A 47,415-nucleotide genomic window follows, 5' to 3' on the forward strand; every position below is an offset into this window, starting at 1 on the left:
GAACGGGAGGCGCGGGGCTCGCGGAAAGTCAGCGGGCTCAGACGAGCTCGGTGACGGTACCGCCGGCGGCGGTGATCTTCTCGGCGGCCGAGCCGGAGACGGCGTCCACCGTCACCTGCAGCGCGACCGAGATCTCGCCGGTGCCGAGCACCTTGACGAGGGAGTTCTTGCGAACCGCGCCCTTGGCGACCAGGTCCTCGACCGTGACCTCGCCACCCTGCGGGTAGAGCTCGGCCAGCTTGTCGAGGTTGACGACCTGGAACGTGATCTTGAACGGGTTCTTGAAGCCCTTCAGCTTCGGCAGACGCATGTGGAGCGGCATCTGGCCACCCTCGAAGCGCTGCGGAACCTGGTAGCGGGCCTTGGTGCCCTTGGTGCCACGACCGGCGGTCTTACCCTTGGACGCCTCACCACGACCCACGCGGATCTTGTCGGTCTTGGCACCCGGGGCGGGACGCAGGTTGTGGATCTTGATCGGGTTGTCGCCCATGATCAGTCCACCTCCTCAACCGTCACCAGGTGACGGACCGTGTGGGCCATCCCGCGGATCTCGGGACGGTCCTCCTTCACCACGACGTCGTGCATCCGCTTGAGGCCAAGCGAGCGCAGGGTGTCACGGTGGTTCTGCTTGCTGCCGATGTACGACTTGGTCTGCGTGATCTTCAGGCGAGCCATCAGGCACTCACCCCGGCAGCGGCACGGGCACGCAGCAGACCGGCCGGAGCCACGTCCTCGAGCGGCAGGCCACGGCGGGCCGCGACCTCCTCGGGGCGCTGGATCTGCTTGAGCGCGGCAACGGTCGCGTGCACGATGTTGATCGCGTTGTCCGAGCCGAGCGACTTCGACAGGATGTCGTGAACGCCGGCGCACTCCAGGACGGCGCGCACCGGACCACCGGCGATAACACCGGTACCGGGGGCGGCGGGCTTCAGCAGCACGACGCCGGCGGCCTTCTCGCCCTGAACGGGGTGCGCGATGGTGCCCTGGATACGGGGGACCTTGAAGAAGTTCTTCTTGGCCTCCTCAACACCCTTGGCGATGGCGGCCGGAACCTCCTTCGCCTTCCCGTAACCGACACCCACGGTGCCGTCACCGTCGCCCACCACGACCAGCGCGGTGAAGCTGAAACGACGACCACCCTTGACAACCTTGGCGACGCGGTTGATCGCGACGACGCGCTCGACGTAAGCGGTCTTCTCGACGGCGGGGGCGTTGCCCCGGTCGTCACGCTTACGGTCGCGCCGCTCGCCACCGGTGCCGCCGCCGGCGCCGCTACCGCGGCGCTGGGGTCCAGCCATTGGAATTACCTCTCTCGATTACGTCCGCCGACAGAGTCGACGAGCGGCTTAGAAGTCGAGCCCGGCCTCGCGGGCCGCGTCCGCCAGGGCGGCGATGCGGCCGGCGTACCGGTTGCCCGCGCGGTCGAAGACGACCGACTCGATGCCGGCGGCCTTGGCGCGCTCGGCGACCAGGCTTCCGACCTTCTTGGCCAGCTCGGTCTTGTCGCCCTCGGCGCCCTTGATGGACACGTCGAGGGTGGACGCCGACGCCAGGGTGTGACCCTTGGCGTCGTCGATGACCTGGGCGACCATGTGACGGTTCGAGCGCGTCACGACGAGGCGCGGACGCACCTCGCTGCCGACGATGCGCTTGCGAACGCGGATCGCGCGGCGCTTGCGAGCGGCGCTCTTGTAGGCGTTGCCCTTGCCGATCTTGACAGAGACACTCATCGCTTACTTACCACTCTTTCCGACCTTGCGGCGGATAACCTCGCCCGCGTACTTGACGCCCTTGGCCTTGTACGGGTCGGGCTTGCGCAGCTTGCGGATCTTCGCGGCGACCTCGCCGACCTTCTGCTTGTCGATGCCGTCCACGTGGAACTTGGTGGCCGACTCGACGACGAAGGAGATGCCCTCCGGCGCCTCGACGAGGATCGGGTGGCTGTAGCCCAGCTGGAACTCCATGTCGGAGCCCTTCGCCAGAACTCGGTAGCCGACACCGCTGATCTCCAGCGACTTGCGGTAGCCCGCGGTCACGCCGGTGATCATGTTCGCCACCAGCGTGCGGGTCAGGCCGTGCAGGGCCTTCGACTGACGCTCGTCGTTGGGGCGGGTGACAGCCAGGATGCCGTCCTCGCCCTTGCCGATCTCGATCGGCGCGGCGACGACGTGGGTGAGGGAGCCCTTCGGGCCCTTCACCGAGACCGTCTGGCCATCGATGGTGACGTCCACGCCAGCGGGGACCTGGATGGGCAGCCGTCCAATGCGCGACATTGCTGTACCTCCGTTTCCCGAATTACCAGACGTAGGCGAGAACTTCTCCGCCTACGCCCTTCTTGGCGGCCTGCTTGTCGGTCAGGAGGCCGGAGGACGTGGAGATGATCGCCACGCCCAGGCCGCCGAGAACCTTCGGCAGGTTGGTGGACTTTGCGTAAACACGCAGACCCGGCTTGCTGATGCGCTTGATGCCGGCGATGGAGCGCTCACGGTTGGGGCCGAACTTGAGCTCGATGGTCAGCTTCTTGCCGACCTCGCCCTCGACGGGCTCCTCAACCTTGTAGGAGGAGATGTACCCCTCCTGCTGCAGGATCTCGGCGACGTGCGCCTTGATCTTGCTGGCCGGCATCGCCACGGAGTCGTGGTACGCCGAGTTCGCGTTACGCAGACGCGTGAGCATGTCTGCGATGGGGTCGGTCATGGTCATGATGGCCTCAGGCCTCTCTCGCCGCGGTTTCTCCGCGCCAGGTCCCCCTTCCGCACTCTTTCGAGTTCGTCAGGGGCACAAGCGCAGGGGACCTGCGACGTCGTAAGACTGGGTGCGAGCCCTCCCGTAAAAGGGCCACGGGCGTCCATGGGGAAGCCGTGGCAGGGGGCCCGACCCCACTACCTTACGGGAATCCGTACGGCAGGCCCAAAACGGACCGGTGTGGGATCGGGCACCTCTGCGTCGCTGTGTGCCTGGAGCGTCTGGCCCCTCTGATGAAAGAGGACTACCAGGAGCTCTTGGTCACGCCCGGCAGCTCGCCACGGTGCGCCATCTCACGGAGGCACACACGGCAGAGGCCGAACTTGCGGTACACCGAGTGCGGACGGCCGCACCGCTGGCACCGGGTGTAGGCCCGGACGCCGAACTTCGGCTTCCGCTCGGCCTTCGCGATGAGGGACTTCTTCGCCATTTGCTCACGCCTCCTTGAACGGGAAGCCCAGAGCACGCAGGAGCGCCCGGCCCTCGTCGTCGGTCTGCGCGGTGGTCACGACGGTGATGTCCATACCGCGCTGACGGTCGACCTTGTCCTGGTCGATCTCGTGGAACATAACCTGCTCGGTCAGACCGAAGGTGTAGTTGCCACGGCCGTCGAACTGCTTGGGGGAGAGACCGCGGAAGTCACGGATACGCGGCAGGGCCAGCGACACCAGACGGTCCAGGAACTCCCACATGCGGTCACCACGGAGGGTGACGTGGGTGCCGATCGGCTGGCCCTCGCGCAGCTTGAACTGCGCGATGGACTTGCGAGCCTTGGTCACGGCCGGCTTCTGACCGGTGATCGCGGTCAGGTCGCGGATCGCGCCCTCGATCAGCTTGCTGTCACGGGCGGCCTCGCCGACACCCATGTTGACGACGACCTTGACCAGGCCGGGCGTCAGCATGACGTTCTCGTACGAGAACTGCTCCTGCAGCTGCCCCTTGATCTCGGAGTTGTAACGCTCCTTGAGGCGGGGGGTCACCTTCTCAACAGACGTCTCAGACATCAGATGTCCTCACCGGTTCGCTTGGCAACGCGGATCTTGTTGCCCTCGTCGTCGAAGCGGTAGCCAACGCGGGTGACGACCTTCTTGCCGTCCTTCTCCACGACCAGCTGGACGTTGGAGACGTGCACCGGGGCCTCGACGGTGACGATGCCACCCTGAGTGCCCGGACCCGGCTTGGTGTGCTTCTTGACCCGGTTCACACCCTCGACCAGGACCTTGTTCTCAGCCGGCAGGGCCTGGATGACCTTGCCCTGCTTGCCCTTGTCCTTGCCGGTGATGACCTGAACCAGGTCACCCTTCTTGATCTTCATGCTGTTCGCCATGGGTCAGAGCACCTCCGGCGCCAGCGAGATGATCTTCATGAACTTCTTGTCACGCAGCTCGCGGCCCACCGGGCCGAAGATGCGGGTGCCACGGGGGTCACCGTCGGTGTTCTTGAGAACGACAGCGGCGTTCTCGTCGAACCGGATGTACGAACCGTCGGGACGGCGGCGCGACTTCACGGTACGGACGACGACGCACTTGACGACGTCACCCTTCTTCACCGAACCACCGGGGATCGCGTCCTTGACGGTGGCGACGATGACGTCCCCGATACCGGCGTAGCGGCGACCGGAACCACCGAGAACGCGGATGCAAAGGATTTCCTTCGCGCCCGTGTTGTCGGCGACACGCAGTCGCGACTCCTGCTGGATCACAGCTTTCTCCTGATCGTCAACGAGAGCTGACGGGCCGGCCGCTGCTCACACCAGCGCCCGCCAGGGGCCCGGTGCACATACGGCCGTACCGCATCAACTTCGTTACTTGGCCTTCTCGAGGATCTCGACGACGCGCCAGCGCTTCGTCGCGGACAGCGGGCGGGTCTCCATGAGGAGGACCCGGTCGCCGATGCCGCAGGCGTTCGCCTCGTCGTGCGCCTTCAGCTTGTTCGTACGGCGGATGACCTTGCCGTACAGCGCGTGCTTGACGCGGTCCTCGACGGCGACGACGACGGTCTTGTCCATCTTGTCGCTGACGACGAGACCCTCACGGGTCTTGCGGAAACCGCGCGTCTCGTTGGTGTTCTCAGTCATCAGGCGTTCTCCACCGTCTCGATGCCCAGCTCGCGCTCGCGCATCAGGGTGTAGATCCGCGCGATGTCCTTACGGACGAGCTTGAGCCGTCCGTGGTTGTCGAGCTGCCCGGTCGCCGCCTGGAAGCGGAGGTTGAACAGCTCCTCCTTGGCCTCGCGCAGCTTGGCAACGAGACCCTCGTTGTCCAGCTGGCGGAGGTCAGCAGCCTTGGTAGCGGCCGACATCAGCTCTCACCGTCCTCGCGCCGGACGATCCGGCACTTCATCGGAAGCTTGTGAGCGGCGCGGGTCAGCGCCTCACGAGCGACCTTCTCGTTCGGGTACGACAGCTCGAACATGACCCGACCCGGGTGCACGTTCGCGATCCACCACTCCGGCGAACCCTTACCGGAACCCATGCGGGTCTCGGCCGGCTTCTTGGTCAGCGGGCGGTCCGGGTAGATGTTGATCCAGACCTTGCCACCACGGCGGATGTGACGGGTGATCGCGATACGAGCGGACTCGATCTGACGGTTCGTCACGTAGGCCGGGGTCACGGCCTGGATGCCGAACTGGCCGAACGCCAGCTCGGTGCCACCCTTGGAAGCGCCACGGCGCTTCGGGTGGTGCTGCTTGCGGTGCTTGACCCGACGGGGGATCAGCATTGCGGTCAGGCCTCCGTTCCGGTGTTCTCGGCAGCCGGAGCCTCGACGGCCGCGGCCGCGGGGGCCTCGGCAGCGGCGGGACGACGGCCACGGCCACCGCGCTCGCCACCGCGACGCTCGCCACCGCGGGCGGGACGACCACCCTCGGGACGGGCCGGGCGGTTGCCCGAGCGGGCAGCGGCGTTCTCAGCGCGGACCTCGGCGATGTTCTTGACGTCGCCCTTGTAGATCCAGACCTTCACGCCGATGCGGCCGAAGGTGGTCTTGGCCTCGAAGAAGCCGTAGTCGACGTTCGCGCGCAGGGTGTGCAGCGGCACACGGCCCTCGCGGTAGAACTCCGAACGGCTCATCTCGGCGCCGCCGAGACGACCGGAGCACTGGACCTTGATGCCCTTGGCGCCGGACTTCATGGTGCCCTGCATCGACTTGCGCATGGCACGGCGGAAGGAGACGCGGGAGGACAGCTGCTCCGCGACGCCCTGAGCCACGAGCTGGGCGTCCAGCTCGGGGTTCTTGACCTCGAGGATGTTCAGCTGGACCTGCTTGCCGGTCAGCTTCTCCAGGTCGCCGCGGATGCGGTCGGCCTCGGTGCCGCGCCGGCCGATCACGATGCCGGGGCGAGCGGTGTGGATGTCCACACGGACGCGGTCGCGGGTGCGCTCGATCTCGACCTTGGAGATGCCGGCGCGCTCCATGCCCTTCGTCATCATGCGACGAATGGCAACGTCTTCCTTGACGTAGTCCTTGTACAGCTTGTCGGCGTACCAGCGGGACTTGAAGTCCGTGCTGATGCCGAGGCGGAACCCGTGCGGGTTAACCTTCTGGCCCATTACCGGGTCCCTTCCTTGCTGCTGACGACCACGGTGATGTGGCTGGTCCGCTTGCGGATCCGGTAGGCACGGCCCTGGGCGCGCGGACGGAACCGCTTCAGGGTCGGGCCCTCGTCAACGTACGCCTCGCTGATGACGAGGTCGTCCACGTTGGAGTGGTTGTAGTTGTGCGCGGCGTTGGCAATGGCGCTGTCGAGCACCTTGCCGACCGGCACGGTCGCGGCCTGCGGAGCGAAACGCAGGACCGCCTGGGCCTCCGTGGCGTTCAGGCCACGGATGAGGTCCACCACGCGGCGGGCCTTCATGGGCGTGACGCGGATGTACCGCGCCTGGGCCCTGGCTTCCATGGTTGTCCCCTTGCTGGTGTAAGTCATTGAGTCGGTAATCTCGCTGGCGACTAGCGACGCTTCGACTTGCGGTCGTCCTTGACGTGACCGCGGAAGGTACGCGTCGGCGCGAACTCGCCGAGCTTGTGGCCGACCATCGACTCGGTGACGAACACCGGGACGTGCTTGCGGCCATCGTGCACCGCGATCGTGTGGCCGAGCATGGCCGGGAAGATCACGGAGCGACGGGACCAGGTCTTGATGACGTTCTGGGTACCCGCCTCGTTCTGCGCGTCCACCTTCTTGAGAAGGTGGCCGTCAATGAAGGGGCCCTTCTTGAGACTGCGCGGCATCTGACCTGCTCCTAGCGCTTCTTGTTGGTCTTGCGGCGGCGCACGATGAGGGCGTTCGAAGCCTTCTTCGGGCTACGAGTGCGACCCTCCTTCTGGCCCCACGGCGAAACCGGGTGGCGACCACCGGAGGTCTTACCCTCACCACCACCGTGCGGGTGGTCGATCGGGTTCATGGCCACACCACGCACGGTCGGGCGGACGCCCTTCCAGCGCATACGGCCGGCCTTGCCCCAGTTGATGTTCGACTGCTCGGCGTTGCCGACCTCGCCGACCGTCGCGCGGCAGCGCGCGTCGACCAGGCGGATCTCACCGGAGGGCATGCGCAGGTGCGCCATCTTGCCCTCACGCGCCAGCAGCTGGATGCCGGAACCGGCCGAGCGGGCCAGCTTGGCACCGCCGCCGGGACGCAGCTCCACCGCGTGGATGGTGGTACCGACCGGGATGTTGCGCAGCGGCAGGTTGTTGCCCGGCTTGATGTCGGCGCCGGCGCCGTTCTCCACCCGGTCGCCCTGCGCGATGCCGCGCGGCGCGATGATGTAGCGCTTCTCGCCGTCCGCGTAGTGCAGGAGCGCGATGCGCGCGGTGCGGTTCGGGTCGTACTCGATGTGCGCGACCTTGGCCGGCACGCCGTCCTTGTCGTGACGACGGAAGTCGATCACGCGGTAGGCGCGCTTGTGTCCGCCACCCTGGTGGCGAACGGTGATCCGACCGGCGTTGTTACGGCCGCCCTTGCTGTGCAGGGGGCGAACCAGCGACTTCTCCGGCGTGGACCGCGTGATTTCGACGAAGTCGGCCACGCTGGAGCCACGACGGCCCGGCGTAGTCGGCTTGTACTTGCGGATACCCATTTTCGTCCTCGTCTTGATCGACGATCACGGCCTCCGTCAGGAGGTCGGACCACCGAAGATGTCGATGCGGTTGCCCTCAGCCAGCGTCACGATGGCGCGCTTGGTGTCCTTGCGCTTGCCAAAACCCGTCTTGGAGCGCTTGCGCTTGCCCTGACGGTTGAGCGTGTTGACGGACTCGACCTTGACCGAGAAGACCGCCTCGACGGCCTGCTTGATCTGGGTCTTGTTGGCACCGGGCGACACGACGAACGTGTACTTGTTCTCGTCGAGGAGCGAGTAGCTCTTCTCGGAGATGACCGGCTTCACCAGGACGTCACGGGGGTCCGTGAACGTCTTGCTCGTAACGTCGCTCATCAGGCGGCGCTCCCTTCGAGCTCGCCCTCAGCGGCAACGGCCTTGGCGGACGCGGCCGGACCGGCCACGAAGCGCTCGAAGGCAGCCTGGGTGAAGACCACGTCGTCGGAGACGAGCACGTCGTAGGTGTTCAGCTGACCGGCGTCCAGGATGTGGACGTTCGGCAGGTTGCGAGCGGACTTGAGGCCCAGCTCGTCCGCACGCTCGACGACCAGGAGGACGTTCTTGCGCTCGGTGATCTTGCCGAACAGGCTCTTGGCGGCCTTGGTCGACGGCGCCTCGGTCGCGGTCACGCCGGTGACGACGTGGATGCGGTTGTGGCGGGCCCGGTCGGTGAGCGCACCGCGCAGGGCGGCGGCGATCATCTTCTTCGGGGTCCGCTGCGAGTAGTCGCGCGGCACGGGACCGTGCACGACGCCACCGCCGGCGAACTGCGGCGCACGGGTCGAGCCCTGACGGGCGCGGCCGGTGCCCTTCTGGCGGTACGGCTTCTTGCCGCCGCCACGGACCTCGCCGCGGGTCTTGGTCTTGTGGGTGCCCTGACGGGCCGCAGCGAGCTGCGCCACGACGACCTGGTGCATCAGCGGAACGCTGACCTTCGCGTCGAAGATCTCGGCCGGCAGCTCGAGGCTGCCGGTCTTGTCGCCCGAGGGCGACAGGATGTCAATGGTGCTCATATCCTTCACAGCCCCTTCGCCGCGGTGCGGACGAGGACGAGGCCGCCGTTCGGGCCCGGGATCGCGCCCTTGATCAGGAGCAGACCCTTCTCCGCGTCAACCGCGTGCACGGTCAGGTTCTGGGTGGTCACACGCTCGTGACCCATCCGGCCGGCCATCTTCAGGCCCTTGAACACGCGGCCCGGGGTGGCGCAGCCACCGATGGAACCGGGCGAACGGTGCTTGCGCTGCACGCCGTGACCGGCGCCGAGGCCCCGGAAGTTGTGGCGCTTCATGACACCGGCGAAGCCCTTGCCCTTGGAGGTGCCGGTCACATCGACCTTGACACCCGCCTCGAACAGCTCGGCGGTGATCTCCTGGCCCAGGGTGTACTCGGACGCGTCCGAGGTCCGGAGCTCGACCAGGTGGCGGCGCGGGGTGACACCGGCCTTGGCGAAGTGGCCCGCGAGGGGCTTGTTCACCTTGCGGGGGTCGATCTCGCCGAAGCCGATCTGCACGGCGTCGTAGCCGGCCGGGCTGTCGGCGGTGTGGACCTGGGTCACGACATTCGGCCCGGCCTTGACGACGGTCACCGGAACGACCCGGTTGTTCTCGTCCCAGACCTGGGTCATGCCGAGCTTCTCGCCCAGGATGCCCTTAATCTGCTTAGCCATCTTCGGTGCGCCTCTCAGAGCTTGATCTCGATGTCGACGCCCGCCGGCAGGTCGAGACGCATGAGCGAGTCAACCGTCTTCGGCGTGGGGTCGAGGATGTCGATCAGACGCTTGTGAGTACGCATCTCGAAGTGCTCGCGCGAGTCCTTGTACTTGTGCGGCGAGCGGATGACGCAGTACACGTTCTTCTCAGTGGGCAGCGGCACCGGGCCCGCGACCTGCGCACCAGTACGAATCACCGTCTCGACGATCTTCTTCGCCGAGGAGTCGATGACCTCGTGGTCGTAGGCCTTGAGCCGGATGCGGATCTTCTGTCCCGCCATGGCTACTTTGTAGTCCTTTTGTCCAGTCACTTCACGACCCCCTCTCCGACCCCCGCGCTCGGGCGTGTCGCACTCGCGCTTGCAAAAAACCGGCGATCAACTCGTCGGTTTCGAACTTTCGGGGTAGGGGGAGCCGGGCCGAGGCCCCGCACACGCTTCCCGGAAGATTCCCGTACGTCCGCCCCGCAGCTGCCGTGGCGTAACACTCACGCTTGACGGCCATCACGGGAACGACGAGTACATGGGACTCGCTTCCAGTCCTCCCGGCGGGAGGCGCGCAGCATCGGCACTCAACCGAGCAACTTGGACATACTGCCACAGCCGTGAGCCGGAAAGCCAATCGGGGCCGGTGAGGCGTACCCCACCGGCCCCGACGGGCTGGACCTGCCGGCTCCCCGCCGGCCGGCTACTTCTGCGCGCCGTTGTCCCACGGAGCGCGGCGGCCGCAGACCTCCTGCCACTCCTCGGTCGCGACGCCGGCGCACCAGACGAACTTCTTGTCGTCCTTGTCCGGCTCCCAGTCCTTGATGATGGCGTCCGCGCAGGTCGAGACCGGCGCGTACTTCGGGCAGTCGCCGTTGGCCTTCTTGATCGTGTGGGCCCGCCAGGCGTCCAGGCCCATCCGCCCGTACTTCTCGTGCTCCGGCATGTAGCGGTTGACCGACCAGGAGGCGCCCATGGTGCCGAACAGGGCGAGCGCGCAGACCAGGCCGGCGGCGAGCTGGCGCTGGGTGCGGCCCGGGATCACCGTGGTGCCGGCCGGCGCGTCCTCCTTGCGGAACGTCCGCTCCACCCAGCCGCCGCCGCGGTGGCAGGCCGCCATCAGGCCCAGCACGGCGAGGATCATCAGGCAGTACATGATGATCCAGGTGGTCCGGGGGTACAGCGCGACGGTCCCGCTCTGCGCCATCGACCCGGCGAAGGTGAACCGCATCAGCCAGGCGCCGGCCAGCACCGCGGCGGCGGTCCGCACGGCGAGGCTGCGCAGCCCCAGTCCGAGGCCCAGCCCGACGCCGGCGAGCAGCAGGATGGTGAAGCCGCTCTGCCCGGCGAGGTCACCCGCCTCCGGGTAGTTGTGGTAGGTGGTCTGGCCGACCCGGTCGGACAGCCAGCCCATCACGTAGGCCGGGTCGGTGTAGGTCATGATGTAGCCGTACCGGTCCGGGACGTCCGAGCCCACCTTGGCCAGCTGGTACAGCAGCGGCGAGCCGACCACGCCGGCGCTCACCACGGTGGCGCCGATCAGCGCCAGCCCGTTGCGGACCGCCTCCTTCCCCCCGCGCCACGGGAAGACGAAGAGCGTCAGCACCGCGATGCCGGGGGCCGACCACAGGTACCAGCCGGAGTACCAGAGGAACAGCAGGCCGAAGACCACGCCGAACCCGAGCCCGCGCAGCAGGGCGGTCGGCATCCTCAGCTCGCCGGCCCGGCGCACCTCGCGCAGGACCGCGGTCAGCAGCGGGACCAGGACGATCATCACCACGTGGCTGTACGGGCGGATCGGGTCCAGGAAGACCACGGAGGCCGGGACCGCGATCAGCAGGGCCCAGAACGGGCGCAGCAGCAGCCGCCAGGCCAGGTAGCTCATCGGGCCGACCAGCGCGCTGAAGAAGATCTGCAGGTCGTGCAGGGCGAAGCCCTCGCTGCCGACGCCGTTGTAGCGGTACTTCGCCCAGAGCGCGATCAGCGCCGGGAAGCCGGGCGGGTAGACGCCGGGCAGGCCCTTGCCGTCCAGCATGCCGGTGGCCATGTGGACCAGGACGCTCGGGTCGCCCTCCTGGCCGCCGAGCGGCCAGGGCGTGCCGTGCAGGGCCACCACGACGCCGCCGGCCACCACGCCGGTGGACAGGCCGGCCAGTGCGGAGCAGACCAGCCGCTGGGTGAGGCGGTGCCGGCGCAGGGTGCCCCGGTAGGCGGTGAACAGCAGCACCGCGAGCATCGGCAGGCCGACGATCGTGACGTACTGCTGGATCTTGGCCAGCCCGCTGACCTGGCCGATCCGGTTCAGCGGGTTGACGTCGATACGGGTGCAGAGCAGCGTGAAGCCCAGCGCCGCGACGACCCCGACCACGACCTCGGCGGTGATCTGGGCCCAGCGGCGGGTCATCAGCCCGGGCTTGTCCACCGCCGGCGCGGCGGGTGCGGCCGCCGCTCCGGCTTCGCGCGAGGGGCCCTTCTCACGGACCACGTCCGGGGCCAGATCTGTCATCTCGGTCCACTTCCGTGAGGCGGCGCCGCCACGTCCGGGGGGCGCCGGCCGCAGGTTCGATCCACTGCGGCGTTCGGTTGGAACAGGCCATGGGGGCGATGCGCCCCGAGGCGTTCGGGATTCTTCCACGCCGCACAACACCCACGCCAACCGCAGATCCTCCGCCGAACCCGCACAGCGGGCGGATGGTGCTTACCCGCACTTGCCCTCAGGGGCAAACACGGGGCACTTGCCGTCCGGCTGCGTGGTGGTGTGCGCGAACCACGCGAACGAGCCCCACGAGCCCTGGTTGGCGGGCATGAAGCGGTCGACGGTGGAGGAGCCGGCCATCGAGAAGAAGAACGCCAGCGCGCAGAGCACCGCTCCCCCGGTCCGCAGCGCGGGGACGCCGACGGTACGGGCGAAGGACTCCGCCCGCTCCCCCTCCGCGGTCTCCTCGCGGGCGGCGAACTTCCGGCTGAGCAGGTAGCAGGCCATGCCGAAGAGCACGATGCCGCAGTACAGCAGCTCGGCCGAGGTGCGGGGGTACAGCTGCACCAGCTGGTCGCGCTCCATGTGCGAGGCGAACCAGTAGCGCATCAGGAAGGCGCCGAGCATGCAGAACGCGGCGACCTGGACCACCGGCAGGGCCGGGCCGAGCCAGAGCGCGACGCCGACGCCGACGATCAGCAGCAGGACGAAGACGCCGACCCCGCCGAGCTCCCCGGGCAGCGGCCAGGGGCCGTTGGCGATCACGCCGGGCGAGTCGCCCTGCCACATCGCGAAGTACGCGGGGTCCACGTTGGTGTCGAAGTACATGTAGGTGTCGGGGGTGTCCGACCCGGCGAGCAGCCGCTGCAGGTAGGTGCCGGCCACCAGCAGGAAGACCGCCCCGGTCGCGCCCAGCAGGGCGGCGGCCCGCAGGACCGCGGCCTTCCCCCGCTTGGCGATCTTGACCAGGGTGAGGACCGTCACCGCCAGCGCTCCGGGCGCCGACCAGACGAACCAGCCGGAGTACCAGAGGAAGAGCAGCGCCAGGGCGAGCCCGTAGGCGGCGCCGGTGAGCAGCGCGGTCCGCACGCTCTTGCCGGTGGACCTCAGCACGCTGGTGACCAGGCGGGCCAGCACGGGGATGAGGACCAGCAGCGCCACGTCCACGTACGGCTTGGCGGCGTGGACGATCGGGAAGACCGGCACCACGCCGATGGCGAGCGCCCACAGCGGCGGGAGCAGCAGCCGCCACGCCAGGTAGACCGCCGGCCCGGTCAGCGCGATCAGCACCAGGCCGAGCATCTTCAGGCCCAGGCCGGGCCGGTCGGGGTAGAGGAGGTCGGTCCAGCGGGCCAGCAGGTGCGGGAAAAGCGGCGGGTAGACGCTGGAGATCGGGCGGCCCGCGAGGATGTCGCCGACCCACTGCTGCAACTGCCCGGAGTCGCCGCGCTTGCCGTTGAGCGGCCAGACCGTGCCGCGCAGGGCGACGGCGATCCCGCCGGCGTACAGCCCGGTGGCGAGGCCCGACAGGGAGGCCGCGGCGGTCCGCAGCGCGATCGGGCGCGAGAACCAGCGGCTCGCCGCCCACCACAGCAGGGCGATGGCGATGAAGGCCAGGATGAACCGCAGTTGGAGCGCGGCCAGGCCGCTGACCTGGCCCACCCGCTGCATCGGGTTGACCTGGACGAACGTGCAGATCCAGGTGAACCCGAGGGCAACGAGAACACCGGCCGCTGCCTCGACGGCCCCGGGCAGTAGCCGCCCGAGCAGGGACGGCCGGGCATCGTCGGCACCGGAGGCGTGCCGCTGACGCGCGATTATTCGAGGCCCGGTGGCCGTCGCAGACATGATTCCCGTTCTTCAGAAACGTTGGGGAACCCGGCGTGGCCCGCCGTGGGGTTCCCGGGACCGGAACGCCGTCAGAGCTGCGGGACCCGCTCGTCGGCGGCCGAGGCCTCGAAGCGGTCGGTGTTCACGCGCTGGCCGTCGTTCACCGCGACGGTGCGGGCCAGGTCGGTGAGCTTCTTCTCCAGCGAGCGGAAGCGCATGAAGGTGTTCAGGGTCATGAACGCCATCGCGACGACCAGCAGGTAGAGCACCAGGTCGGTGCCGCGGCCGACGCCGAGCTTGTTGGCGATCCAGGTCACGTCCTGCGGCCGCAGGACCGCGTACACGTTGGCGACGACGAAGGCGAAGAACGCCATCCGCTTCCAGGCGCGGGTGTGGGCGGCGTCCCAGCGGCGGACGAAGGCGAGCACGAGCGCGCCCGTGCCGACCATGAGCAGCAACTGGATCCAGATGTACTTCACTTGCGGCCACGCTCCCTGAGCGAGATGTCGAAGAGGATGTTGACGCCGTTGATCAGCGACTGGCCCTTGGAACGGGAGTAGTCGGTGTACAGGATGTCCACCGGCACCTCCATGACCCGCAGGTCCGAGGCCGCCAGGAAGGCGACGATCTCGGAGGCGTGGGCCATGCCGTTCATGGTGATGCGGAGCTTGGTCGCGGCCTCGCGGTTGATGACGCGGAGTCCGTTGTGGGAGTCCGTCAGGTTGAGCTTGCGCGCGGTGGGGCTGATCGTCGCGGCGGTCCGCAGGACCACCCGCTTGATCCACGGCACCTCGCCGGTCTGCTCGATGAACCGGGAGCCGAGGACCACGTCGGCCTCGTCGGCCCGGAGCAGGGCGACCATCTTCTCGACGTCGTGCGTCTGGTGCTGGCCGTCGGCGTCGAAGGTCGCGAAGTACTTGGAGCCGGGCTGCTTGAGCGCGTAGTTCAGGCCGGTCTGCAGCGCGGCGCCCTGGCCGAGGTTGACGGGGTGCTGGACCAGGTGCGCGCCGGTGGTCATGATGTGCTCGGCCGAGTTGTCCGTGCTGCCGTCGTCGACCACGACGATGTTCGGGAAGGTCTTCCGAGCCCCCTCGATCACGTCGGCGATGACGGTTCCCTCGTTGTAGGCCGGGATGACCAGCCACACGTCGTCGTAGTCGGACATCATGACTCCATGCCGCGGCCGCCGGCCGCGAGTTTCAGGGTGCGAAGAGAGACGGGCTGCGGACCTCGGCGACAGTGGCGGGTGGTCATACCGAATCCACGAGTGAGGGACGGGCGGACTCGGCGGAACCGGCCCCGGATGTCGGCGGCTTCCGCAGGAAGGTGAGCCAGACCGCGGCGAACATGCATGCGACAGCGGCGAGCGAACCAACAGTGTAGGCGAGGCAGACCCGGGTCGCGATCGGCCCCGGTACCAGAGTGGTCACGATCAGCGCAACAACACCCGACGCCCAGCCGAGCAGTTGGAGACGGTGACGGTGCAGCACCAGCAGCGCCTGACCGAGCACCATCGCGAGCATGTAGCAGAGCGTACCGGCCGACATCCAGAGGAAGTCGAGCGAGCCGAGCACGTCGTCGGCCTTGAAGAGCACCTGGATCAGCCACGGGCCGAGGACGGTGGCGGGGATGCCGCCGGCCACGCCGAGCACCGTGACGACCGCGCAGGTGCGCACCAGCAGCTTGGAGAACCCGGCCCGGTCGCCCGCCGCCGCGGTGCTCGACAGGCCGGCCAGCAGCGAGGCCTGGAGCGAACCGAAGACGAACAGCGGGACCCGGGCCAGCACCACGGCGTTCAGCAGGCCGGCCACCAGGGCGGCGTCGTCCGGGGCGAGCAGCTGGGTGGAGACCACCGCGGCGTTGACCACCACCTGCGAGAGCAGGGTGGAGGCGACCAGCGGGGCCAGGCCGGAGGTGAGGCTGCCCCAGCCGACCGCCGGCCCGCCCTGGACACCGGAGAGCAGCGGCCGGGCCGTCGCCACCAGGCCCACCAGCGGGGCGACGGTGAGGATCAGCGCGAACGCCAGCGGCGAGCGGACGCCGGCCAGCGCGCAGCCGCCCGCCAGCACGATCCGCAGCGCGCCGTCCACCGCCAGCTGGGCGCCGTACGCGCCGAACCGGTTGAGGCCGGCCAGCACGCCGCGGCTGACGTTGCTGGCCGCCATCGCGGCGAAGGAGACGCCCAGCGCCATCACCATGTCGGTGCGGCCGTCGAAGAAGGTGCGGGCCAGCGGGCGCGCCGCGACCGCCATGCCGACCGCCATCACGGCCAGCATCCCGAGGGTGATCAGCAGGATCCGGCGCACCACCGGCGCCGCGCCCTGGCCGCCGACCGCCCGGGCGGCGACGATCCGGGTCAGCTCCTGCTCGACCGGGAAGAAGAGCCCCAGGCCGACCGACATGAGGATCGTCCAGAGCAGCGAGACCGAGGCCATCTCCGGCTTGCCGAGGCTGTAGCCGGCCGCCATCAGGTGGACGTAGGAGGCGGCACCGAGCAGCACCGTCCCCCCGATCACCAGCTGGGTGCCCGGGGGGAGAGCGCTGACGACCTTGGCCAGCGGGGAACGGCGCGCGGGCGCCGGGCTGCCCTCGTGGTTCACGACTGCTGCGCGGCCCTCACCTTGAGCGGCTCCCACCAGGCGCGGTTCTCGCGGTACCAGGCGATGGTCGAGGCGAGGCCCTCCTCGAAGGTGACCTGCGGCTCGTAGCCGAGCTCCTCGCGGATCTTGCTGATGTCCAGCGAGTAGCGCAGGTCGTGGCCCTTGCGGTCCTCGACGCGGTCGACCATGTCCCAGCCCTGGCCGACGGCCTCCAGCAGCAGACCGGTGAGCTCCTTGTTGGTGAGCTCGACGCCGCCGCCGATGTTGTAGACCTGGCCGGCCCGGCCCTTGCGCAGCGCGAGGTCGATGCCGCGGCAGTGGTCCGAGACGTGCAGCCAGTCGCGGATGTTGCCGCCGTCGCCGTACAGCGGGACGCGCTTGCCGTCGATCAGGTTGGTGGTGAAGAGCGGGATGACCTTCTCGGGGAACTGGTACGGCCCGTAGTTGTTGGAGCAGCGGGTGACCACCACGTCCATGCCGTGGGTGCGGTGGTAGGCCAGGGCGAGGAGGTCCGAGCCCGCCTTCGAGGAGGAGTACGGGGAGTTCGGCGCGAGCGGCCACTCCTCGGTCCAGGAGCCCTCGGTGATGGAGCCGTAGACCTCGTCGGTGGAGACGTGCACGAAGCGGCCGACGCCGTGCTTGCGGGCCGCGTCCAGGAGCACCTGGGTGCCGACGACGTTGGTCATGACGAACGGGCCGGCGCCCGCGATGGAGCGGTCGACATGCGACTCGGCCGCGAAGTGCACGACGGCGTCGTGGCCCGGCATCGCCTGGTCGACGGCGTCGATGTCGCAGATGTCGCCTCGGACGAAGGTGTAGCCCGGGTGGTCCGCGACCGGCGCGAGGTTCTCCTCCACGCCCGAGTAGGTCAGCTTGTCGAAGACGGTGACGCGGGCCGCGGGATCCGCCGACAGCAGCGCGCGGACGAACTGGGACCCGATGAATCCGGCGCCGCCGGTGACGAGGATACGCATAGTGCGGCTGAGTATAGTGCGCGCGCGGGGGCGCTCCGTCCCGGGTCCGGGCGATGCTGCGTGGGCGTCCGAAGGCTGGTTGCCGCGCGGTCGGGCAGGCCACGTAAGGTGTGCGCCATGCGCGGCATTCTTCTTGCGGGCGGCACCGGTTCCCGCCTCTGGCCCCTCACGCGGGCAGTCTCGAAGCAGCTCCTCCCGGTCTTCGACAAGCCGATGATCTACTACCCGCTCTCCACGCTGATCATGGCGGGGATCCGCGAAATCCTGATCATCACCACGCCCCAGGACCGGGACCAGTTCGAGCGGCTGCTCGGCGACGGCTCGCAGTTCGGCCTGGAGCTCCAGTACGCCGTCCAGGAGCGCCCGGAGGGCATCGCCCAGGCGTTCGTGCTGGGCGCGGACTTCATCGGCGACGAGCCGGTCGCGCTGATCCTCGGCGACAACATCTTCCACGGCAGCGGCCTCGGCACCCGGCTCGCCCAGCGCACCGACCCCAAGGGCGGCATGGTCTTCGCCTACCCGGTGGCCGACCCGACCGCCTACGGCGTGGTCGAGTTCGACGAGTCCGGCCAGGTCATCTCGATCGAGGAGAAGCCGGAGCGGCCGAAGTCCCGCTACGCGGTGCCCGGCCTGTACTTCTACGACAACCGCGTGGTGGAGATCGCCCGCACGATCACCCCGAGCGCCCGCGGCGAGCTGGAGATCACCGCCGTCAACGACTCCTACCTCCAGCGCGGCGAGCTCCAGGTGACCGTCCTGGACCGCGGCACCGCCTGGCTGGACACCGGCACCTTCGTCTCGATGGTGCAGGCCTCGGAGTTCGTCCGGGTCATCGAGGAGCGCCAGGGCTTCAAGATCGGCTGCGTCGAGGAGGCGGCCTGGCGGGCCGGCTTCCTGACCTCCGACCAGCTGCGCGAGCTGGCGCAGCCGCTGCTGAAGAGCGGTTACGGCCAGTACCTGGTGAACCTGCTGGACGAGGAGGACGCCCGATGAAGTTCCGCGAGCTGTCGATCGAGGGCGCCTGGGAGATCACCCCGCAGCAGCACGGCGACCCGCGCGGCCTGTTCATGGAGTGGTACCGCTTCGACCGGCTGTCCGAGGTGGTCGGCCACCCGCTGCGGATGGCCCAGGGCAACCTCTCGGTCTCCGCGAAGGACGTCGTGCGCGGCATCCACTTCGCCGACGTCGCGCCCGGCCAGGCCAAGTACGTCAGCTGCGTGCGCGGCGCCGTGCTGGACGTGATCGTCGACCTGCGGGTCGGCTCGCCGACCTTCGGCCGCTGGGAGTTCGTCCGCCTCGACGACGTGGACCGCCGCTCGGTCTACATCTCCGAGGGCCTGGGCCACGGCTTCTGCGCGCTGACCGACGACGCGACGCTCTCCTACGTCTGCTCGGAGACCTACAACCCGACCGGCGAGCACGCGGTGCACCCGCTCGACGCCGACCTGGGCATCGAGTGGCCGGCCGAGGTCCCGCAGCTGTCCGCCCGGGACGCCGCCGCCCCGACGCTGGCCGAGGCCATCGAGACCGGCCTGCTGCCGGACTACGAGGAGTGCCTGCGCTACCGGCGCTCGCTCAGCGGCCAGTAGCCTTCTCGCCGTCCCCTCCTACCCGGAAAACACCTGGTGCGCCGCTCATGACAACTCTTGACATCATGCTGCCCTACTACGGCAACGTCGCCCTGATGCAGGCGGCCGTCCGCAGCGTCCTGGCCCAGAGCGATCCGAACTGGCGCCTCACCGTGGTGGACGACGGCAAGGAGCCGGACGTCCCGGGCTGGTTCGCCGAACTCGGCGACGAGCGGGTCTCGTACCAGCGCAACGAGCAGAACCTCGGCGTCACCGGCAACTACCGCAAGTGCCTCGGCCTGGTGCGCGAGCAGCACTTCGTCATGATGGGCACCGACGACGTCATGCTGCCCAACTACGTCGAGACCGCCCGGGCCATCCTCAAGGACAACCCGGACATCGGCATGGTCCAGCCGGGCGTCCAGGTGATCGACGGCGAGGGCACGCCCACCGAGGGGCTGGTGGACCAGGCGAAGAAGCGCATCTACGCGCCCAAGGTCCAGGGCCGCAAGCTGATGAGCGGGGAGGAGCTGGCCATCAGCCTGCTCCGCGGCAACTGGCTTTTCTTCCCCTCCATCTGCTGGCGCACCGAGGCCGTGAAGGCGGTCGGCTTCCGGGACAACCTGGAGGTGACCCAGGACCTGGCGCTGGTCATCGACCTGCTGCAGACCGGCGAGCAGATGATGATCACCGACCGGGTCACCTTCCAGTACCGCCGGCACGCCGTCAGCATCTCCTCCGCGCAGGCCTTCACCGGCGTCCGCTTCGAGGAGGCCAACCGCTTCTTCCGGGACGTCGCCGACCGCCTGGACGCGCACGGATGGTCCCGCGCCGCCAAGGCCTCCCGCCTGCACCTCTCCTCCCGGATCCACGCGCTCACCATGGTCCCGGGCGCGGTCAAGAACCGGCACGGCGAGGGCACCAGGACCCTGCTGCGGCACGTCGCCGGCACCGACCGCTACTGAGCACGCGCACCGCCCCACCCCGTAACCGACCTACCGGAACCAGAGGCCATGGCCGCTAGCAGCACCGCTCTCCCCCGGGTCGCCGTCCTCGGCGGCACCGGCTTCATCGGGCGCACCATCCTCGCCACCCTCGCAGAGCGGGGCCACCACCTGCTCACCATCGCCCGCAAGGAGCCGGCCGACGCCCTGCCCGGCGACTTCGCCCGGCTGGACCTGACCGAGGACCCGCCGGCCGCGCTGGCCGAACTGCTGGCCGAGCACCGGATCGACGTGGTGGTCAACGCGGCCGGCGGCATGTGGGGCCTGACCGACGAGCAGATGGTCGGCGCCAACGTCGGCATGGTCACCCGGCTGCTGGAGGCCCTGCGGTCGATGGCCGCTCCCCCGCGCCTGGTCCACCTCGGCACGGTGCACGAGTACGGCCTCTGCCCGATCGGCGTCAGCCTCGCCGAGGACTCCGAGCCCCACCCGTCGATGGTCTACGGGCAGCTCAAGCTGCGGGCCACCGAGCTGATCGCGGACGCCGTGCGCCAGGACGGACTGGACGCCGTCGTCCTGCGGCTCGGCAACGTCGTCGGCGCGGGCCAGCCCTCGCACAGCCTGCTCGGCGTGATGGCCGGCAAGCTGGCCGCCGCCCGGGCCGCCGGGACCGAGGCCGAGCTGTCCCTGCAGCCGCTCACCGCCCAGCGGGACTTCGTGGACCTCCAGGACACCGTCGACGCCATCGTCGCCGCCCTGCCGACCGACCCGAAGGCCCCGGCCGTCCTCAACGTCGGCCTCGGCCGGGCCAGTTCGGCCCGCGAGCTGGTCGAGCTGCTGATCGAGGTCAGCGGGGTGCCGACCAGCATCACCGAGGTGCCGGCGCCGGACGGCAGCGGCCCGGAGACCGAGTGGCAGCAGCTGGACGTCACCGCCATCGAGCGGGCCTTCGGCTGGACGCCGCGCCGCAGCCTGCGCGAGGCCGTCCGGACCCTCTGGGAGCACGCGGCCCAGGACGGTTCGTCCCCGGACACCGGCCGCTAACGATTCGACCGGCACGGTGAAGGCCTCCGGCCGGCTCGATAGGATCCCCCGAGGGTCCGATCGGACCCCTCCGCCGGAGGCCTCCTCCGCGTCTCCACTTCCGGAAAGCATGAACCGCTCTCATGTCTCCTAGGCTCTCTCTGCCTGGCCGTCGCGGGACCCTGGCCGAGCTGTACTCCTCCCGGGCCAACAGCTTCGGTGTGCTCCGGCTTGCACTCGCCTCCGCCGTCGTCGTCTCCCACCTCTACCCGATCGCCTGGGGACGCCTCGACCCGCTGTGGCTCCGCAGCGGCCAGCAGACGGACATCGGCAAGATGTCGGTCATCGGCTTCTTCGTCCTGTCCGGCTTCATGATCAGCGGAAGTGGCGCGCGCAGCACCGTCGGCCGCTACGCCTGGCACCGCGCGCTGCGCATCCTGCCCGGCCTCTGGGGATCGCTGCTGGTCTCCTCCCTGGTGATCGTCCCGCTGCTGTACCACTGGCAGCACGGCACCTTCGACGGCTACTGGGACCACCCGCAGGGTCCGGTGAACTACCTCAAGGGCACCTGGAACACCGCGATCAGCACCGGCTGGGACATCTCCGGCGTGATGGCGGAGGGCCGGGCCAAGGGCACCAACTACGACCCCGGCGTCAACGGCGCGCTCTGGTCGCTGAAGTACGAGATCCTCTGCTACGTCCTGATCGGGCTGCTCGCCGCCGGCGGCGTGCTCCGCAAGGCCCGGCGGTTCATACCGCTGCTGGCCCTGGCGCTCGGCGGGCTCATCCTGCGCGACTGGGCGAACGCGCCCAGCCTGCGCGGCATCCCCGGTGACCAGCAGTCCTTCGTCATGGTGCCGTTCCTGGACGCCATGTCGGTGCACATGCTGATCCACCTGGTCTTCGTCTTCATGATCGGCGCGACCTTCCAGCTGTACCGGGACAAGCTGGTCATCCACGACGGCCTGGCCGTGCTCTGCGCCGTCGTCCTCGGCCTCACCCTCTGGGGCGGCGGCCTGTTCGTCTTCGGCTACCCGGCCTTCGCCTACCTGCTGCTCTGGCTGGCCATCCGGCTGCCCCGGCCGTTCCACAGGATCGGCCGCAAGCGCGACTACTCCTACGGCATCTACATCTACGGCTTCACCGTCGAGCAGGCGCTGGCGGTGCTCGGATACGCCAAGTACGGCAAGCCGGTCTACCTGGCGCTGGCCATGGCGGGCACGGTCGTCCTGGCCGCGCTCTCCTGGCACCTGCTGGAGTCCCCGGTGATGAAGGCGAAGAACTGGACCCCGTGGCCGGTGCGCCGGCTCAAGGAGCGCGCGGCCGTCCGGGCCGCCCGGCGGGGCGGCACCGACGGGTCCGACGGGACCTCCGCCGCCGCCCACCCGCAGTCGCCCACCGAGTCCGCCCCGCCGAGGGTCTCGGCCTGACCCCGCCGGCGCCCCCGGCGCCGGCCCCGTCGGAACCGGAACGCGAGAGTGCCTGGTCCACCGCCCCTTCCGGGGCCGGCGGGCCAGGCACTCGGTCGTTGCGGCCCCCGCGGGAGGCCGGCGCTCAGCGGGTCCGGAAGACCCAGACCTTCATCAGCAGGAAGCGCACCACCGTGGCGAGGCCGTTCGCGACGACCAGGCCGCCCACCTCGACCACCCGGGAGGCGTCCGGAGCGGCCAGGTCGAGCAGGGCCAGCACGCCCGCGCTCAGCCCCAGGCCGATGAGGAAGGCCACCGCACCCTGCAGCTGGTGCCGCAGCGCGCCCTCCGAACCGGTGATGCCGAAGGTGAAGCGGCGGTTGGCGGCGGTGTTGGCCACCGCGCTGACCGCCAGCGCGATCAGGTTCGCCACCTGCGGATCGGTGAAGGCGCGGGCGGCGACGAAGAGCCCCAGGTAGAAGAGGGTGCTCAGGACACCGATCACCAGGAAGGACGGCAGCTGCCGTTTGGCCGGCGGCGCCGTCTGCGGGGCCACACCGTGATCGTCCGTGGAAAGCATGCGGAATTACCCGTTCATCCGGTCAGGCCAGCTCGTACACGACGGTCCGGCCGTTGTCGAAGACCTTGCTGGTGAGAGTGCCGAGCAGCGGTGACTCGGCGCCTGCCTTGCGGTCCACCACCAGGAACCGCACCCGGTGCTCCCGGCGGAGACCGTCGAGCAGCTCCTCGGTGGGCTGGTAGACCGCGTTCTCGTTCCGCTGGAACAGCTCCTCGTCCCAGAACGGCCCGCCGTAGGCGACCCCGCCGCCGCTCTTCGCGATCATGCGCGGCGCGTAGGCCCACCCCTCGACCAGGACCGAGCGCTCGGAGTACGCGCTGAGCCACTGGGAGCGGCGGTTGATGTTGCAGTGGTCGGTGGTGGTGTAGTTCTCCGGCTCCCAGCAGTGGCTGTTGGTCGCGAGGACGTCCTGCGGGTCGCTGTGGTCGCGGACCCAGCGGGCCGCCTCGACCTGGCTCTTCGGCAGGATCCAGGTGCCGTCCCACACGTACTCCCGGGACTGCAGGAGGTCCAGCGCCGTCCCCGGCACACCGACCGCGAGCGTCGCCGTCAGCAGGACGATCCCGCCCCGGCCCCGCAGCCGCGGCCAGAGCCGGCTCGCCCCCCACCAGAGCAGCGCGCCGACGGCCGCCAGCGCCGCCAGCGCGACGGCGCCGCCGAGCACCGGCAGCAGCGGGGCGTACGACCGCCACAGGTTGTGGACGCCGGCCGCCTTGGACACCACCGTCATCCAGTCCACGGTGTGGCGGTACATGCCCCAGCTGAGCCCGGCGACCAGGACCAGCACGCCGCCGGCCAGCAGGACCTTGGCCCGGACGGACAGGGCCGCCCGTTCCGCGGCCTCGCAGTAGCCCCAGCCGGCGAGCAGCGCGCCGAACGGCGCCGCGGCGATGGTGAAGTAGCTGGAGTTGAAGCCGTTGACCACCAGGTAGGCGGCCGGGCCGGCCACCGCGCCGCCCAGCAGGAACCACTGCGCCGGCTCCAGGTTCAGCCGCCGGTGGCGGAAGAGCGGGAGCGCTCCGGCCAGCCGCACCTGATGGGTGATCACGAACGCCGCCAGGGTGCCGCCGACGACGAGCAGCTGCGACGCGGTGCCGCGCAGCTCCGGGGTGTTGTACCAGTACTGCTGGACGTTCCCGAAGGGCACGATCTCCAGGCCGTAGCTCTCGAAGTCGAAGATCACGGCGGTGGCGAAGAGCTGGGCCCCGGCGATGACCGCCCCGAGCCCGACCACCGTCCAGGGGATCCGGCGGCTGGTGACCAGCATCGCCAGGCCGGCCACCGCGAGGCCGGCCAGGGTCACCGGGAGCGTACTGGCCTTGGCCGCGCTGGAGGCCAGCGCGAACCCCGCCGTCAGGACGAAGGCGCCGCGCCCGAGGTCCGGCACCCCGCTCCCGCCGTCCGGCTCCTCCCCCGCCGCCGGGTCCCGGGACGCCCTGCGGCCGATCAGCGCCCCGACCACACCGACCAGGGCCACCAGCAGCGGCTGGCTGTAGGTGAGCGAGAGGCTTCCCCAGGACATCAGCCGGATCGGCGGGAAGCCGAAGGTCCAGGAGCTGACGTTGTTCGGGTAGATGGCGGTGAACTCGCCCACGGCGAAGAACAGCAGCGCCGCGGCCGGGCCGGCCCACGCCTTGCCGCTCAGCCGCTGCGCCACCACCGCGATGATCAGGACGGTCAGCGCGCTGAGCGCCGGGACCATCAGGCGCATCGCCACCGACACCAGGTCGACGTGGCCGACGAGGTCGGTCATCGCCATGTGCGCGAAGGTGAACCAGTGGTAGTGCAGTGGCTCGCCCGCCGCCTGCGGGAAGGTCGGCGGCATGTTCTGCTTGGCGTTCCCGGCGAGCGAGAGCATGTACGGCAGGTCGCCGAAGATCCTCGTCGACTCGTCGGCCGGCAGCACGGGGAACCGCGAGAGCGTCGCCGCGTAGTAGTAGACGACGGTCAGCGAGACCGTGCCGGCCAGCGCCCAGGACCGCCCGGGCGAGAAGGCCCGGTAGCCCCGCGGCCGCCAGTGCCGCCGCAGCCGGGGCACCAGCGCGAACGGGAGCACCACGGCCAGCGGCCAGAACGTCGCCACCGACTGGAGGCCCAGGCCGACCAGCACCACCCAGGCCGCCAGTTCCAGCACCAGGCCGGTGACGGCGCCGAACGCCAGGTCCTCCAGCAGCGTGTAGGGGCGGCGTCGCAGGCTGCGGAAGACCAGCGTGCCGGGCAGCAGCACGCCCCAGAGCGCGTAGAAGGTGTAGCGGGCGATGTCCGTCGCCGGCGTGTCGGAGGCGAGCAGCGCCGCCACCAGCACCAGGTAGGCCGCGAGTGCCGGGAGGAAGCGCACCGCCGTTCGGCCGGGGGTGGCCGGTGCCGGGTCGCCGGGCGACCCGCCCGCCCCCCGGGCGGGGCGGGACGCGGCCACGGTCGTGTCGGTGCTTTCCAAGGTTCCCGTCTCTCTGCCGGCCCGCCTCGCGGTGCCTGGGTCGTGTACGCGCTAGCGGGCGGAAGCGGCCGGCTCGCGCCGGGCCGCCCGCACCTCCTCCTCGGCCGAGTCGTAGCCCACGAAGTAGGCCGGACGGGCCTGTGCGGCGGAGTAGATCCGCCCGACGTACTCACCCAGCAGTCCGATGCAGACGAGTTGGACCGCACCGAGGAACAGCATGCCGATGAAGAGCGAGGACCAGCCGGGGACGGTCTCCCCCAGGGCGTACTCGACCGTGGTGTAGACGCCCAGCGCGAAGCAGAGCACCAGGCTCAGCAGGCCGAGCCAGGTGGCGAGCCGCAGCGGCGCCGCCGAGAAGTTGGTGATGCTGTCGATGGCCAGCCGGAGCATCTTGGAGAGCGGGTAGTGCGTCGCGCCGGCGACCCGCTCCTCGCGCACGTAGACGACCTCGCCGCTGGGGAAGCCCAGCCACGGGACCAGCAGCCGGTAGACCGGCTGGTGCTCGGGCATCGCCTTGAGCGCGTCGACCGCGGCCCGGCTCAGCAGCCGGAAGTCGCCGGCCTGGTTCGGCATCTTCTTGCCGACCAGCCGGCGCATCAGCCAGTAGTAGGCGCCGGCCGTGCGGCGCTTGAAGACGGTGTCGGTGCCGCGGTCGCCGCGCACGCCGTAGACGATGTCGAGGCCCCGCTCCTGGGCGAGCGAAAGCATTTCCGGAATCTTCTCCGGCGGATCCTGCAGGTCCGCGTCGATGGAGACGACGTAGTCCCCGTACGCACGGTGAATACCGGCCGTGAGCGCCGCCTGGTGCCCGGAGTTGCGCGCGAACCGCACGATCCGGAACTCGGGCCAGTCCTGGTGGACCTTCTGCATGATCGCCGGAGTGGCGTCCGTGCTGCCGTCGTCGATCCCGACGACCTCGTAGGTGATCCCCAGTTCGTCCAGGATCGGCCGCAGACGCTCAACGGTCAGGGGCAGCGCCTCCTGCTCGTTGTAGATCGGCATGACGACCGACAGGAGCGGCGCCGGCCTTCCGGCCGTCGGCGCCTGGTCGTGCCCTGCTGCGTTGAACATCGTTTCTCGCCTGTCCCCATGTGTCCACGAACGGTCTGGCGGCACGGACCGACCGGGACGCCCCCACCAGTCGGCACCCTTCACCCATCGTGCCCGAAGTGATCGCGGACAGCGACGGGGAGAGCCCCAATGAGCGGTCAGAATAGCAGGCGGTGATGAAGCCCATGGGCGGTCACCGGCCCGCTCGTCACGCCGACACGCCGAAGGGCCCCGCACATCTTTTCGGATGCGCGGGGCCCTTCGGTTCGCCTGGGTCGACAGGCAGGTCAGAGCGTCGGACTACTTGACGATCTTGGTGACCTGGCCGGCGCCGACGGTGCGGCCACCCTCACGGATGGCGAACTTCAGGCCCTCCTCCATGGCGACGGGCTGGATCAGCGCGACGGTCATGGCGGTGTTGTCGCCCGGCATGACCATCTCGGTGCCCTCGGGGAGGGTCACGACGCCGGTCACGTCCGTGGTACGGAAGTAGAACTGCGGGCGGTAGTTGTTGAAGAACGGGGTGTGGCGGCCACCCTCGTCCTTCGACAGGATGTAGGCCTGGGCCTCGAAGTCGGTGTGCGGGGTGACCGAACCCGGCTTGATGATGACCTGGCCGCGCTCGACGTCCTCGCGCTTGATGCCACGGAGCAGCAGACCGACGTTCTCACCGGCCTGGCCCTCGTCGAGCAGCTTGCGGAACATCTCGATGCCGGTGACCGTGGTGGTGGTCTTCTCGGTCTTGATGCCGATGATGTCGACGGTCTCGTTGACCTTGAGGATGCCGCGCTCGATACGACCGGTGACGACGGTGCCACGACCGGTGATCGTGAAGACGTCCTCGATCGGCATCAGGAACGGCTGGTCCACGGCGCGGGCCGGGGTCGGGATGTTCTCGTCGACCGCGTGCATCAGGCCGAGGAGCTTCTCGCCCCACTCCTTGTCGCCCTCCAGCGCCTTCAGCGCGGAGACGCGGACGACCGGCAGGTCGTCGCCCGGGAACTCGTACTCGGAGAGCAGCTCGCGGACCTCGAGCTCGACGAGCTCCAGGATCTCCTCGTCGTCCACCATGTCGGCCTTGTTCAGGGCGACAACGATGTACGGAACGCCGACCTGGCGGGCCAGGAGGACGTGCTCCTTGGTCTGCGGCATCGGGCCGTCGGTGGCGGCGACCACCAGGATGGCGCCGTCCATCTGGGCGGCACCGGTGATCATGTTCTTGATGTAGTCCGCGTGACCCGGGCAGTCGACGTGGGCGTAGTGGCGCGCCTCGGTCTGGTACTCGACGTGCGCGATGGAGATGGTGATACCGCGCTGCCGCTCCTCCGGCGCCTTGTCGATCTGGTCGAACGGCGTGAAGGGGTTGATCTCCGGGTACGCGTCGTGCAGCACCTTGGTGATGGCCGCGGTCAGCGTGGTCTTACCGTGGTCGATGTGACCGATGGTGCCGATGTTGACGTGGGGCTTCGTCCGCTCGAACTTCGCCTTCGCCACTGAGTCCTCCTGAGGACAGTTCCTGTACGCCGTGCTGACGCCAGTTGGTCTTTGATCGGTTTTGGTGCGGGTTGTCCGGAGGACACCCCGTGCCGTCCCGCTGGTGGGGGGGCCGGAGGCCCCGGGAGGATCCGACCGGATCCTCCCGGGTTGCCTCCTAATAGCCTAAGGGTTGGTTATCGTCCCGAAAGTCGGGACGTCACTCGCCCTTGGCCTTCGCGATGATGTCGTCCGCGACGTTCCTCGGAACCTCGGCGTACGAGTCGAACTGCATCGAGTAGCTCGCGCGACCGGAGGTCTTGCTGCGCAGGTCACCGACGTAGCCGAACATCTCGGAGAGGGGCACCAGCGCCGTGACGACGCGGGCACCGTGACGCTCGTCCATGGACCGGATCTGGCCACGGCGAGAGTTGATGTCGCCGATCACGTCGCCCATGTAGTCCTCGGGCGTGGTGACCTCGACGGCCATCATCGGCTCGAGGAGGACCGGCTTGGCCTTCTTCGCGCCTTCCTTGAACGCCATCGAGCCGGCGATCTTGAACGCGAGCTCGGACGAGTCGACGTCGTGCGCCGCACCGTCGAGCAGCTTCACGCGGACACCCTGGAGCGGGTAGCCGGCGAGGATGCCGAACTCCATGGCCTCCTGGCAGCCGGCGTCGACCGACGGGATGTACTCGCGCGGCACGCGGCCACCGGTGACCAGGTTGACGAACTCGTAGCCCTCGGCCTGCTCGAGCGGCTCGATCGCGATCTGCACCTTGGCGAACTGACCGGAACCACCGGTCTGCTTCTTGTGGGTGTAGTCGATGCGCTCGACCGCCTGGCGGATGGTCTCGCGGTACGCGACCTGCGGCTTGCCGACGTTGGCCTCGACCTTGAACTCACGGCGCATACGGTCGACCAGCACCTCGAGGTGCAGCTCGCCCATACCCGCGATGATGGTCTGGCCGGTCTCCTCGTCCGTGTTGACCTGGAAGGACGGGTCCTCCTCGGCGAGACGCTGGATGGCGACACCCAGCTTCTCCTGGTCACCCTTGGACTTGGGCTCGATCGCGACGCGGATGACCGGGGCCGGGAAGTCCATGGACTCCAGGATGACCGGGTTCTTCTCGTCGGACAGCGTCTCACCGGTGGTGGTCTGCTTCAGGCCCATGACGGCGATGATGTCGCCGGCGCCCACCGACTCGATCTCCTCACGCTTGTTCGCGTGCATGCGGTAGATCTTGCCGATGCGCTCCTTCTTGCCCTTGACGGCGTTCAGCACCGAGGTGCCGGACTCCAGGCGGCCCGAGTAGACCCGGACGAAGGTGAGCTTGCCGAGGTGCGGGTCCGACATGATCTTGAACGCGAGCGCGGCGAGCGGCTCGTCGTCCGAGGCCTTGCGGGAGATCTTGACGGTGTCGTCGCCCGGCTTGGTGCCCTCGATGGACTCGATGTCCAGCGGGGACGGCAGGTACTTGACGACGGCGTCGAGCAGGGGCTGGACGCCCTTGTTCTTGAACGCGGTGCCGCAGAAGATCGGGGTGAACTCCGAGTTCAGCGTGCCCTTGCGGATCGCCGTCTGCAGCAGCTCGACCGGGATGTCCTCGCCCTCGAGGGCGAGCTCCATGATCTCGTCGCTGACGTTCGACACGGTGTCGATCAGGGCCTCGCGGTACTCGTCCGCCTGCTCCTGCAGCTCGGCCGGGATGTCGACGATGTCGTACATCTCGCCCTTGGCGGCCTCGGCCGACCAGACCAGCGCCTTCATGCGGACCAGGTCGACAACGCCCTGGAAGTCCGACTCGGCACCGATCGGCAGCTGCATGACCAGCGGGGTCGCGCCGAGGCGGTCCACGATGGTCTGGACGCAGAAGAAGAAGTTGGCGCCCGTGCGGTCCAGCTTGTTGATGAAGCAGATGCGCGGGACGCCGTAGCGGTCAGCCTGCCGCCACACGGTCTCGGACTGGGGCTCGACACCGGCGACACCGTCGAACACGGTCACGGCACCGTCGAGGACGCGCAGCGAGCGCTCCACCTCGACGGTGAAGTCGACGTGACCCGGGGTGTCGATGATGTTGATGGTGTGGTCGGCATCGTCGACGGTCCAGTGACAGGTCGTCGCGGCCGACGTGATCGTGATGCCGCGCTCCTGCTCCTGCTCCATCCAGTCCATGGTGGCAGCGCCATCGTGGACCTCACCGATCTTGTACGACACACCGGTGTAGAACAGGATCCGCTCGGTGGTGGTGGTCTTGCCCGCGTCGATGTGCGCCATGATCCCGATGTTGCGGACCTTGGCGAGGTCAAGGGAGGTTGCAGCCATGGTGGCTCGTTCTCTCTCTGTCTAGTGACGGGGTACGGACTACCAGCGGTAGTGCGCGAAGGCCTTGTTGGACTCGGCCATCTTGTGGGTGTCCTCGCGACGCTTCACGGAAGCGCCCAGGCCGTTGCTGGCGTCGAGGATCTCGTTCATCAGGCGCTCGGTCATGGTCTTCTCGCGACGGGCGCGCGAGTAACCGACCATCCAGCGCAGCGCCAGGGTGCTGGCGCGGCCCGGACGGACCTCGACCGGAACCTGGTAGGTCGCGCCACCGACACGGCGGGACTTGACCTCGAGGGCCGGCTTGACGTTCTCCAGCGCGCGCTTCAGCGTGACGACCGGGTCCGAGCCGGTCTTCTCGCGGACGCCCTCGAGGGCGCCGTAGACGATCCGCTCGGCGGTGGAGCGCTTGCCGTGCAGCAGGATCTTGTTGACCAGCTGGGTGACGACCGGGGAGCCGTAGACCGGGTCGATGATGACCGGGCGCTTCGGGGCGGGGCCCTTACGAGGCATTCTTACTTCTCCTTCTTGGCGCCGTAGCGGCTGCGGGCCTGCTTGCGGTTCTTGACACCCTGGGTGTCGAGCGAACCGCGGATGATCTTGTAGCGGACACCAGGAAGGTCCTTCACACGACCACCGCGAACCAGCACGATGGAGTGCTCCTGCAGGTTGTGGCCCTCGCCCGGGATGTAAGCGGTGACCTCGATCCCGCTGGTGAGGCGCACACGGGCGACCTTACGAAGCGCCGAGTTCGGCTTCTTCGGGGTGGTCGTGTACACACGCGTGCAGACCCCACGGCGCTGCGGGGAGCCCTTCAGCGCGGGAGTCTTGTTCTTCTCGACCTTGTCCTGCCGGCCCTTTCGGACCAGCTGCTGGATCGTAGGCACCGTTTCTCCGTTTTCTGTGTGCCAAGGCTTGGTGGAACTAACCTGCGGTGATTCCCTCGCACACGGCCCCGTGGTCGACCCACGCGGTCGGGTGTGTTGGGCTTTTTCCGGCACGGAATCCCGTGAGCTGATGTACAGCGACGGCGCTCTACGCGCGGCGCGCTGGGAGGCGCTCCGGCTCGGCGCGGCGACCGGTGTGCATGCACGCACAAGGACCCGGGGACACCCCAGGCACAAGGTCAGAGCGTACCTAGCGCATCGGGCGCGGTCAAAACAAATGCAACGCCGCAGGTGGCGGCCGTCGACCGGGTGTCGCACGGGTGTCCCGCGCACGGCCGCCCGGTGTCGGACCGCCCTCCTACCGCCCTACCACACCGGGAAGGCCGTCGCCACCCGAACGGGGCCGGCCCGGAACGGGCCCGGCCCGGGGGCGGTCAGCCGCCGCTGGTGCCGGCCACCAGCACGAGCAGCATGAACAGGGTCCAGGCCACGGACTCCACGTACCCGAGGACCAGGCCGACGGTGGCCATCGCGTCGCCCTCCTCGTTGCGCCGGCGGATCTGCTTCTTGGCGACGTGGCCGGCGATCACCGCCGGCAGGCCCATGCCCAGCAGGCTGAGCACCAGGGAGGCCACGGCCGCGCCGTTGGTCGGCCGCGGCGGCGGCACCAGCACCGGCGGCGGCAGGAAGGTCTGCGGCACCGCCATCTGCGGGGCCACCATCTGGGGCGCCACCATCGGGCCGGCCGGCAGGTCCGCGACCAGCCGGGCCAGCTGGCCGTAGGTCTGCGCCCCGCTCGCCGCCTCGAACCGCTCGCCGTACTCGGTGGCGCTCAGCCGGCCCTCGGCGAACGCGGCCTTCAGCACGTCGACCGTGCGCTCGCGGTCCGCGGTCGCCGCGCGCATCGCGGACTGGGGCATCGCCGCCTGGGGCGCCGCGCCGTACGCCACCGCGCCGTGCGGGGGCATCGCCGGCACGGGCGGGGTGGACGCGGGCGGCTTCGCCGTCCCGTAGCCCTGCTCGCCCCACGGCTGAACGGCCATCCGCCACCTCCCGGTACCCCCGCGCGAACACGGTCGTCGCCCGTCCATCTGGACTCTCATAGTGCAGGACGAACGGGAGTCCTGAGTAGTTGCCGAATCCGCCGATCCGGCGGCATTCCGGTCCCCCCGGGCCGCCGCCGCCGCGGCCGTCACCCGTTTGGCCCGAACACACCCGGGGCATCGGGCCTGCAGGACAGGCCGGACCGGGCGGTGGCAGGCTGTCGTCCAAGCCGTTTGGATCATGGAACGATCATCGGCCCGACCGGTCCGCCCCCCAATCGAAAGAGCCGCCATCATGCAGGCGTCAGCGCCGTCGCCGTTCCCCGAGCCCGCCGCCCCCGTGCCCTCCGCCGTGTCCGTCCAGGGCCTGTGGAAGCACTTCGGCACCCAGGCCGCCGTCGCCGGGCTGAGCCTGGAGCTACCGGCCGGGGCGTTCGTCGGGCTGGTCGGCCCCAACGGCGCCGGCAAGACGACGACGCTGTCGATGGTCACCGGCCTGCTCCGGCCCGACCAGGGCACCGTGCTGATCCACGGCGCCGACGTCTGGGCCGACCCGGTCGCCGCCAAGGCCCGGATCGGCATCCTCCCCGAGGGCCTGCGCATGTTCGAGAGGCTCAGCGGCCGCGAACTGCTCCAGTACAACGGCCGGCTGCGCGGCCTGCCCGGCGCCGAGGTCGACCGCCGTGCCGAGGAACTGCTCGCCGTCCTCGACCTCGCCGGGCACGCCGACAAGCTGGTCGCCGACTACTCCACCGGCATGCGCAAGAAGATCGGCCTCGCCTCCGCCCTGCTGCACAACCCGGACGTGCTGTTCCTCGACGAGCCCTTCGAGGGCGTCGACCCGGTCTCCGCCCAGACCATCCGCGGTGTGCTCAAGCGCTACGCGGCGGCCGGCTCCACCGTCGTCTTCTCCAGCCACGTCATGGAACTCGTCGAGCAGCTCTGCGACTGGGTCGCCGTCATCAGCACCGGCCGGGTCATCGCCCAGGGACCGCTCGGCACCGTCCGCGGCGGGCGCAGCCTGCACGAGGCGTTCCTGGAGCTGATCGGCGTCCGCGAGGACGACGGCCAGGCTCTCGGCTGGCTCGGCGGGGGCGACCGGTGAGCGTCCCCACCGCGCCGGGCACCGGCCTGCCCGACGACCGCACGGTCGTCCGCACCCTCGTCTCGCTCAAGCTCCGGCTGCTGCGCAACGGTCTGCGGCGCAGCCGCGGCCGCGCCGCCCTCTACGTGCTCGGCGCCGTCGTCGGCGTCCTGTTCGCCGCCGGGATCGCGCTCGCGATGGCGATGCTGGAGCACGCCGTCGACACCGGGTCCGCCGCCGACGCGGGCGTCGTCCTCACCGGTGCGCTCACCCTCGGCTGGGCCGCGATACCGCTCTTCCTGTTCTCCAGCGACGAGAGCGCCGACCCGACCCGGCTCACCATGCTGCCGCTGCGGCCCGCGCCGCTGCTGCGCGGCTCGGTGCTCGCCGCGCTGATCGGGCCCGGGCCGCTGATCAGCCTGGTGCTGTTCACCGGCGCCGCGTTCTCCGGCGCCCTCGGCGGCGCCTCGGCGGCGGCCGGGGTGGTCGGTGTGCCGCTCGCCGTGCTGACCGTCGTCGTGCTCTCCCGCGCGGTCGCCGCCGGCAACGCCCGGCTGCTCTCCAGCCGGCGCGGCAAGGACTTCGCCATCTTCGGCGGCCTGCTGTTCGCGCTGCTGGTGCAGATCGCCAACGTCGGCTCGCAGAGCGTCTTCGGCAAGCCCGGCGCCGACGGCCTCGACCTCGAACCGCTCGCCCCGATCGCCTCCGTGCTGCGCTGGGTCCCGCCGGTCTCCGCCGTCGACGCCGTCCGCACCGCCGGCGAGGGCCGGTACCCGCTCGCGCTGCTCCAGCTCGCCGCGACCGGCGCGCTGCTCGTCCTGCTGCTGCGCTGGTGGCGGGCCAGCCTCCAGCAGCTGATGGTCACCGCCGACGCCTCCACGGTGGAGGTGGTGCGCGGCGTCCAGGAGCCCGGGCGCGGCTGGCGCTTCCTGCCGGACGGCCGGGTCGGCGCCGTGATGCAGCGTCACCTGCGGTACGCCTGGCGCGAGCCGAGGGCCAAGGCCGCCGTCTTCACCAGCATCGGCATGACGCTGGTGGTCTGCGTGCTGTCGATCGTCCAGGGCTGGTCCACGGTCTACCTGGTGGCGATGACCGGGATGTTCCTCGGTCTCCAGATGCTCAACCTGTTCGGCATGGACGGCTCCGCGTTCTGGATGGTCGCCGCCACCCTGCTCACCCCCGCCGACGCCCGCGACGAACTGCGCGGCCGCGCGTTCGCCGTGCTCTCCTACGCCGTCCCGGTCACCCTGGTGCTCGCCGTCGTCCTCGCCGCCGCCACCGGCGAGTGGTCCGGCCTGCCCTCGGCCGTCGGGGTCGCCTTCGCCCTGCTCGGCAGCGGCATCGCCATCGGCGCCGTGCTCAGCGTGCTCGCGCCGTACACCATGCCGGCCGACAACAACCCGATGCGCAACGCCGCCCCCGGCCAGGGCGGCCTGGTGATGCTCAACAGCTTCGGCTCGATGTTCGGCAGCGTCGTCGTCGCCTCCCCCGCCGTCGCCTACCTCGCCTGGGCCCTCACCACCGACTCCCCCACCTGGCCCCTGCTCCTCGCCGGTCCCCTCTACGGCGCCCTCATCGCCACCCTGGGCCTGCGCCTCGCCGCCGGCCGCCTCCTGGAACGCCTCCCCGAGATCCTCGCCAGGGCCGTCGAACGCTGAGGCCGGGCCCGGCGCCGGAGCAGGAAGTCGGGGACGCCGGCTTCCTGCTCCGCCTGCCGCTGTCGGCGGCAGGCGGATTCGGCGGCGCGCCCCCGGCAGCACCCTCAGGATCGGGAGGTCGGAAGCCGTCGCCGCACCCGGCGGCGAGGCGGAGCCGAAGCGGCACAGCCGGGGTAGGAGGGGGCGGTCCGGCATCATGGGTGGGAGGTATGGGACCCGGAGGTAGGCGGCGTGGGCAGGCGGAAGCAGGACGGCGGCAGCGGTGAGGACGCCGGGGCGCTGCTGGATTCGGCGGTGTGGTTGGTGGTGACGGCCCCGGAGGAGGAGCTGGACCTCTCGCTGGACACCGGGGCCTCGTCGCTCGCGGCCTCCGCCGCGCGGTGGCCGGCGGTGAGCCGGGCGGTGCTGGGGTACGCGGACACGGCGGTCGGGCGGTGCTGGTCGGCCGGGTGGCGGCCGGCGGACCTGGTGCGGGTGGTGCGCCGCGAGCTGAAGCCCGTGCACCTGGCGCTCGCCGTGGACCTGATCGCCGCCGAGGGCCGCCGCCACCCCGCGGCCTCGACCGACCGCCGCTGGCAGGAGCAGCTGCGCGAGCTGGAGGCGGAGGTCTGGTGGACGTCCGACGAGGCGTACCTCCCCGCGCTCGCCCACCGCCACCGCCTGGACCGTTTCGCCCTCGCCACCGCACTGCTGGAGCTGCTGCGCTGCTGGGGCCGGCTGCCCCCGATCGCCCCCGTGGGCCCCGCCCCGGGGCAGGGCGCGCGCCGGGAGACCGCCCCGCGCGGCCCGGTGACGGGCGAGCCGCGGATGCTGTCTCGGATCCGCGCCCTGCTGGCGAAGGCCGAGTCCACCGACTTCCCCGAGGAGGCCGAGGCGCTGACCGCCAAGGCCCAGCAGCTCATGACCCAGCACAGCATCGACGAGGCCCTGCTCGCCGTCGACGTCGCCGACCCGCACGCGCCGGGCGCGCTGCGGATCGGTGTGGACAACCCGTACGAGGGCCCGAAGACGATGCTGCTGGACGCGGTCGCCGCCGCCAACCGCTGCCGCGTCGTGTGGGCGAAGGAGTTCGGCTTCTGCACCGTGATCGGCTTCGACGCGGACCTGGACGGCGTCGAGCTGCTCTACACCTCGCTCCTGGTGCAGGCGACGCACGCGATGCAGCAGGCCGGCGCCCGCCAGCACCTGGACGGCGCCTCCCGCACCAAGGCGTTCCGGCAGTCCTTCCTGGTGGCGTACGCCGCACGGATCCGCGAGCGGCTGGCCGAGGCGACCGAGCGGACGACCAGTGACGCCGCGGCCGGCCGGCACCTGCGCGAGGACGGCACGGCGGAGCAGCTGGTGCCGGACGAGCGGCTGCTGCCGGCCCTGAAGGCGCGCACCGAGGCGGTGGACCAGGAGGTGGGCCGGATGTTCCCCAAGCTGGTGTCGCAGCGCGTGCGGGTGAGCGACGGCGAGGGCTGGGCGGCGGGCCGCGCCGCGGCGGACCGGGCGTCCCTGCACGGACGCTCCGGGGAGATCCGCCGCTGAGTTCCGGAGCCCCGCTCCGGCGGCCTGGTAGAACAGGTCGCGGGTCACGACGAGGGGCGGGCAGGCGATGACGAGTACGACGGGCACCGGGACGGGCTACCGGGACCGGGTGCGCGGGGCGCTGCTGGGCGGCGCGATCGGCGACGCGCTGGGCTGGCCGGTGGAGTTCCTGCAGCTGCACCAGATCCGCGAGCGCTTCGGCCCGGACGGCGTGACGGGCCTGCCGGGCGGCGGCCTGGTCGCCGAGGTCACCGACGACACCCAGATGACGCTGTTCACCGCCGAGGGCCTGATCCGCGGCTTCGTCCGCGGCTGGTCGGGCGGCGGCGGTTCGGTGCCGGAGGCGGTGCACGGCGCGTACCGGCGGTGGCTGCTCACCCAGCAGCAGGGCGCGCCGGACCGCGAGCCGCTCCCCCGCCCGTACGACGGCTGGCTGCTGCGCGAGCCGTTCCTGTACGCGCGGCGGGCGCCCGGCAACGCGTGCCTGACCGGGGTGCAGTACCACCCGGCGTTCGAGCCGCCGGTGGCGCTGGGGCAGCCGGGTCCGATCAACGCGCACTCCAAGGGCTGCGGCACGGTGATGCGCTCGGCGCCGTTCGGGCTGGGGCGACTGGGTGCGGAGCAGTCCTTCGGGCTGGCCGCGCAGTGCGCGCAGCTGACCCACGGGCATCCGACCGGCTACCTGGCGGCGGGCGCGTTCGCGGCGCTGGTGGAGCGGCTGGCGGCCGGGACGGAGCCCTGGGCGGCGGTCGGCGAGACGGTTGAGCAGACCCGGGAGTGGCCGGCCTCGCGGGAGACGGTGCAGGCGCTGGCCCGGGCGGTGCGGGTGGCCCAGGAGTCGGAGCCGTCGGCGGAGGCGGTGGAGCGGGTGGGGCTGGGCTGGATCGCCGAGGAGTGCCTGGCGATCGCGGTGTACTGCCTGCTGGCGGCGGCCGGCGGGCCGCAGCCGGCCCGGACGGCGTTGCTGCTGTCGGTGAACCACTCCGGGGACAGCGACTCGACCGGCGCGGTCTGCGGCAACCTGGTCGGCGCGGCGTACGGCGCGGGCGCGCTGCCGGCCGACTGGGCGGAGGCGGTGGAGGGCCGGGAGGCGCTGCTGCGGACGGCGGACGACCTGCTGGTGCTGTTCGGCAGCCGCGAGCCGGGCCACCCGGCGCTCGGGGACCGCTACCCGGCCGGGTAGCGGTCCCCCGCTACTTCGCCGCCGGGTCGGTGACCTGGCCGAGGAAGAGCGGCCGCCCGGTGGCGGTGTCCCGGATCAGGAAGAGGAACGGCCGGTCGATGTGCAGTTCGACGGGGTTCGCCGGGACGGGCGCGGCCATCGCCCCCACCCCGACGCCGCTGCCGGCCGCCGCGACCGTGCCCTGCTCGTCGACCTGAATGGTCGCCTTCTGCACCACGGTGCCGATGGCGAGCGCCCCGTCGGCGCCCGGACCGGGGATGCCGGACAGGTCGGCGCCCGGCCCGAAGGCCGCCTTGACGCCCAGGGCCTGCAGGGCGGGCGTGAGCTCGTTGGCGGTGTCGAAGTGGAACTTCGGCAGGGTGAGGTCGACGGTCCGCGGGGCGAGCGAGCCGAGGATCCGGTCCAGTTCCGCCTGGTCCAGGCCCTTGCGGAAGGCCGCGAAGCCGCCCTGCGCGGGCACCACCAGGTCCATCGCCAAGGTACTTCCGGCGTACGGGAGTTCAACGGCCTGCCAGGGTTCGCCGAGGATGCCTCCGGAGCCCTCGGCGTAGCGCAGCGCGCCGGTCCGGGCCATGGTGGGGACGGCGGCCCCGGTGCCGTCGAGGCGGTGGAACGGCCGGTCGGCGCTCTTCCCGGCCTTGAACGGCTCGGCCCAGTCGGCCTTGAGGTAGAGCGCGTCGGTGAGTGCCAGCCGGGTGTCCCGGTTGAGCTGTCCCGCGCCGAAGAGGTCCTTGATCCGGCCCTCGGTGGCCTTCTCGACGGCGCCGTTGACGGCCTTGCGGGCGCCCTCCGGGTCCGCGCGGAAGTCGGCGGTGTGCACGCCGGTGTCGAAGGCGGCGGCCAGCACGCCGAGGTAGCGCTGGTCGAGCGGGTAGTCGCGCTGGGCCCAGAGGTCGTCGGACTGCCGGAGCACGGGCCCGTCCTTGGCCGTGGCCGCCGCCGACCGGTTCAGGGCGCCGGTGGCGAGCGCGTACTGCTCGGGCGTCAGCCCGGTGTGCAGCGCCGTGGCGAGTTCCTCGGCGGTGGTGCCGCGCGCGCCGGGCAGCACCATGGCGAGGGCAGTGGCCAGGCCGGACGGCGAGAGCACCAGGTTGCGGCCAGCACCGGCGGGGTCGGCGGTGAGGGTGTGCAGCAGGTCGAGGCCGAAGGCGCCGGTGGCCGTGGCGGTGGCGGCGACCTGGGCGGGGTCGGCGGGCGGCAGTGTCACGGGCTCGGCCCGGACCACGGAGGCGCCGCCGCCGGAGGAGCCGCAGGCGGTGAGCAGGGCCGCGCAGCAGAGCAGGAGCACCGCCGGGCGGCGGGTGCGGACGGACGTCGCGGACATGGCCGGCCCCGCCTCTCGGATCGCGGCGCGGGCCGGTGCCCGCGCCTCGGTGCCGGTTCGACGCGGCACCCCCGTCACCGGTTCCCGGGGCGTCAGTCCCAGAGCGCGCCGAACTCCAGCAGCTCGTCCCGGTGCTCGATCCGCTCCACCCAGTCGGCCGGCCAGGCGCCGGCGCCCAGGTGCGCCCCGGCGAAGGCACCGGTCAGGCAGGCGATCGAGTCGGAGTCCCCGGAGGAGTAGGCGGCCCGGCGGACGGCGGCCACCGGGTCGTCCGGCAGCAGCAGGAAGCAGAGCAGCCCGGTGGCGAGCGCCTCCTCGGCGATCCAGCCCTCGCCGGTGGCCAGGCAGGGGTCGGCCTCGACGTCCGGCGCGGCGAGCGCGGCGTCCAGCCGGTCGAGCACCGCCAGGCACTCGTCCCAGCCCCGGGTGGCGAACGCCTCCGCCGTCCGGTCCTGGGCGTGCTCGGCGAGGTCGCCGAGCCAGAACGCGTCGTACCGGCCGCGGCCGGCGAGCGCGTACGCCCGGAGGGCGGCGGGCAGCTCGACCGGCGGCAGGCCCCCGGCGAGCCGGCGGACGGCGTACGCGGTGAGGTCGCCGGCGGCGAGCGCGGTCGGGTGGCCGTGGGTGAGCCCGGACTGGAGCTGGGCGGCGCCGGAGGCCTGGGCCGGGGTCAGGTCCCGGACCAGGCCGATCGGGGCGACCCGCATATTGGCGCCACAGCCCTTGGAGCCGGTGTCGCTCGCCGTCTGCCAGCGGCGGTCGGGCGTGCTGAGCCGCTGGCAGGAGCGCAGACAGGTCATCCCGGGGGCGCGGGTGTTCTGCGGCGAGCGCCACCAGTCGACGAACTCCTCCCGCACCGGCCGTTCCAGGCGCAGCGGCGTGAGCGGGCCCCTGGCCAGGGCGGTGCGCAGCCCGCGGGCCAGGGCGAGCGTCATCTGGGTGTCGTCGGTGACCAGTGCGCGCTGCGGCAGCGGCAGTTGCCGCCAGTCCGGCCACTGCCACGCGATCGCCTCGACGTCGTCGAACTCGGTGTGCTTGCCGAGCGCGTCCCCGATCGCCAGCCCCAGCATCGCCCCCGTAGCCCTGCCGCCGCCCATGGCCCGCCCCCCTCTTCCGCTACACCTCGACCAGCAGTTCCTTCAGCCCCCGGATCACATACCCCGGCTGCCACTCGGGCTCGCGGACCAGCCGCAGGCCCGGGGCACGGCGGAGCAGGGTGCCGTAGGACTCGGTGAGCTCCAGTCTGGCGAGCGGGGCGCCGAGACAGAAGTGGATTCCGGCGCCGAAGGTGATGTGCGGGTTGTCGGTGCGGCCGAGGTCCAGGCGGTCGGGGTCGGCGAAGCGCTCCGGGTCGCGGTTGGCGGAGCCGAAGAGCAGGGCGACCTCGGAGCCGCGCGGAATGGTGACGCCGCGGACCTCGATGTCCTCCAGCACCCAGCGCTCGAACATCTGCAGCGGGGTGTCCCAGCGCATCAGCTCCTCGACGGCGGTGGGCAGCAGCCCGTCGACGTCGGCGCGCAGCCGGGCCAGTTCCCCGGGGTTGCGGAACAGCGCCCACCAGCCGTTGCCGGTGGTGTTGACGGTCGCCTCGTGGCCGGCGTTGAGCAGCAGCACGCAGGTGGAGATCATCTCCTGCTCGCTGAGCGCGTCCGAGCCCTCCTGGGCCTGGATGAGCGCGCTGATCAGGTCCTCACCGGGGGCGGTGCGGCGCTCGCGGATGAGGGCGCGCAGGTAGTCGGAGAACTCGGTGCTCGCGGTGACGGCCCGGCGGGCGGCGTCCTCGGTCGGGTTGAGCTCGAACATCCCGGTGATGTCGGCGGACCACGGGCGCAACAGGTGCCGGTCGGACTCCGGGACGCCGAGCATCTCGGCGATCACCGCGACGGGCAGCGGCTCGGCGACGGCGGCGATCAGGTCGCCGCCGCCGTCGGCGAGCAGTCCGTCGACGAGTTCCCCGGCGAGCCGGCCGACGGTGGGGCGCAGGCCCTCGACCATGCGCGGGGTGAAGGCCTTGGAGACCAGGCGGCGGATCCGGGTGTGGTCCGGGGCCTCCAGGTCGAGCAGGCCGTTGTCGTTGAGGGTGTGGAACGGCTCGTGCGCCGGGTCGGGCTCGGGGCGGCCGAACTCCTGGTGGCTGAACCGGTGGGTGTAGGTGCGGCCGAGCCGGCGGTCGCGGAGCAGCGCGCTGACGTCCTCGAAGCGCGAGACCAGCCACTGGTCGGTGGGTTCGAAGTACGTCACGGGGGCCTGCTCGCGCAGGGCGGCGTACGCGTCGTAGGGGTGGGCCACGAACGCCGCCGACCAGGGGTCGAACTTCGCCGTCGTCGTCATCGGTCGATCACTCCAGGCCATGAGGGGGGAGCCGGAAGGATCATCGTACGCATGCGCTCCGTCCGACCCCGGCCCTGGCGGCTCGACGGCGTCGCCCCGGGCCGCCCCGGCCCTCCCCCCGTCGGCTCGGTCCCCGTCAGCTCGGCCGCTGCAACCGGATGCTCCCCCGGCCCGTCCGCCCGTCGAACAGCCGATCGTCCGCCGACCGGGCCGGGCGCGGCGGCGGCGGGAAGCCCGGCGCGAGCGGGATGCTGCCCCGGCCGCCGAGCGCCATCAGCCAGGCGGTCGGGTCCGGCCGGCTCCCGTACGGTCCGGCGGCCTGCTCCCAGACCCGGCGCACCTGCGCCAGCTGCCGGTCCGTCAGCATCCCCGGCAGCGGCTCCAGCGGTGCTCCCGGCACCACGTACGGGTCCTGCGCCAGGGTCCGTCCGATCAGCAGCGCCGCCTTGTAGCGGTCGCTGTCCACCGAGGCGGCGCTGCCGTGCGGGGAGCGCGGGTCCGCCCAGTTGGGCGTGTCCGCCTGTTCCAGCACCGGGGAGGCGCCGACCAGGCGGATGCCATCGCAGTCCAGCAGGTGCACGGCCGGTTCGGGCAGCACCGTCCACAGCACATTGGCGTGCGAGAGGTCGCCGATCACCAGCCCCCAGCGGTGCAGCCGGTCGATCAGCCCGGTCAGTTCCAGCACCAGGGCGAGGCGCTGCTCCCCGTCCGGACGGACGACGCCCTGGGTGGCGGGCTTCTCCGGGTAGAGCAGGTGCTGCGCCTCGGTGAGCCTGCGCGCGCCGGTGGCCGTCCGCCAGGTCATCGCCGGCGGGGCCTCCCGCATCAGGAAGCCGACGCAGCGCGGGCCGTCCACCACCCGGCAGAGCGGCCAGGCGGCCTGGGCGTCCAGCCGGTCCCGTTCGGCCCGCGGCAGCCGGAGCCGCAGGCCGACCAGTTCCTCCAGCGCCCGGCCGTTGACCGCTCCCGCGTCCAGGTAGCGCTTGAACAGCAGGCCGGGGTAGCCGTCGAGGCGCTGCACCCGGCCCTGGCCGCCCCGGCCGGCCTCGTCGCCGACGGGCAGCAGCGCCAGGTCCGCGTCCCCGCCCTCGGCCAGCGCGGTGGCGATGTCCGGGGCGGTCACGGCGCGGCCTCCCAGAGGCAGACCACCGAGCGGTCGTCGTCGTAGCTGCGCACCCGGACCTGGGCCTGCCAGAGGAACTCCGCGAGGCCCGGCACCTCCCGGCCCCAGCGCTCGCCGAGCCACGTCCGCAGCTCGGACTCCTTGAGCAGCGGCAGCGCGAGCCCGTCGGTGCAGAGCACCAGCAGGTCGCCGGGGAGGGTGTCGGTGATCAGCCGGGCCCTGGCGTGCTCGTACGCCTCGGGGAGGCAGTCGGTCCGGGTGCTGATCAGCGCGCCCTCCTCGCCGTCCCCGTCGGCTTCGAGGTTCTGCCAGTCGCCGTCGCGCAGCCGCAGCAGGCCGCCGTCGCCGACCGAGACGAAGCCCCGGAACGGGACGGCCGGGTCGGCCGGCACCAGCAGCGCGCGCAGGGTCGTCGAGTAGGACTTCGGCGACAGGCCCGCGCCCTCGGCCTGCTGGGCGAGTTCGGCGGCCGCCACCGCGACGAGCCGGCTCATCAGGCTGGCGAAGTCGAGTTCGGCGCCGGAGCGCAGGAAGGCCAGCAGGGTCTCCGCCTTCTGCGCGACCTGCCGGGTCAGCAGCCGGACGATCCCGTGGGAGCCGTGGTGGGAGTGCGACTGGGAGCCGACGCCGTCGGCCACCGCGACCAGCAGCAGCTCGCCGGTGCGGACGACCAGGGCGGTGTCCTGACGGCACTCGGCCGCGTAGCGGTGGCCGTCGCCGCGGACCGAGGCGGCGCGGACGGTGACCGGGCCGAAGCGTCCGCCGTCCACCACGGTGTCGGGCAGCAGGGCGCCGAAGAGGTCGCCGCCGGTGATGGCGGGGATGCCGGTCGGCTCGGCTGGGTAGGTGGGGGCCTTGCGGCCGACGTGGGTCAGCGGGCCGGTCTCCCGGACCGAGGGCGGCCGGACGACCGGCCCGGTCCCTTCGACCGGACCGGCGACGGGGGCGGCCACGGCCGGACCGTCGGCGCCCCACGGCTCGCGGACCGCCGACGGCCCCGGGCCGATCGGACGCGGCAGGAACCCCTCCGGGACCACCGGCCCGGAGACCACGGGCCGCGCCGCCTCGGCCGGCGCTCCGACGGGAGCCGCGAGCGGGGCCGGCCCCGGGCCCCAGCCGTGCTCGTACACGGAGGCCGCGAGGTCGATCGGGTCGCCCTTGCGGGTCGGCGCGTGCTCCGGCCCGGGCTCCGGGTGGTGAGTGTCGTACGCGTTCATCCGGCGGCCCGGCCTCAGAGCTTGTCGAGCGAGACGGAGGTGAACCCGGTCACGTGGTCGTCGACCTGGAGGCTCATGCCCTGGCCGGCCTCGGTCGCCCCGCTCACCGAGCGGACGATCGAGCGGGTCAGGCTGGCCGCGAACTCCCGCAGCGCGACCGCCGGGTTCGCCGCGCCCTCGTCCTGCATGAAGGCCTTGAACGTCGCGACCCGCGCGATCACGCTCCGGTCGGCCTGGCCGATGCCGAAGGCGATGATGTGCGGCCGGAACGCGGCGGCCAGCAGGTCCTGGTAGGGCCGGTCCCAGTCGGAGTCGGTCGGCACGCCGTCGGAGAGGAAGAACACCACCGGGCGGTAGACGTCGTGGCCGTCCGCCTTCAGCGACTGCACATCCCGCTCGATCGCCCGGCGGAGCAGTTCGAAGGCGTTGCCGAAGGAGGTGAGGCCGGAGGCCTCCAGGGCGGGCAGTTCGTCGAGGTCGCTCAGGTCGACCAGCGGCTGGAGCTCATGCGCGTCGGTGGAGAAGCCGATCAGCCCGAACCGGGTCTTGTCGGCGATGGTCGGGTTGGTGCTGATCTCCTGGTGGAGGTCGAACAGGGCCTTGTTGAGGGTGTCGATGTCGGCGCTCATCGAGCCCGACTCGTCGCACACGGCGTAGAACGGGAGGATCTGCACTGCACTTCTCCTTCGATTGGCAGGGCGTTGGCGATCAGCTGGTGTAGAAGTAGATCTCCACCGAGGCGTGCCGGGGGTTGTCCGCGAGCGAGATGAAGTCCCGGGTGGTGGTGCCCCGGAACATCTCCGGACGGGCCTGCGCGAGCAGGCCGTTGACGGTGTGGGCGTAGGCCTGGCCGACGCCGGGGTCGCGGTTGCTGCCGAAGGTGAGCACGACGGCGGCCTGCCGGCCGGCGTACCGCTCGGTGGCCGCGCGGATCTGGGCGACCAGGCCGCCCGTGTCCGAGGAGTCCCCGCCGACATCGACGGTGACCGGGTCGTGCTCGACGCCGCGCGGACCGGTCGGGGTGGGCGTCGTGCCGGGCGCGGCAGCGGTGGTGGCGGTGGCACTCGCGTCCGGGGTGGCGGTGGGCGCGGCCGTGGCCCGTTCGGCGGCCATCGGGTCGCCCTGGTCACCCATCGCGACCAGGGCCAGCACCAGCAGCATGTCGGCGAACAGCCAGCCGGCCAGGTGCACGCCGCGGGCCCGCGGCCGCGCCGTCCGGAACCGGCCCCTCATCGGCCCTGCCCGTGCACCGGCACCTCGTCCAGCTCCAGCAGCGTCCGGTCGTCGACGTCGGCGGCACCGCCGGCCGCGGCCGCGTCGGTGACCCGGGACCGGGCGGCGCCCCCGTCGGGCCCGGGCCCGGACTCCGTCTTCACCATGACGATGCCGCCCCCGTCGCGCCGCCCGCCCGGCGCGGACGCGTCCAGGCGCGCCGCCGCCGCGGTGGCCGCCGAGGCCGCCGCCGCGACCCGGTCGGCCAGCAGCGCGACCTCCCGGGCCAGCCCGTCCAGCCGCTCCAGCACCTGCCCGTTGACGTCGGCCACGGTCTCCGCGCCGGTGGTGAACCCGCGCTGGGCGACCGCGAGGTCGCGCACCGCCTCCTCCACCCGCTCGCCCGCGCCGGCGAGTTCGGCGCCCACCCGGTCGGTGGCCTGCCGGACCAGCTCGGCCGCGTCGGCGACCTGCTTCCCGCCCCGGTGGACGAGGCCGTCGGTGGCCGCCGCGCCGTCCCGGACCGTCTCGGCGAGCCGGTCGCCGCTGTCGCGCACCGCCCGGCCGACCCCGTCGACGGCCCGGCCGATCCCGTCGACCGCCTTCTCGACGCCGCCCACGGCCTGCCGCAGCGGGTCGACCGCCTCACCCGCCTCGGCGAGGCGCCGCTCGGCCCCGGCGACCGAGCGCTCGACGGCCAGCGCTGCCTCGCCCAGCTCCCGCTGGGTGTCGGCGGCCTGGCGGCCGAGCCGCTCCAGGGTCTCGGCCGCGCCGGTCAGCTCGGCCACGAAACGCTGCGGGGTCGCACGGCGGCGCTCGTTCAGCACCACCTGGGCGCGGGTGAGCACCGGCGCCAGCTCGGCCAGCAGGTCCTCCGCCTCGCCCTCGGCCGCCGCCTCCCGGCGCTCGGCCCCGGCCCGGCGCACGCCGTGCGCGACCGAGAGCGCCAGCAGCAGCGCGATGAACAGGGTGGCGGACAGGGCGACGTCGCCGAAGGTGGCCCAGCCCGGCAGCCGGCCCTCGAAGCCGGTCTGCCAGAGCTGGAGGAAGGGACGCGCGGCCTGCCGGGCGTCCGCGCCGATCAGCGCCCGGTAGGCGCTGGTGGCCTGCATCAGCCCGGCCCAGGTGACCAGCAGCGGGACGAACACCAGGGCGCCCAGGGCGACTTCGGTCCAGGCCCAGAACCTCGGCTCGGGGGCCGGCCGCACCGCGGCCCGCACGCTCTCCGGCCGGACGAAGCTGTGCACCAGGTCGAGTTCGGCCCACCGATCCAGATCTCCGACGCCCGAGAGCGCCAATCCCAGCTCCCTGAGCTCCTCCTGACGGTGCGCCAGTCCGGGCCGGTCGGCCAGCGCCCGCAGTTCGCCCCCGATCGCGTGCCGGTCCAGCAGTCGGCCTGAGGTCATGAGGGCTCCTTCGTACGCGCCGCCGCGGAGCCGGGGAGAACCGTGCGGCCTCCCCCGTGGCCGGAAGCCGACCACGCCGCTCCGCGCGGCAGCGTAGCGCAGAACCGGCCACCGGGAACGGCTAGTTCACAACGTCGCCGGCCGAACCGCCGGCGAACCGTCCGCTCCGGAGGCCGCGCCCGGGGTGCTCAGGCGTACTGCGCGACCAGCCGTTTGACCAGAGCCGGCAGGGCGGTGGAGATCGGCTCGCGGACGACCTCCTCGGCGGCCTCGTCGAACGGCGTCGGCTCACCGTTCACGATGATCAGCCGGGAGCCGGTCTTCACCGCGTTGTACGGCAGCGCGGCCACCGGGAAGACCTGGAGGCTGGTGCCGACGGCGATGAACAGCTCGCAGGCCTTGCTGATCGCGTCCGCCTGCTGCAGCACGTCCGGGTCCAGGTTCTCGCCGAACATCACCGTGCGCGGCCGCAGGATCCCGCCGCAGCCCCGGCACTCCGGGTCCGGCTCGCCCGCCGCCACCCTCTCCAGGGCCCCCTCCATCGGCCCCACCGCCCGGCACTCCACGCACTGCACCTCCCGCGCGGTGCCGTGGAGTTCGAGCACCTTGCGGGGCGTCTGCCCGGCCCGCTGGTGCAGCCCGTCGACGTTCTGGGTGAGCACCCGCACCGGAAGCCCGGAGCGCTCCAGCCCCACCAGCGCCCGGTGCCCGGCGTTCGGCTCGGCGGTGAGCGCCCCCGTCCCGGCCCGCATCCGCCACGCCCGGCACCGGACCTCGGGGTCGGACAGGTACGGGCCGAGGGTGACCAGCCGCTGCGCGTCGGGGTCGCGCTGCCAGAGCCCGTTCGGGCCGCGGTAGTCGGGGATGCCGGAGTCGGTGGAGATCCCGGCGCCGGTGAGGACGGCGATCAGCGGGCGCTTCGCGTTCATGCCCGGGACGGTACGGCCCCCGCACCCCGCCCGCCACCGATAAATCGGCCGCCCACGACCCGCCACCCCGGGGAACGCCGAAGGGCCCGGAGGCGAGAAGCCTCCGGGCCCTTCGATGCAGTAGCGGGGACAGGATTTGAACCTGCGACCTCTGGGTTATGAGCCCAGCGAGCTACCGAGCTGCTCCACCCCGCGTCGGTGAACACGACTTTACGCGAACTCTGCCGAGAAACCTAATCGGTTTCCCGGCCCCGGGAACGCCGCAGGGC

At 71.2% G+C, this 47,415-nt stretch carries 53 protein-coding genes and 1 tRNA gene; 9 read left to right on the forward strand and 45 right to left on the reverse strand.

The window, feature by feature from the left end:
- Positions 1 to 37: 37 nt before the first annotated feature.
- The 27 genes from rplO to rfbB all read right to left on the reverse strand — a co-directional run bounded on the left by rplO (position 38) and on the right by rfbB (position 17,412).
- The gene (gene rplO, locus ACFU74_RS11360; protein ID WP_376086152.1) at positions 38 to 490 is read right to left on the reverse strand and encodes a 50S ribosomal protein L15; all 453 of its coding nucleotides are present in this window, start codon (positions 488 to 490) and stop codon (positions 38 to 40) included.
- Positions 491 to 492: 2 nt separating this feature from the next.
- Positions 493 to 675 carry a 50S ribosomal protein L30 gene (gene rpmD, locus ACFU74_RS11365; RefSeq protein WP_030055835.1) on the reverse strand — a complete coding sequence of 61 codons (183 nt, stop codon included), beginning with the start codon at positions 673 to 675 and terminating at the stop codon, positions 493 to 495.
- On the reverse strand, positions 675 to 1,298 hold the full coding sequence (gene rpsE, locus ACFU74_RS11370) for a 30S ribosomal protein S5 (RefSeq protein ID WP_344338017.1): 624 nt from the start codon (positions 1,296 to 1,298) through the stop codon (positions 675 to 677). Before rpsE ends, rpmD begins: the two co-directional genes overlap by 1 nt.
- A gap of 48 nt (positions 1,299 to 1,346) precedes the next feature.
- Positions 1,347 to 1,730 (reverse strand): 50S ribosomal protein L18, encoded by a 384-nt coding sequence (gene rplR, locus ACFU74_RS11375; protein ID WP_344338019.1) that lies wholly within the window; start codon positions 1,728 to 1,730, stop codon positions 1,347 to 1,349.
- Positions 1,731 to 1,733: 3 nt separating this feature from the next.
- Positions 1,734 to 2,273, reverse strand: coding sequence for a 50S ribosomal protein L6 (gene rplF / locus ACFU74_RS11380; RefSeq protein WP_030393304.1), 540 nt, complete (start codon positions 2,271 to 2,273; stop codon positions 1,734 to 1,736).
- Between the two features lie 22 nt (positions 2,274 to 2,295).
- On the reverse strand, positions 2,296 to 2,703 hold the full coding sequence (gene rpsH, locus ACFU74_RS11385) for a 30S ribosomal protein S8 (protein ID WP_030055831.1): 408 nt from the start codon (positions 2,701 to 2,703) through the stop codon (positions 2,296 to 2,298).
- A 286-nt stretch (positions 2,704 to 2,989) separates the two neighbouring features.
- Entirely contained in the window at positions 2,990 to 3,175 is a 186-nt protein-coding gene (locus tag ACFU74_RS11390; protein WP_030393303.1) for a type Z 30S ribosomal protein S14, read from the reverse strand.
- Positions 3,176 to 3,179: 4 nt separating this feature from the next.
- Positions 3,180 to 3,749, reverse strand: coding sequence for a 50S ribosomal protein L5 (gene rplE, locus ACFU74_RS11395; RefSeq protein WP_030300393.1), 570 nt, complete (start codon positions 3,747 to 3,749; stop codon positions 3,180 to 3,182).
- On the reverse strand, positions 3,749 to 4,060 hold the full coding sequence (gene rplX / locus ACFU74_RS11400; RefSeq protein ID WP_100892787.1) for a 50S ribosomal protein L24: 312 nt from the start codon (positions 4,058 to 4,060) through the stop codon (positions 3,749 to 3,751). The genes rplE and rplX overlap by 1 nt, the downstream gene beginning before the upstream one ends.
- 15 nt (positions 4,061 to 4,075) lie before the next feature.
- Positions 4,076 to 4,447, reverse strand: a complete 372-nt coding sequence (rplN, locus tag ACFU74_RS11405) for a 50S ribosomal protein L14 (RefSeq protein WP_030393301.1) — start codon at positions 4,445 to 4,447, stop codon at positions 4,076 to 4,078.
- A 102-nt stretch (positions 4,448 to 4,549) separates the two neighbouring features.
- Positions 4,550 to 4,822, reverse strand: a complete 273-nt coding sequence (gene rpsQ, locus ACFU74_RS11410; RefSeq protein ID WP_037605711.1) for a 30S ribosomal protein S17 — start codon at positions 4,820 to 4,822, stop codon at positions 4,550 to 4,552.
- On the reverse strand, positions 4,822 to 5,046 hold the full coding sequence (gene rpmC, locus ACFU74_RS11415) for a 50S ribosomal protein L29 (RefSeq protein ID WP_030300387.1): 225 nt from the start codon (positions 5,044 to 5,046) through the stop codon (positions 4,822 to 4,824). The genes rpsQ and rpmC overlap by 1 nt, the downstream gene beginning before the upstream one ends.
- On the reverse strand, positions 5,046 to 5,465 hold the full coding sequence (gene rplP, locus ACFU74_RS11420; protein ID WP_030300385.1) for a 50S ribosomal protein L16: 420 nt from the start codon (positions 5,463 to 5,465) through the stop codon (positions 5,046 to 5,048). Before rplP ends, rpmC begins: the two co-directional genes overlap by 1 nt.
- Before the next feature lie 5 nt (positions 5,466 to 5,470).
- Positions 5,471 to 6,295 carry a 30S ribosomal protein S3 gene (rpsC, locus tag ACFU74_RS11425; RefSeq protein ID WP_030280775.1) on the reverse strand — a complete coding sequence of 275 codons (825 nt, stop codon included), beginning with the start codon at positions 6,293 to 6,295 and terminating at the stop codon, positions 5,471 to 5,473.
- Positions 6,295 to 6,642, reverse strand: a complete 348-nt coding sequence (gene rplV / locus ACFU74_RS11430; protein WP_045304593.1) for a 50S ribosomal protein L22 — start codon at positions 6,640 to 6,642, stop codon at positions 6,295 to 6,297. Before rplV ends, rpsC begins: the two co-directional genes overlap by 1 nt.
- 50 nt (positions 6,643 to 6,692) lie before the next feature.
- On the reverse strand, positions 6,693 to 6,974 hold the full coding sequence (gene rpsS, locus ACFU74_RS11435; RefSeq protein WP_030055821.1) for a 30S ribosomal protein S19: 282 nt from the start codon (positions 6,972 to 6,974) through the stop codon (positions 6,693 to 6,695).
- Positions 6,975 to 6,985: 11 nt separating this feature from the next.
- Positions 6,986 to 7,822, reverse strand: coding sequence for a 50S ribosomal protein L2 (gene rplB, locus ACFU74_RS11440; RefSeq protein ID WP_376086155.1), 837 nt, complete (start codon positions 7,820 to 7,822; stop codon positions 6,986 to 6,988).
- A gap of 36 nt (positions 7,823 to 7,858) precedes the next feature.
- Positions 7,859 to 8,176: a 50S ribosomal protein L23 gene (gene rplW / locus ACFU74_RS11445; RefSeq protein ID WP_380278767.1), complete on the reverse strand. Its 318-nt coding sequence runs from the start codon at positions 8,174 to 8,176 to the stop codon at positions 7,859 to 7,861.
- A complete protein-coding gene (gene rplD / locus ACFU74_RS11450; protein ID WP_380682127.1) occupies positions 8,176 to 8,853 on the reverse strand; it encodes a 50S ribosomal protein L4 in 678 nt (225 codons plus the stop codon). Before rplD ends, rplW begins: the two co-directional genes overlap by 1 nt.
- 5 nt (positions 8,854 to 8,858) lie before the next feature.
- On the reverse strand, positions 8,859 to 9,506 hold the full coding sequence (gene rplC / locus ACFU74_RS11455; RefSeq protein WP_189916064.1) for a 50S ribosomal protein L3: 648 nt from the start codon (positions 9,504 to 9,506) through the stop codon (positions 8,859 to 8,861).
- 14 nt (positions 9,507 to 9,520) lie between these two features.
- Positions 9,521 to 9,829, reverse strand: coding sequence for a 30S ribosomal protein S10 (gene rpsJ / locus ACFU74_RS11460; RefSeq protein WP_012785157.1), 309 nt, complete (start codon positions 9,827 to 9,829; stop codon positions 9,521 to 9,523).
- Positions 9,830 to 10,235: 406 nt separating this feature from the next.
- Entirely contained in the window at positions 10,236 to 12,038 is a 1,803-nt protein-coding gene (locus ACFU74_RS11465; RefSeq protein WP_380755215.1) for a hypothetical protein, read from the reverse strand.
- Between the two features lie 192 nt (positions 12,039 to 12,230).
- On the reverse strand, positions 12,231 to 13,856 hold the full coding sequence (locus tag ACFU74_RS11470) for a hypothetical protein (RefSeq protein ID WP_380755216.1): 1,626 nt from the start codon (positions 13,854 to 13,856) through the stop codon (positions 12,231 to 12,233).
- A 71-nt stretch (positions 13,857 to 13,927) separates the two neighbouring features.
- Positions 13,928 to 14,317: a DUF2304 domain-containing protein gene (locus tag ACFU74_RS11475; protein ID WP_380755218.1), complete on the reverse strand. Its 390-nt coding sequence runs from the start codon at positions 14,315 to 14,317 to the stop codon at positions 13,928 to 13,930.
- Positions 14,314 to 15,003, reverse strand: coding sequence for a glycosyltransferase family 2 protein (locus ACFU74_RS11480; RefSeq protein ID WP_380755220.1), 690 nt, complete (start codon positions 15,001 to 15,003; stop codon positions 14,314 to 14,316). Before ACFU74_RS11480 ends, ACFU74_RS11475 begins: the two co-directional genes overlap by 4 nt.
- 85 nt (positions 15,004 to 15,088) lie before the next feature.
- Positions 15,089 to 16,438: a lipopolysaccharide biosynthesis protein gene (locus ACFU74_RS11485; RefSeq protein WP_380755222.1), complete on the reverse strand. Its 1,350-nt coding sequence runs from the start codon at positions 16,436 to 16,438 to the stop codon at positions 15,089 to 15,091.
- Complete coding sequence (gene rfbB / locus ACFU74_RS11490) at positions 16,435 to 17,412, reverse strand: dTDP-glucose 4,6-dehydratase (protein WP_380755224.1); 978 nt, start codon at positions 17,410 to 17,412, stop codon at positions 16,435 to 16,437. The genes ACFU74_RS11485 and rfbB overlap by 4 nt, the downstream gene beginning before the upstream one ends.
- Before the next feature lie 117 nt (positions 17,413 to 17,529).
- Here rfbB and rfbA point away from each other — a divergent pair, with 117 nt between their 5' ends.
- The 5 genes from rfbA (at position 17,530) to ACFU74_RS11515 (ending at position 22,377) form a co-directional block, all read left to right on the forward strand.
- Complete coding sequence (gene rfbA, locus ACFU74_RS11495) at positions 17,530 to 18,405, forward strand: glucose-1-phosphate thymidylyltransferase RfbA (RefSeq protein WP_380755225.1); 876 nt, start codon at positions 17,530 to 17,532, stop codon at positions 18,403 to 18,405.
- On the forward strand, positions 18,402 to 19,001 hold the full coding sequence (locus ACFU74_RS11500; protein WP_380755227.1) for a dTDP-4-dehydrorhamnose 3,5-epimerase family protein: 600 nt from the start codon (positions 18,402 to 18,404) through the stop codon (positions 18,999 to 19,001). Before rfbA ends, ACFU74_RS11500 begins: the two co-directional genes overlap by 4 nt.
- A 47-nt stretch (positions 19,002 to 19,048) precedes the next feature.
- Positions 19,049 to 19,945 (forward strand): glycosyltransferase family 2 protein, encoded by an 897-nt coding sequence (locus tag ACFU74_RS11505; RefSeq protein WP_380755228.1) that lies wholly within the window; start codon positions 19,049 to 19,051, stop codon positions 19,943 to 19,945.
- A gap of 48 nt (positions 19,946 to 19,993) precedes the next feature.
- On the forward strand, positions 19,994 to 20,968 hold the full coding sequence (locus tag ACFU74_RS11510) for an NAD-dependent epimerase/dehydratase family protein (protein ID WP_380755229.1): 975 nt from the start codon (positions 19,994 to 19,996) through the stop codon (positions 20,966 to 20,968).
- 200 nt (positions 20,969 to 21,168) lie between these two features.
- Entirely contained in the window at positions 21,169 to 22,377 is a 1,209-nt protein-coding gene (locus ACFU74_RS11515) for an acyltransferase family protein (RefSeq protein ID WP_380755231.1), read from the forward strand.
- A gap of 124 nt (positions 22,378 to 22,501) precedes the next feature.
- Here ACFU74_RS11515 and ACFU74_RS11520 read toward each other — a convergent pair whose 3' ends face one another.
- The 8 genes from ACFU74_RS11520 to ACFU74_RS11555 form a co-directional block, all read right to left on the reverse strand.
- Positions 22,502 to 22,912, reverse strand: a complete 411-nt coding sequence (locus tag ACFU74_RS11520; RefSeq protein ID WP_380755233.1) for a GtrA family protein — start codon at positions 22,910 to 22,912, stop codon at positions 22,502 to 22,504.
- Positions 22,913 to 22,958: 46 nt separating this feature from the next.
- Entirely contained in the window at positions 22,959 to 25,373 is a 2,415-nt protein-coding gene (locus tag ACFU74_RS11525; protein WP_380755235.1) for a hypothetical protein, read from the reverse strand.
- Positions 25,374 to 25,424: 51 nt separating this feature from the next.
- Positions 25,425 to 26,444: a glycosyltransferase family 2 protein gene (locus ACFU74_RS11530; RefSeq protein ID WP_380755236.1), complete on the reverse strand. Its 1,020-nt coding sequence runs from the start codon at positions 26,442 to 26,444 to the stop codon at positions 25,425 to 25,427.
- Positions 26,445 to 26,723: 279 nt separating this feature from the next.
- Positions 26,724 to 27,917: an elongation factor Tu gene (gene tuf, locus ACFU74_RS11535; RefSeq protein ID WP_030280743.1), complete on the reverse strand. Its 1,194-nt coding sequence runs from the start codon at positions 27,915 to 27,917 to the stop codon at positions 26,724 to 26,726.
- Between the two features lie 199 nt (positions 27,918 to 28,116).
- Positions 28,117 to 30,222 carry an elongation factor G gene (gene fusA, locus ACFU74_RS11540; protein WP_380755238.1) on the reverse strand — a complete coding sequence of 702 codons (2,106 nt, stop codon included), beginning with the start codon at positions 30,220 to 30,222 and terminating at the stop codon, positions 28,117 to 28,119.
- A 39-nt stretch (positions 30,223 to 30,261) separates the two neighbouring features.
- The gene (gene rpsG, locus ACFU74_RS11545; RefSeq protein WP_030055803.1) at positions 30,262 to 30,732 is read right to left on the reverse strand and encodes a 30S ribosomal protein S7; all 471 of its coding nucleotides are present in this window, start codon (positions 30,730 to 30,732) and stop codon (positions 30,262 to 30,264) included.
- 2 nt (positions 30,733 to 30,734) lie between these two features.
- The gene (rpsL, locus tag ACFU74_RS11550; RefSeq protein WP_014144289.1) at positions 30,735 to 31,106 is read right to left on the reverse strand and encodes a 30S ribosomal protein S12; all 372 of its coding nucleotides are present in this window, start codon (positions 31,104 to 31,106) and stop codon (positions 30,735 to 30,737) included.
- A gap of 434 nt (positions 31,107 to 31,540) precedes the next feature.
- Complete coding sequence (locus ACFU74_RS11555; RefSeq protein ID WP_380755240.1) at positions 31,541 to 32,149, reverse strand: DUF1707 and DUF4190 domain-containing protein; 609 nt, start codon at positions 32,147 to 32,149, stop codon at positions 31,541 to 31,543.
- Between the two features lie 295 nt (positions 32,150 to 32,444).
- On the opposite strand from ACFU74_RS11555, the gene ACFU74_RS11560 reads away from it, so the two are divergent.
- The 4 genes from ACFU74_RS11560 to ACFU74_RS11575 all read left to right on the forward strand — a co-directional run bounded on the left by ACFU74_RS11560 (position 32,445) and on the right by ACFU74_RS11575 (position 37,604).
- Entirely contained in the window at positions 32,445 to 33,254 is an 810-nt protein-coding gene (locus tag ACFU74_RS11560; protein WP_380755241.1) for an ABC transporter ATP-binding protein, read from the forward strand.
- Positions 33,251 to 34,891: a transporter gene (locus ACFU74_RS11565; protein WP_380755242.1), complete on the forward strand. Its 1,641-nt coding sequence runs from the start codon at positions 33,251 to 33,253 to the stop codon at positions 34,889 to 34,891. The genes ACFU74_RS11560 and ACFU74_RS11565 overlap by 4 nt, the downstream gene beginning before the upstream one ends.
- A gap of 231 nt (positions 34,892 to 35,122) precedes the next feature.
- The gene (locus ACFU74_RS11570; RefSeq protein ID WP_380755244.1) at positions 35,123 to 36,421 is read left to right on the forward strand and encodes a DUF2786 domain-containing protein; all 1,299 of its coding nucleotides are present in this window, start codon (positions 35,123 to 35,125) and stop codon (positions 36,419 to 36,421) included.
- A 67-nt stretch (positions 36,422 to 36,488) separates the two neighbouring features.
- The gene (locus tag ACFU74_RS11575) at positions 36,489 to 37,604 is read left to right on the forward strand and encodes an ADP-ribosylglycohydrolase family protein (RefSeq protein ID WP_380755245.1); all 1,116 of its coding nucleotides are present in this window, start codon (positions 36,489 to 36,491) and stop codon (positions 37,602 to 37,604) included.
- A 10-nt stretch (positions 37,605 to 37,614) separates the two neighbouring features.
- Here ACFU74_RS11575 and ACFU74_RS11580 read toward each other — a convergent pair whose 3' ends face one another.
- The 10 genes from ACFU74_RS11580 to ACFU74_RS11625 all read right to left on the reverse strand — a co-directional run bounded on the left by ACFU74_RS11580 (position 37,615) and on the right by ACFU74_RS11625 (position 47,341).
- The gene (locus ACFU74_RS11580) at positions 37,615 to 38,928 is read right to left on the reverse strand and encodes a serpin family protein (RefSeq protein ID WP_380755247.1); all 1,314 of its coding nucleotides are present in this window, start codon (positions 38,926 to 38,928) and stop codon (positions 37,615 to 37,617) included.
- A gap of 92 nt (positions 38,929 to 39,020) precedes the next feature.
- Entirely contained in the window at positions 39,021 to 40,025 is a 1,005-nt protein-coding gene (locus tag ACFU74_RS11585; protein WP_380755249.1) for an ADP-ribosylglycohydrolase family protein, read from the reverse strand.
- 19 nt (positions 40,026 to 40,044) lie between these two features.
- Positions 40,045 to 41,259, reverse strand: coding sequence for a cytochrome P450 (locus ACFU74_RS11590; RefSeq protein WP_380755251.1), 1,215 nt, complete (start codon positions 41,257 to 41,259; stop codon positions 40,045 to 40,047).
- Between the two features lie 136 nt (positions 41,260 to 41,395).
- Positions 41,396 to 42,382, reverse strand: a complete 987-nt coding sequence (locus ACFU74_RS11595; protein WP_380755252.1) for a hypothetical protein — start codon at positions 42,380 to 42,382, stop codon at positions 41,396 to 41,398.
- The gene (locus ACFU74_RS11600; protein WP_380755254.1) at positions 42,379 to 43,599 is read right to left on the reverse strand and encodes a protein phosphatase 2C domain-containing protein; all 1,221 of its coding nucleotides are present in this window, start codon (positions 43,597 to 43,599) and stop codon (positions 42,379 to 42,381) included. The genes ACFU74_RS11595 and ACFU74_RS11600 overlap by 4 nt, the downstream gene beginning before the upstream one ends.
- 14 nt (positions 43,600 to 43,613) lie before the next feature.
- Positions 43,614 to 44,273: a VWA domain-containing protein gene (locus ACFU74_RS11605; protein ID WP_380755255.1), complete on the reverse strand. Its 660-nt coding sequence runs from the start codon at positions 44,271 to 44,273 to the stop codon at positions 43,614 to 43,616.
- 34 nt (positions 44,274 to 44,307) lie between these two features.
- A complete protein-coding gene (locus ACFU74_RS11610) occupies positions 44,308 to 44,832 on the reverse strand; it encodes a hypothetical protein (RefSeq protein ID WP_380755257.1) in 525 nt (174 codons plus the stop codon).
- A complete protein-coding gene (locus tag ACFU74_RS11615; protein WP_380755258.1) occupies positions 44,829 to 46,217 on the reverse strand; it encodes a methyl-accepting chemotaxis protein in 1,389 nt (462 codons plus the stop codon). Before ACFU74_RS11615 ends, ACFU74_RS11610 begins: the two co-directional genes overlap by 4 nt.
- Before the next feature lie 188 nt (positions 46,218 to 46,405).
- Positions 46,406 to 47,146, reverse strand: a complete 741-nt coding sequence (locus ACFU74_RS11620) for an NAD-dependent deacetylase (protein ID WP_380755259.1) — start codon at positions 47,144 to 47,146, stop codon at positions 46,406 to 46,408.
- A gap of 121 nt (positions 47,147 to 47,267) precedes the next feature.
- Positions 47,268 to 47,341: transfer RNA gene (locus tag ACFU74_RS11625), tRNA-Met, on the reverse strand.
- Positions 47,342 to 47,415 lie beyond the last annotated feature (74 nt).

Source organism: Kitasatospora sp. NPDC057500, from assembly GCF_042802195.1.
GTDB lineage: Bacteria > Actinomycetota > Actinomycetes > Streptomycetales > Streptomycetaceae > Kitasatospora.

What these genes read in the sequence shown, in the direction of transcription:
- ACFU74_RS11610 (WP_380755257.1), bottom strand. Translation starts at nt 44,832, where the DNA reads ATGAGGGGCCGGTTCCGGACGGCGCGGCCGCGGGCCCGCGGCGTGCAC.
- rpsE (WP_344338017.1), bottom strand. Translation starts at nt 1,298, where the DNA reads ATGGCTGGACCCCAGCGCCGCGGTAGCGGCGCCGGCGGCGGCACCGGT.
- rplE (WP_030300393.1), bottom strand. Translation starts at nt 3,749, where the DNA reads ATGTCTGAGACGTCTGTTGAGAAGGTGACCCCCCGCCTCAAGGAGCGT.
- rpmD (WP_030055835.1), bottom strand. Translation starts at nt 675, where the DNA reads ATGGCTCGCCTGAAGATCACGCAGACCAAGTCGTACATCGGCAGCAAG.
- ACFU74_RS11470 (WP_380755216.1), bottom strand. Translation starts at nt 13,856, where the DNA reads ATGTCTGCGACGGCCACCGGGCCTCGAATAATCGCGCGTCAGCGGCAC.
- rpsH (WP_030055831.1), bottom strand. Translation starts at nt 2,703, where the DNA reads ATGACCATGACCGACCCCATCGCAGACATGCTCACGCGTCTGCGTAAC.
- rpsC (WP_030280775.1), bottom strand. Translation starts at nt 6,295, where the DNA reads ATGGGCCAGAAGGTTAACCCGCACGGGTTCCGCCTCGGCATCAGCACG.
- rpsQ (WP_037605711.1), bottom strand. Translation starts at nt 4,822, where the DNA reads ATGACTGAGAACACCAACGAGACGCGCGGTTTCCGCAAGACCCGTGAG.
- ACFU74_RS11465 (WP_380755215.1), bottom strand. Translation starts at nt 12,038, where the DNA reads ATGACAGATCTGGCCCCGGACGTGGTCCGTGAGAAGGGCCCCTCGCGC.
- ACFU74_RS11580 (WP_380755247.1), bottom strand. Translation starts at nt 38,928, where the DNA reads ATGTCCGCGACGTCCGTCCGCACCCGCCGCCCGGCGGTGCTCCTGCTC.
- rplD (WP_380682127.1), bottom strand. Translation starts at nt 8,853, where the DNA reads ATGAGCACCATTGACATCCTGTCGCCCTCGGGCGACAAGACCGGCAGC.
- rplB (WP_376086155.1), bottom strand. Translation starts at nt 7,822, where the DNA reads ATGGGTATCCGCAAGTACAAGCCGACTACGCCGGGCCGTCGTGGCTCC.
- rfbA (WP_380755225.1), top strand. Translation starts at nt 17,530, where the DNA reads ATGCGCGGCATTCTTCTTGCGGGCGGCACCGGTTCCCGCCTCTGGCCC.
- ACFU74_RS11600 (WP_380755254.1), bottom strand. Translation starts at nt 43,599, where the DNA reads ATGAACGCGTACGACACTCACCACCCGGAGCCCGGGCCGGAGCACGCG.
- rplO (WP_376086152.1), bottom strand. Translation starts at nt 490, where the DNA reads ATGGGCGACAACCCGATCAAGATCCACAACCTGCGTCCCGCCCCGGGT.
- rplW (WP_380278767.1), bottom strand. Translation starts at nt 8,176, where the DNA reads ATGAGCGACGTTACGAGCAAGACGTTCACGGACCCCCGTGACGTCCTG.
- rplX (WP_100892787.1), bottom strand. Translation starts at nt 4,060, where the DNA reads ATGAAGATCAAGAAGGGTGACCTGGTTCAGGTCATCACCGGCAAGGAC.
- rplR (WP_344338019.1), bottom strand. Translation starts at nt 1,730, where the DNA reads ATGAGTGTCTCTGTCAAGATCGGCAAGGGCAACGCCTACAAGAGCGCC.
- rplP (WP_030300385.1), bottom strand. Translation starts at nt 5,465, where the DNA reads ATGCTGATCCCCCGTCGGGTCAAGCACCGCAAGCAGCACCACCCGAAG.
- ACFU74_RS11585 (WP_380755249.1), bottom strand. Translation starts at nt 40,025, where the DNA reads ATGGGCGGCGGCAGGGCTACGGGGGCGATGCTGGGGCTGGCGATCGGG.
- ACFU74_RS11530 (WP_380755236.1), bottom strand. Translation starts at nt 26,444, where the DNA reads ATGTTCAACGCAGCAGGGCACGACCAGGCGCCGACGGCCGGAAGGCCG.
- ACFU74_RS11500 (WP_380755227.1), top strand. Translation starts at nt 18,402, where the DNA reads ATGAAGTTCCGCGAGCTGTCGATCGAGGGCGCCTGGGAGATCACCCCG.
- ACFU74_RS11510 (WP_380755229.1), top strand. Translation starts at nt 19,994, where the DNA reads ATGGCCGCTAGCAGCACCGCTCTCCCCCGGGTCGCCGTCCTCGGCGGC.
- ACFU74_RS11480 (WP_380755220.1), bottom strand. Translation starts at nt 15,003, where the DNA reads ATGTCCGACTACGACGACGTGTGGCTGGTCATCCCGGCCTACAACGAG.
- ACFU74_RS11620 (WP_380755259.1), bottom strand. Translation starts at nt 47,146, where the DNA reads ATGAACGCGAAGCGCCCGCTGATCGCCGTCCTCACCGGCGCCGGGATC.
- rfbB (WP_380755224.1), bottom strand. Translation starts at nt 17,412, where the DNA reads ATGCGTATCCTCGTCACCGGCGGCGCCGGATTCATCGGGTCCCAGTTC.
- rplC (WP_189916064.1), bottom strand. Translation starts at nt 9,506, where the DNA reads ATGGCTAAGCAGATTAAGGGCATCCTGGGCGAGAAGCTCGGCATGACC.
- rpmC (WP_030300387.1), bottom strand. Translation starts at nt 5,046, where the DNA reads ATGTCGGCCGCTACCAAGGCTGCTGACCTCCGCCAGCTGGACAACGAG.
- fusA (WP_380755238.1), bottom strand. Translation starts at nt 30,222, where the DNA reads ATGGCTGCAACCTCCCTTGACCTCGCCAAGGTCCGCAACATCGGGATC.
- rpsG (WP_030055803.1), bottom strand. Translation starts at nt 30,732, where the DNA reads ATGCCTCGTAAGGGCCCCGCCCCGAAGCGCCCGGTCATCATCGACCCG.
- ACFU74_RS11590 (WP_380755251.1), bottom strand. Translation starts at nt 41,259, where the DNA reads ATGACGACGACGGCGAAGTTCGACCCCTGGTCGGCGGCGTTCGTGGCC.
- rpsS (WP_030055821.1), bottom strand. Translation starts at nt 6,974, where the DNA reads ATGCCGCGCAGTCTCAAGAAGGGCCCCTTCATTGACGGCCACCTTCTC.
- ACFU74_RS11575 (WP_380755245.1), top strand. Translation starts at nt 36,489, where the DNA reads ATGACGAGTACGACGGGCACCGGGACGGGCTACCGGGACCGGGTGCGC.
- ACFU74_RS11505 (WP_380755228.1), top strand. Translation starts at nt 19,049, where the DNA reads ATGACAACTCTTGACATCATGCTGCCCTACTACGGCAACGTCGCCCTG.
- rpsJ (WP_012785157.1), bottom strand. Translation starts at nt 9,829, where the DNA reads ATGGCGGGACAGAAGATCCGCATCCGGCTCAAGGCCTACGACCACGAG.
- rplV (WP_045304593.1), bottom strand. Translation starts at nt 6,642, where the DNA reads ATGGAAGCCAGGGCCCAGGCGCGGTACATCCGCGTCACGCCCATGAAG.
- rplF (WP_030393304.1), bottom strand. Translation starts at nt 2,273, where the DNA reads ATGTCGCGCATTGGACGGCTGCCCATCCAGGTCCCCGCTGGCGTGGAC.
- ACFU74_RS11615 (WP_380755258.1), bottom strand. Translation starts at nt 46,217, where the DNA reads ATGACCTCAGGCCGACTGCTGGACCGGCACGCGATCGGGGGCGAACTG.
- ACFU74_RS11555 (WP_380755240.1), bottom strand. Translation starts at nt 32,149, where the DNA reads ATGGCCGTTCAGCCGTGGGGCGAGCAGGGCTACGGGACGGCGAAGCCG.
- ACFU74_RS11390 (WP_030393303.1), bottom strand. Translation starts at nt 3,175, where the DNA reads ATGGCGAAGAAGTCCCTCATCGCGAAGGCCGAGCGGAAGCCGAAGTTC.
- ACFU74_RS11560 (WP_380755241.1), top strand. Translation starts at nt 32,445, where the DNA reads ATGCAGGCGTCAGCGCCGTCGCCGTTCCCCGAGCCCGCCGCCCCCGTG.